48 protein-coding genes and 1 riboswitch (2 of these 49 only partly in view) are annotated in these 56,817 nt (G+C 73.4%); of the genes, 19 read left to right on the top strand and 29 right to left on the bottom strand.

The window, feature by feature from the left end:
* Together ACFU9E_RS27995 and ACFU9E_RS27990 are read right to left on the bottom strand one after the other, a co-directional pair.
* Nucleotides 1-573: the 5' portion of an SDR family NAD(P)-dependent oxidoreductase gene (locus ACFU9E_RS27995; RefSeq protein WP_380686206.1), read on the bottom strand. 186 nt of this gene lie to the left of the window's left edge; 573 of the gene's 759 nt are visible here — the first part of the coding sequence; it begins with the start codon at nt 571-573; its stop codon lies off the left edge, out of view.
* Nucleotides 570-1,970 carry a DUF6421 family protein gene (locus tag ACFU9E_RS27990; protein ID WP_380686208.1) on the bottom strand — a complete coding sequence of 467 codons (1,401 nt, stop codon included), beginning with the start codon at nt 1,968-1,970 and terminating at the stop codon, nt 570-572. Before ACFU9E_RS27990 ends, ACFU9E_RS27995 begins: the two co-directional genes overlap by 4 nt.
* Nucleotides 1,971-2,318: 348 nt before the next feature.
* Between ACFU9E_RS27990 and ACFU9E_RS27985 the strand changes: the two genes are divergently transcribed.
* On the top strand, nt 2,319-2,900 hold the full coding sequence (locus ACFU9E_RS27985) for a DUF5134 domain-containing protein (RefSeq protein ID WP_380686210.1): 582 nt from the start codon (nt 2,319-2,321) through the stop codon (nt 2,898-2,900).
* Nucleotides 2,901-3,077: 177 nt separating this feature from the next.
* Complete coding sequence (locus tag ACFU9E_RS27980) at nt 3,078-4,040, top strand: M56 family metallopeptidase (protein WP_380686212.1); 963 nt, start codon at nt 3,078-3,080, stop codon at nt 4,038-4,040.
* 129 nt (nt 4,041-4,169) lie between these two features.
* Here ACFU9E_RS27980 and ACFU9E_RS27975 read toward each other — a convergent pair whose 3' ends face one another.
* Complete coding sequence (locus ACFU9E_RS27975) at nt 4,170-4,604, bottom strand: MarR family winged helix-turn-helix transcriptional regulator (RefSeq protein WP_380686214.1); 435 nt, start codon at nt 4,602-4,604, stop codon at nt 4,170-4,172.
* A gap of 88 nt (nt 4,605-4,692) precedes the next feature.
* On the opposite strand from ACFU9E_RS27975, the gene ACFU9E_RS27970 reads away from it, so the two are divergent.
* Together ACFU9E_RS27970 and ACFU9E_RS27965 are read left to right on the top strand one after the other, a co-directional pair.
* Nucleotides 4,693-6,216 carry an MFS transporter gene (locus ACFU9E_RS27970; RefSeq protein ID WP_380686216.1) on the top strand — a complete coding sequence of 508 codons (1,524 nt, stop codon included), beginning with the start codon at nt 4,693-4,695 and terminating at the stop codon, nt 6,214-6,216.
* A gap of 266 nt (nt 6,217-6,482) precedes the next feature.
* A complete protein-coding gene (locus ACFU9E_RS27965; RefSeq protein WP_380686218.1) occupies nt 6,483-7,088 on the top strand; it encodes a TetR/AcrR family transcriptional regulator in 606 nt (201 codons plus the stop codon).
* A 105-nt stretch (nt 7,089-7,193) separates the two neighbouring features.
* On the opposite strand, the gene ACFU9E_RS27960 is transcribed toward ACFU9E_RS27965, so the two are convergent.
* Entirely contained in the window at nt 7,194-8,060 is an 867-nt protein-coding gene (locus ACFU9E_RS27960) for a helix-turn-helix transcriptional regulator (RefSeq protein WP_355376209.1), read from the bottom strand.
* 414 nt (nt 8,061-8,474) lie between these two features.
* On the opposite strand from ACFU9E_RS27960, the gene ACFU9E_RS27955 reads away from it, so the two are divergent.
* Nucleotides 8,475-9,002: an ATP-binding protein gene (locus ACFU9E_RS27955; RefSeq protein WP_380686633.1), complete on the top strand. Its 528-nt coding sequence runs from the start codon at nt 8,475-8,477 to the stop codon at nt 9,000-9,002.
* Between the two features lie 321 nt (nt 9,003-9,323).
* On the opposite strand, the gene ACFU9E_RS27950 is transcribed toward ACFU9E_RS27955, so the two are convergent.
* Nucleotides 9,324-9,587, bottom strand: coding sequence for a DUF397 domain-containing protein (locus ACFU9E_RS27950; RefSeq protein WP_355376214.1), 264 nt, complete (start codon nt 9,585-9,587; stop codon nt 9,324-9,326).
* Between the two features lie 514 nt (nt 9,588-10,101).
* Between ACFU9E_RS27950 and ACFU9E_RS27945 the strand changes: the two genes are divergently transcribed.
* Complete coding sequence (locus tag ACFU9E_RS27945) at nt 10,102-11,022, top strand: hypothetical protein (protein WP_380686631.1); 921 nt, start codon at nt 10,102-10,104, stop codon at nt 11,020-11,022.
* 66 nt (nt 11,023-11,088) lie between these two features.
* Here ACFU9E_RS27945 and ACFU9E_RS27940 read toward each other — a convergent pair whose 3' ends face one another.
* The gene (locus ACFU9E_RS27940) at nt 11,089-13,323 is read right to left on the bottom strand and encodes a hypothetical protein (RefSeq protein WP_380686629.1); all 2,235 of its coding nucleotides are present in this window, start codon (nt 13,321-13,323) and stop codon (nt 11,089-11,091) included.
* Nucleotides 13,324-13,628: 305 nt separating this feature from the next.
* Nucleotides 13,629-13,755: riboswitch (cyclic di-AMP (ydaO/yuaA leader) on the top strand.
* Here ACFU9E_RS27940 and ACFU9E_RS27935 point away from each other — a divergent pair.
* Together ACFU9E_RS27935 and ACFU9E_RS27930 are read left to right on the top strand one after the other, a co-directional pair.
* Nucleotides 13,742-14,947, top strand: a complete 1,206-nt coding sequence (locus ACFU9E_RS27935; protein WP_380686627.1) for a transglycosylase family protein — start codon at nt 13,742-13,744, stop codon at nt 14,945-14,947. It overlaps the preceding riboswitch by 14 nt.
* Before the next feature lie 183 nt (nt 14,948-15,130).
* Nucleotides 15,131-15,331, top strand: a complete 201-nt coding sequence (locus ACFU9E_RS27930; RefSeq protein WP_380715440.1) for a hypothetical protein — start codon at nt 15,131-15,133, stop codon at nt 15,329-15,331.
* Between the two features lie 96 nt (nt 15,332-15,427).
* On the opposite strand, the gene ACFU9E_RS27925 is transcribed toward ACFU9E_RS27930, so the two are convergent.
* From ACFU9E_RS27925 to ACFU9E_RS27895, 7 genes are all read right to left on the bottom strand, one after another.
* The gene (locus tag ACFU9E_RS27925) at nt 15,428-16,447 is read right to left on the bottom strand and encodes a LacI family DNA-binding transcriptional regulator (protein WP_380688638.1); all 1,020 of its coding nucleotides are present in this window, start codon (nt 16,445-16,447) and stop codon (nt 15,428-15,430) included.
* Nucleotides 16,448-16,472: 25 nt separating this feature from the next.
* The gene (locus ACFU9E_RS27920) at nt 16,473-18,179 is read right to left on the bottom strand and encodes an alpha-amylase family glycosyl hydrolase (protein ID WP_380688636.1); all 1,707 of its coding nucleotides are present in this window, start codon (nt 18,177-18,179) and stop codon (nt 16,473-16,475) included.
* A 59-nt stretch (nt 18,180-18,238) separates the two neighbouring features.
* The gene (locus ACFU9E_RS27915; protein WP_380688634.1) at nt 18,239-19,150 is read right to left on the bottom strand and encodes a sugar ABC transporter permease; all 912 of its coding nucleotides are present in this window, start codon (nt 19,148-19,150) and stop codon (nt 18,239-18,241) included.
* Between the two features lie 38 nt (nt 19,151-19,188).
* On the bottom strand, nt 19,189-20,190 hold the full coding sequence (locus tag ACFU9E_RS27910; RefSeq protein ID WP_380688632.1) for a carbohydrate ABC transporter permease: 1,002 nt from the start codon (nt 20,188-20,190) through the stop codon (nt 19,189-19,191).
* A 115-nt stretch (nt 20,191-20,305) separates the two neighbouring features.
* Nucleotides 20,306-21,583 (bottom strand): extracellular solute-binding protein, encoded by a 1,278-nt coding sequence (locus ACFU9E_RS27905; protein ID WP_380684498.1) that lies wholly within the window; start codon nt 21,581-21,583, stop codon nt 20,306-20,308.
* 308 nt (nt 21,584-21,891) lie between these two features.
* A complete protein-coding gene (locus tag ACFU9E_RS27900) occupies nt 21,892-22,977 on the bottom strand; it encodes an aldose epimerase family protein (protein ID WP_380684499.1) in 1,086 nt (361 codons plus the stop codon).
* A gap of 232 nt (nt 22,978-23,209) precedes the next feature.
* Nucleotides 23,210-26,254, bottom strand: coding sequence for an ATP-binding protein (locus ACFU9E_RS27895; RefSeq protein ID WP_380684500.1), 3,045 nt, complete (start codon nt 26,252-26,254; stop codon nt 23,210-23,212).
* A 294-nt stretch (nt 26,255-26,548) separates the two neighbouring features.
* Between ACFU9E_RS27895 and ACFU9E_RS27890 the strand changes: the two genes are divergently transcribed.
* The 3 genes from ACFU9E_RS27890 to ACFU9E_RS27880 all read left to right on the top strand — a co-directional run bounded on the left by ACFU9E_RS27890 (nt 26,549) and on the right by ACFU9E_RS27880 (nt 29,804).
* Nucleotides 26,549-27,496, top strand: a complete 948-nt coding sequence (locus ACFU9E_RS27890) for a terpene cyclase (protein WP_380684501.1) — start codon at nt 26,549-26,551, stop codon at nt 27,494-27,496.
* A 231-nt stretch (nt 27,497-27,727) separates the two neighbouring features.
* On the top strand, nt 27,728-29,251 hold the full coding sequence (locus ACFU9E_RS27885) for an aldehyde dehydrogenase family protein (RefSeq protein WP_380684502.1): 1,524 nt from the start codon (nt 27,728-27,730) through the stop codon (nt 29,249-29,251).
* Between the two features lie 229 nt (nt 29,252-29,480).
* A complete protein-coding gene (locus ACFU9E_RS27880) occupies nt 29,481-29,804 on the top strand; it encodes a nuclear transport factor 2 family protein (protein ID WP_380684503.1) in 324 nt (107 codons plus the stop codon).
* Between the two features lie 57 nt (nt 29,805-29,861).
* On the opposite strand, the gene ACFU9E_RS27875 is transcribed toward ACFU9E_RS27880, so the two are convergent.
* The gene (locus tag ACFU9E_RS27875) at nt 29,862-31,082 is read right to left on the bottom strand and encodes a serine hydrolase domain-containing protein (protein ID WP_380684504.1); all 1,221 of its coding nucleotides are present in this window, start codon (nt 31,080-31,082) and stop codon (nt 29,862-29,864) included.
* A gap of 61 nt (nt 31,083-31,143) precedes the next feature.
* Here ACFU9E_RS27875 and ACFU9E_RS27870 point away from each other — a divergent pair, with 61 nt between their 5' ends.
* The 4 genes from ACFU9E_RS27870 to ACFU9E_RS27855 all read left to right on the top strand — a co-directional run bounded on the left by ACFU9E_RS27870 (nt 31,144) and on the right by ACFU9E_RS27855 (nt 37,338).
* Nucleotides 31,144-31,668: an NUDIX hydrolase gene (locus ACFU9E_RS27870; protein ID WP_380684505.1), complete on the top strand. Its 525-nt coding sequence runs from the start codon at nt 31,144-31,146 to the stop codon at nt 31,666-31,668.
* A 22-nt stretch (nt 31,669-31,690) separates the two neighbouring features.
* Nucleotides 31,691-32,542 carry a TetR/AcrR family transcriptional regulator gene (locus ACFU9E_RS27865; protein ID WP_380684506.1) on the top strand — a complete coding sequence of 284 codons (852 nt, stop codon included), beginning with the start codon at nt 31,691-31,693 and terminating at the stop codon, nt 32,540-32,542.
* A 133-nt stretch (nt 32,543-32,675) separates the two neighbouring features.
* Nucleotides 32,676-34,634: a hypothetical protein gene (locus ACFU9E_RS27860; protein WP_380715438.1), complete on the top strand. Its 1,959-nt coding sequence runs from the start codon at nt 32,676-32,678 to the stop codon at nt 34,632-34,634.
* A 400-nt stretch (nt 34,635-35,034) separates the two neighbouring features.
* Nucleotides 35,035-37,338 carry a glycoside hydrolase family 18 chitinase gene (locus ACFU9E_RS27855; RefSeq protein ID WP_380684008.1) on the top strand — a complete coding sequence of 768 codons (2,304 nt, stop codon included), beginning with the start codon at nt 35,035-35,037 and terminating at the stop codon, nt 37,336-37,338.
* A gap of 44 nt (nt 37,339-37,382) precedes the next feature.
* Here the strand turns inward: ACFU9E_RS27855 and ACFU9E_RS27850 are convergent, their stop codons facing one another.
* The 11 genes from ACFU9E_RS27850 to ACFU9E_RS27800 all read right to left on the bottom strand — a co-directional run bounded on the left by ACFU9E_RS27850 (nt 37,383) and on the right by ACFU9E_RS27800 (nt 48,295).
* Nucleotides 37,383-38,090 carry a spermidine synthase gene (locus tag ACFU9E_RS27850; RefSeq protein ID WP_380684007.1) on the bottom strand — a complete coding sequence of 236 codons (708 nt, stop codon included), beginning with the start codon at nt 38,088-38,090 and terminating at the stop codon, nt 37,383-37,385.
* 151 nt (nt 38,091-38,241) lie between these two features.
* Nucleotides 38,242-39,300, bottom strand: coding sequence for a YeiH family protein (locus ACFU9E_RS27845; protein ID WP_380684006.1), 1,059 nt, complete (start codon nt 39,298-39,300; stop codon nt 38,242-38,244).
* Between the two features lie 7 nt (nt 39,301-39,307).
* On the bottom strand, nt 39,308-39,874 hold the full coding sequence (locus tag ACFU9E_RS27840) for a cysteine dioxygenase (RefSeq protein WP_380684005.1): 567 nt from the start codon (nt 39,872-39,874) through the stop codon (nt 39,308-39,310).
* A 133-nt stretch (nt 39,875-40,007) separates the two neighbouring features.
* The gene (locus tag ACFU9E_RS27835; protein WP_350563810.1) at nt 40,008-40,913 is read right to left on the bottom strand and encodes a LysR family transcriptional regulator; all 906 of its coding nucleotides are present in this window, start codon (nt 40,911-40,913) and stop codon (nt 40,008-40,010) included.
* A 149-nt stretch (nt 40,914-41,062) separates the two neighbouring features.
* A complete protein-coding gene (locus ACFU9E_RS27830) occupies nt 41,063-41,932 on the bottom strand; it encodes an amino acid ABC transporter permease (protein WP_380684004.1) in 870 nt (289 codons plus the stop codon).
* Nucleotides 41,929-42,573: an amino acid ABC transporter permease gene (locus ACFU9E_RS27825; RefSeq protein WP_380684003.1), complete on the bottom strand. Its 645-nt coding sequence runs from the start codon at nt 42,571-42,573 to the stop codon at nt 41,929-41,931. Before ACFU9E_RS27825 ends, ACFU9E_RS27830 begins: the two co-directional genes overlap by 4 nt.
* A gap of 14 nt (nt 42,574-42,587) precedes the next feature.
* On the bottom strand, nt 42,588-43,499 hold the full coding sequence (locus ACFU9E_RS27820; RefSeq protein ID WP_380684002.1) for a glutamate ABC transporter substrate-binding protein: 912 nt from the start codon (nt 43,497-43,499) through the stop codon (nt 42,588-42,590).
* 10 nt (nt 43,500-43,509) lie between these two features.
* Nucleotides 43,510-44,292: an amino acid ABC transporter ATP-binding protein gene (locus ACFU9E_RS27815; protein ID WP_380684001.1), complete on the bottom strand. Its 783-nt coding sequence runs from the start codon at nt 44,290-44,292 to the stop codon at nt 43,510-43,512.
* Nucleotides 44,289-44,531: a LapA family protein gene (locus ACFU9E_RS27810; RefSeq protein ID WP_380684000.1), complete on the bottom strand. Its 243-nt coding sequence runs from the start codon at nt 44,529-44,531 to the stop codon at nt 44,289-44,291. Before ACFU9E_RS27810 ends, ACFU9E_RS27815 begins: the two co-directional genes overlap by 4 nt.
* 145 nt (nt 44,532-44,676) lie before the next feature.
* On the bottom strand, nt 44,677-46,449 hold the full coding sequence (locus tag ACFU9E_RS27805) for an ABC transporter ATP-binding protein (RefSeq protein WP_380683999.1): 1,773 nt from the start codon (nt 46,447-46,449) through the stop codon (nt 44,677-44,679).
* Nucleotides 46,450-46,507: 58 nt separating this feature from the next.
* Nucleotides 46,508-48,295: an ABC transporter transmembrane domain-containing protein gene (locus ACFU9E_RS27800; RefSeq protein WP_380683998.1), complete on the bottom strand. Its 1,788-nt coding sequence runs from the start codon at nt 48,293-48,295 to the stop codon at nt 46,508-46,510.
* Nucleotides 48,296-48,574: 279 nt separating this feature from the next.
* Between ACFU9E_RS27800 and ACFU9E_RS27795 the strand changes: the two genes are divergently transcribed.
* Complete coding sequence (locus ACFU9E_RS27795; RefSeq protein ID WP_380683997.1) at nt 48,575-49,441, top strand: aldo/keto reductase; 867 nt, start codon at nt 48,575-48,577, stop codon at nt 49,439-49,441.
* Nucleotides 49,442-49,654: 213 nt separating this feature from the next.
* Here ACFU9E_RS27795 and ACFU9E_RS27790 read toward each other — a convergent pair whose 3' ends face one another.
* Entirely contained in the window at nt 49,655-50,521 is an 867-nt protein-coding gene (locus ACFU9E_RS27790; RefSeq protein WP_355374205.1) for a MarR family winged helix-turn-helix transcriptional regulator, read from the bottom strand.
* A 561-nt stretch (nt 50,522-51,082) separates the two neighbouring features.
* Here ACFU9E_RS27790 and fabG point away from each other — a divergent pair.
* Together fabG and ACFU9E_RS27780 are read left to right on the top strand one after the other, a co-directional pair.
* Nucleotides 51,083-51,850, top strand: a complete 768-nt coding sequence (gene fabG / locus ACFU9E_RS27785; protein WP_380687078.1) for a 3-oxoacyl-ACP reductase FabG — start codon at nt 51,083-51,085, stop codon at nt 51,848-51,850.
* Nucleotides 51,851-52,082: 232 nt separating this feature from the next.
* A complete protein-coding gene (locus ACFU9E_RS27780) occupies nt 52,083-52,931 on the top strand; it encodes a phosphatase PAP2 family protein (protein WP_380687076.1) in 849 nt (282 codons plus the stop codon).
* On the opposite strand, the gene ACFU9E_RS27775 is transcribed toward ACFU9E_RS27780, so the two are convergent.
* Nucleotides 52,882-53,070, bottom strand: a complete 189-nt coding sequence (locus ACFU9E_RS27775; protein ID WP_355374197.1) for an I78 family peptidase inhibitor — start codon at nt 53,068-53,070, stop codon at nt 52,882-52,884. The genes ACFU9E_RS27780 and ACFU9E_RS27775 overlap by 50 nt on opposite strands.
* A gap of 108 nt (nt 53,071-53,178) precedes the next feature.
* Between ACFU9E_RS27775 and ACFU9E_RS27770 the strand changes: the two genes are divergently transcribed.
* A complete protein-coding gene (locus ACFU9E_RS27770) occupies nt 53,179-53,451 on the top strand; it encodes a DUF6343 family protein (RefSeq protein ID WP_380687074.1) in 273 nt (90 codons plus the stop codon).
* 75 nt (nt 53,452-53,526) lie between these two features.
* On the opposite strand, the gene ACFU9E_RS27765 is transcribed toward ACFU9E_RS27770, so the two are convergent.
* Both ACFU9E_RS27765 and dxs read right to left on the bottom strand, forming a co-directional pair.
* Nucleotides 53,527-54,948, bottom strand: coding sequence for an aspartate aminotransferase family protein (locus ACFU9E_RS27765; RefSeq protein WP_380687072.1), 1,422 nt, complete (start codon nt 54,946-54,948; stop codon nt 53,527-53,529).
* Nucleotides 54,938-56,817, bottom strand: partial view of a 1-deoxy-D-xylulose-5-phosphate synthase gene (gene dxs, locus ACFU9E_RS27760; RefSeq protein WP_380687070.1) — the 3' portion only. The gene runs 58 nt beyond the window's last position; 1,880 of the gene's 1,938 nt are visible here — the last part of the coding sequence; the start codon falls outside the window, past its right edge; it ends in the stop codon at nt 54,938-54,940. The genes ACFU9E_RS27765 and dxs overlap by 11 nt, the downstream gene beginning before the upstream one ends.

The following is a 56,817-nucleotide window of genomic DNA, read 5'->3' as shown; positions in this document are numbered from 1 at the left end:
CTTGCCGTCCTCGGCGGTGGTCTCCTTGCGGAAGGAGTCCGCCATGGCGAGCGTCCAGGCCTCGGTGGCGGCCTTGGCGGCGGCGTAGGCGGCGCCGCCGGCGGTGGGCTTGTGGGCGGCGGCGGCGGAGATCATCGCGTACCGGCCGGACTCGCTGCGGAGCAGGGCGGGCTGGAACGCCAGCGAGGTGTGCTGGAGGGTGCGCACGACGGTGTCGTGCAGGAAGTCCCAGTCGTCGAGCCGGCTGTCGAAGAAGGTCTTGCTGCCGCGCCAGCCGCCGACGAGGTGGAACACGCCGTCGACGTGGCCGTGCTCGGCCTCCAGGTGGTCGGCCCAGTCGTGGACCTCCTGCGGGTCGAGGAGGTCGATGACCTGGCCGCTGACCCGTGCGCCGCGGACGGCGACGCGGACGGTGTCGAGCGCGGACTCCAGGCGGCGGGCGTCGATGTCGGCGCCGATGACGGTGGCGCCGTCGGCGGCGAGGCGGCGCAGCACGGCCTGGCCGGCCGGGCCGCTGGCTCCGGCGACGGCGATGACCTTGCCGGTCAGCGGTCCCTTGGGTGCGGTGGTCACGCGGCAGCTCCCTGCAGGCCGGCACCGGTGATGCCGGCGGTCGAGGCGATGACGCCGCCGAGCTTCTTCGAGAGGGCCTCGTAGAACATGCTCAGCGGGAACTCGTCGGGGACCACAGCGTCGCACAGGGCCTTGTTGAGCGCCTTGCCGTCGGTGATGTCGAACGGGAGCGCCTCGGTGCCCTTCGCCCAGGTGGAGGCGGGGTGCGGGGTGAGGTAGCGGGAGACCAGCTCGTAGGCGGCGATCCAGTGGGCCGGCTTGGGGCGGTCGATGCCGTCGCGGTAGAGGGTCTCGATCTCGGCGCAGAGGGCGTTGGTGACCTGCGGGGCGCGTTCCCAGTCGATGCTGAGGCGGTTGTCGCGCCACTGGAGGGCGTTGTTCTTGTGCAGGTAGGCGAAGAGCAGCTGGCCGCCCATGCCGTCGTAGTTGCGCACGCGGTCGCCGCTGACCGGGAAGCGGAAGAGGCGGTCGAAGAGGATGGCGTACTGGACGTCGCGGGCGTGCTCGTTGCCCTCGGTCTCCAGCTGCACCGCCTCCTTGAAGGTGGTGAGGTCGCAGCGGAGCTCCTCCAGGCCGTACATCCAGAACGGGCTGCGCTGCTTGATCATGAAGGGGTCGAACGGCAGGTCGCCGTGGCTGTGGGTCCGGTCGTGGATGAGGTCCCAGAGCACGAAGGTCTGCTGCGAGCGCTCCTGGTCGTCCAGCAGGGCGGCGGCGTCGGCGGGGATCTCCAGGCCGAGCTGCTGGACGGCGTTGGTGGAGACGACGCGGAAGCGGGCGGCCTCGCGGTCGCAGAAAATGCCGCCCCAGGTGAAACGTTCCGGCGCCTTGCGCACGGCCACGGTCTCGGGGAAGAGGACGGCGGAGTTGGTGTCGTAGCCGGCCGTGAAGTCGTTGAAGGTGATCGGCACGAACATCGGGTTGTCGAAGCGGGTGCGCTCCAGCTCGGCGAGCCACTCGGGCCAGACGACGTTCAGCAGGACGGCTTCGAGGTTGCGGTCCGGGTTGCCGTTCTGGGTGTACATCGGGAAGACGACCAGGTGCTGCAGGCCGTCCTCGCGCTGGTCGGCGGGCTGGAAGGCGAGCAGCGAGTCCAGGAAGTCGGGCTCCCGGTAGCCGGTGTCGGCCCACTTGGCCAGGTCGGCGTCGACGGCGGCCAGGTAGGCGGCGTCGTGCGGGAAGTGCGGGGCCAGCTCGGCGACGGCGGTGCGCACGGTGGCGACCAGCGGGTCGACCGTGTGGCGCTGCACGGAGGCCAGGTCGATGGAGCCGTCCTTGGACTGCAGGGGGCGCAGGGTCTCGACGGCGTCCTTCAGACGCAGCCAGGCCGGGTGCTCGGCGAGGTTCTGGGCCGGGGTGTCGGCCGCCACAGCGAGCCTTGACGAAAGATTCTGCATCGGGGACTCACTTCGACAGGAGGGTTTCAACGAGACCACCATAAGTACGAAAGGTTCTTCTGTTCAAGGGGGGGCCTGAGCGACGGATCTGCGGCGACGCGTGCCCGGGGCGCGAACGACGGCCGTGCGGACGGCCGGTGGGACCTTCCGGACAGGCCGGGCGAAACCCCCAAGGCGACCATGCCGCGCGGCTCCGGACCCCGCCACCGGGGGGAGGTTCCACGCCCGGCCGCACCCGGCCGCACCACGGCCGGCACCTCCGTGCGCCCTCGTTCGCGCCCTGCCGCAGGGGGCGGCGGGCCCCGATCGTGGACGGGACGCCCGTCCGCGCCGCCCGGGAGGCCGCCGTTGCACGGTCCGAACCTGGTCAGCTGGCTGCTCGCCGTGCTCTCCGCGGCCTCCGGGGGCTACTGCCTCTCCCGGCTGCGCCACGCCCCGTGCGTTCCGGCGGACGGCGCGCCCGTCCCGGTGGGCGCCGGGCCGCGGTGGCTGCGCGCCCACGAGTCGGATCTGGCCGAGGGGCTGATGGGCTGCGGGATGGCGGCCATGGCGGTGACCGGGACGGCCGTGCCGGGCGAGGTGTGGGCCTGGGTGTACGGTCCGCCCGCGGTGCTCCTGCTGCTCGCGGCCCTGTGCCGGCCGGCCCGGCGCGCGCACCGGCTGCACCACGCGGTCGGCGCGCTGGCGATGACGTACATGGCGCTGGTGATGACGGCCGCGCCCGGCCACGCCGGGCACCACCCGGCGGCGGGCCCACCGGCGCTGACCGGCGCGCTGCTCGTCTACTTCGGCGGGTACGCGCTGTGGTCCGGCAGCCGGCTGCTGAGCGGGCCCGGCGGGGCGGTGCCGGTGCCCGCGGCGGCCGGGCTGCCCCGGGCCTGCCGGCTGTCGGTGGTCATCGGCATGTTCGCCATGCTCCTGACCACGTAGGACGTCCGTCCCGGGACCGTCCGACCGCCGCACGGCACCACGGGAAGCCGCCACGCCGGAGCACGGTCGTGGCGTTGGTCACTGGGCGACCGAAAGTCGTACCACCGCGCCCCGGCAGCGCATAAGTTGGCGGGAAGCGCACTGTCGCGCTCCGTTTGCCCTCGGGGAGCCCATGCCATGACGGCCCTGCTCGGCCTGCTGCTGCTCGGACTGCTGCTCGCCACCGCCGCCCCCCGGCTGCTGGCCCGGGCGCGCTGGGTGGAGCGGGAACCGGTGCTGGCGCTGCTGGTCTGGCAGTGCCTGGTGGTGGCCGTGCTGCTGTGCTGCGCGCTGAGCCTGGTGCTGGCCGCGATGGCCGCCCTGCCCGCCCTGCGGGAGGTGCTGTTCTCCTGCGCGCCGAACGGCGTCGAGGCCGCGTACGGGCTGCACAACGCCGAGGGCTGGGGGCGGCTGTGCGCGGCGGTGCTGGCGGCGGGCGCTCTGCAGACGGTGTTCGCGCTGACCCGCGAGGTCCGTGCGGCGAAGGCGCTGCGCGCCCGGCGGCACGCCCAACTGGCGAAGCTGTCACCGCCGTTGCCGGAGTCGATCGAGCCGGCCTCCGGTCAGGGCGCCCGGCCGCGCCGGGAGCGGCTGGTGGTGCTGGAGAACGTCCGCCCGGAGGCGTGGTCGCTGCCGGGGCAGGACTCCCGGCTGGTGGTGACCACCGGGGCGATGCGCCAGCTGACGGACCGGGAGCTGGCGGCGGTTCTCAGCCACGAGCGCGGGCACGTCCGGGCCCGCCACCACTGGCTGGCGCAGGTCGCCCAGGCGCTCGCCTCCGGGTTCCCCGGGGTCGGAGTGTTCAGCGCCTTCCGCGACCAGGTGGGCGAGCTGGTGGAACTGGCGGCGGACGACCGGGCGGCGCGCCGGCACGGGCGGCACACCACGGCGCTGGCGCTGGCCGAGATCAATCTGGGGCGCGGGGTGTTCGGTTCCTGCCCGCCCGGGCTGGCGCAGTCCCCGAAGCGGGTGGACCGGCTGCTGGCCGGACGGCCGCGGCTGTCGGTGCCGGGCCGGCTGCAGGTGACCCTGTTCGCCCTGGCGACGCCCGCCACGGTCGTGGTCCTGGCCGCCGCGCCGGGGCTGCTCGCCCTGCGCTGACCACCGGGGCCATCGGGGCCCCCGGCACCACCAGGACGACCGGGCGGACCAGGACGACCGGGCGGACCGGGAGGACCGGCACCGCCGGGACGATCAACCGGCCGGAAGCACCGGCGGGTTGGCGAGAGGTCAGTCGGCGATCGGGGCCCCGCAGGCCGGCTCAGGGTCGTCGGCCAGGGTGAGCGAGAGCACCTCGCGGTGCAGCGGGCGCGCCTCTTCGTAGCGCCGGTGCCCCTCCTCGGTCAGCGCGACCTTGATGCCGCGCCGGTCCTCGACACACATCGCGCGGGTGACCAGCCCGGCCTTCTCCAGCCGGCCGATCAGCCGGGAGAGCGCGCTCTGACTGAGGTGCACGGTGGGGGCCAGCTCCTGGACCCGCAGTCCGTGGCCGGTGCCGTCACAGCCCTCGACCAGGCGCTCCAGCACCTCGAACTCGCTCATGCCCAGGCCGAACTTCTCCCCGAGCTCGCGGTCGAGCAGGCAGGAGGTCTGGGCATGGCGGGCCAGCAGGTCGCGCCACTGGGCGACCAGACCGGCCTCCGCCGGGGAGTCGAGTTCAGCCACGGCGCCACAGTATCACAGGCGCCAGCAACTTATGCGTTAACATTTTATTCACTTGCATTGGATGCACGTGCATGTAGTCTCTTGGGCCATGACCACAGCGACCGCCACGACATCCGACGCACCGTCAGCTGCCGGAGGCCACTGGACCCCCCGCCTCTGGGGCACCCTGATCGTGCTCTGCGCCGCGCTCTTCCTGGACACCCTGGACGTCTCGATGGTGGGCATCGCCCTGCCGTCCATCGGCTCCGAACTGCACCTCTCGACCTCCACCCTGCAGTGGGTGGTCTCCGGCTACGTGCTCGGCTACGGCGGCCTGCTGCTGCTCGGCGGCCGCACCGCCGACCTGCTCGGCCGCCGCCGGGTCTTCCTCGCCGCGCTCGCCGTCTTCGCCGCCGCCTCCCTGCTCGGCGGCCTGGTCGACGACGGCGGGCTGCTGATCGCCGCCCGCTTCCTGAAGGGCGTCGCGGCCGCCTTCACCGCGCCGGCCGGCCTGTCGATCATCACCACGACGTTCCCCGAGGGCCCGGCCCGCAACCGGGCGCTGTCCATCTACACCACCTGCGGCGCCAGCGGCTTCTCGCTCGGCCTGGTGCTCAGCGGGCTGCTCACCTCGGTCGGCTGGCGCTGGACCTTCCTGGTGCCGGTCCCGATCGCGCTGATCGCGCTGGTCTTCGCCGTCCGGCTGCTCCCCCGCCCGGCCGAGGAGAAGCCGCACGGCCGTTACGACGTGCTCGGCGCGATCACCGGCACCGCCTCCGTCCTGCTGCTGGTCTTCACCGCCACCGAGGCGCAGGGCGCGGGCTGGCTCAGCCTGCGCACCCTGGGCTCGCTCGCCGTCGTGGTGCTGCTCGTCGCGGCCTTCCTGGTGACCGAGACCCGCACCGCGCACCCGCTGGTGCGGCTCGGCATCTTCCGCAACGGCGGGGTCGCCCGCGCCAACGTGGTCGCCTTCGCGATGGCCGGCGCGTACGGCGGCTTCCAGTTCGTGGTCACCCTCTACCTGCAGGAGCTGCTCGGCTGGTCGGCCCTGGCGATGGCGCTCGGCATGCTCCCGGCCGGTGCGATGGTCGCCCTCTCGGCGCCCTTCATGGGACCGGTGGTGGACCGCTTCGGCACCGGCCGGCTGCTGCCGATCGGCCTGCTCGCCCTGGTCGGCGCGTTCGCCCTGTTCCTGCGGCTGGACGAGCACAGCTCGTACCCGGCGCTGGTGCTCCCGTCGATCGTCCTGCTCGGCATCGGCTTCGCGCTGGCCTTCCCCTCGGTCAACATCGCCGCCACCGACGGAGTGGCCGACGAGGAGCAGGGGCTCGCCTCCGGGCTGGTGAACACCGCGATCCAGGTGGGCACCGCGGTCGTGCTGGCCGGCGCCACCGCGATCATCACCGCCGGCAACGGCGGCGGCACCAGCGCCCAGGCCCAGCTGGACGGCTACCGGCCCGCACTGCTCTTCGTCACCGGGGTCGCGCTGGTCGGGCTGCTGATCGCGGTGACCGGCGCCGTGCTCGACCGCCGGAAGAAGGCAACTCCCCTGCCGGTACTGGACTATGATTATCCGTCAGTAAGCCGGGAAGGCCTGGCTGAGCGGCGCGACGAGATCCTCAGCAAGAGCTGACCGCCGAGCACCGGACGACGGTCGGCCCGGTCCCCGACCCGGGGTTCCCGGCACCCGCGTCCGGCCCTCGCCGTCGGACCGGGCGCCGGCTCTACCAAACCCCCGTGTTGGTAGGGCCGGCGCCTCCGTACGAACCGAACCGGACCGCACGGCCAAGGGCCGGACACCGCGGTTCGCCCGTCGGCCCGGCCAGTATATTGGCCGCCAGCCAACGAACGTACGGAGCAGACACGATGGCACCTCGCGGGGATTCGGTCAATGAGGAGATGCGTCAGCGCTCCCGGCGACGCATCATGCGGGCCACCGTCGAACTGGTCGACCAGCGCGGATACGCCGGGACGACGCTGACCGACATCGCCGAGCGGGCCGGACTCGCGCGCGGGCTGCTGTCCTACTACTTCGACGGCAAACGGCTGCTGATGCAGTCCGCGACCCACCGGATGATGCACCAGACGCTCTCCGCCGCCCTCGACGAGCTGGCCCCGGACGCGGGCCCGGAGGCCCGGCTCGCCCGGGCCATCGACGCGGTGCTCGGCCTGGCCATGGACCACCCGCGGGTGATGCGCTCGCACCTCGCGCTGATCCTCGACCCGGACACCGGCGCCTTCGTCCAGGACCCGGAGCAGCAGCGGCTCGGCGCCCTCCTCCAGGGGCTGCTGCGCGACTGGGGGGCGCCCGACCCGGCGGCCGAGCACGCGGTGCTGCGCAGTGCGCTGATGGGCGGTTGCATAGGCGTGCTGCTGCCCGGGGCGGAGCTGCCGCTGGCCCCGATCCGCGCCGACCTGTTCCGCCGTTACGACCTGCCCTGGCAGCTGGGCCGCCCGCCGCAGCCGCTCCCGCCGGAACGGGAACGGCCGCCGGCCCGCGGCTGACCCGCGGCGGCCGGCGGCCGCTCCCCGTCGTGCTCCGGTCGCCTCCCGGCTCCCCGGTCCCCGGTCTCCCGGCTCCCGTTCTCCCGGCCTGCTCCCGGCTCGCGCTCAGCGCTCCTTCAGGATCGAGGACAGCAGGTCGATGGTGCGCTCGGGCGTGAGACTGTCCACGCAGAGCCGTTCCATGACCTGGATGTAGGCGTCCACGTCGTCGCGCTTGTCCAGGTACAGCGCACTGGTCAGCTGCTCCAGGTAGACCACGTCGGCGAGGTCCTGCTCGGGGAAGCGCAGGATGGTGAACGCACCGGACTCACCCGCGTGCGCGCCGAAGCGGAACGGCATGACCTGGATGACCACGTTGGCCTGCTCGGCGGCGTCGATCAGGTACTGGACCTGGCCGCGCATCACCTTCGGCCCGCCGACCGGCCGGCGCAGCGCGGCCTCGTCGATGACCGCCCAGAGCCGCGGGCTGTTGCCCTCGGTGAGCAGCTTCTGGCGGCGCATGCGCAGGCTGACCCGGCGCTCGACCTCCTCCTCGCTGATCACCGGCCGACTCTGGCCGAAAACCGCCCGTGCGTACTCCTCGGACTGGAGCAGGCCGGGGACGAACTGGACCTCGTAGGTACGGATGAGGGCAGCGGCCTCCTCAAGGCCGACGTAGGTCTGGAACCAGCCCGGCAGGACGTCGTTGAAGCTGTGCCACCAGCCCGACTTGTTCGCCTCGCGGACCAGGCCGAGCAGAGCCTCGCGTTCGAGGCCGTCGTCCACGCCGTAGAGGCTGAGCAGGTCGGCGACGTCGCGTTCCTTGAAGCTGACCCGGCCGAGTTCCATGCGGCTGATCTTGGACTCGGAGGCGCGAATCGCGTAGCCCGCATCCTCGCGGGTGATGCCGCGCGTCTCGCGGAGCCGGCGCAGCTGGGAGCCGAGGAGGATCCGGCGGACCATCGAGCCGCCGCCCGGCTGAACTGTGGTCATGCGGTCCTAACCTCCACCTAGGGCAAACAGCGCACAGTCTGCCATCAGTTGAGCGCTCACGGTGCCGATACTGACGGATGTTCCTATCAGTTCTGCACTCCATGCACCAGGATGCACGTGCATCCGGCGCTTGCATATGCCATTTGAACGACTGCACGTGAATCGACTCTTGCATCTGCAGTGAGCGCAGAGCACGATGGTGCACGTGCACCTGCACATCCCTGGCAATCCCGCGGGCTCCGCGTCGACCCCACGCGCGATTCCGTGCACCGGCCCGGCAGCGCCCCCGCGCCTCCGGGCCCTCGTGCGCGCGCGCCTGGTCGAGGGGCGGCCGCGCGGCCGAGCGAGTCGGAGGTGACCGGCATGACCCCGGCGGGTCCAGCCGTGTCCGCCCCCTTATGGGAGGAGCTCTTCATGAGCACCGGAACGGCCTTGGCAGTCGACCCCCATGTGGTCACCTGTACGCTCGCTCCCCGCTATGAGGCTGTGAGAACCGCGCGCGACTTCGCCAGGACCGCCCTGCAGCGCTGGGGGCTGGGCGAGCTCTTCGACGACGTCGCGCTGGTGGCGTCGGAGCTGGTGACCAACGCGCTGCGGCACGCGATCGGCGCGTGTCCCACCGCGGCGGACGACTACGACTTTCCCACGCATCCGGCGGCGGAGAGCCGGCTGCCGATCCGAATAAGCCTCGTGCACCGCGCCCCCCAGATCGTCTGCGCGGTGAGCGATCCCAGCAGCGCCGGCCCGGTGGCCCGGGAGGCGGACTTCGTGGCGGAGTCCGGCCGGGGCCTGCACCTGGTCGACTCGTTCAGCCGCTCCTGGGGCTGGCACCCGCTGGGCAGCGGCAAGGTCGTCTGGGCGCTGTTCGAGGCCGAGGAGGCGCAGCGGTTGGCGCCCGCCCCGGTGGGCGAGTTCGGCGGACGGCACCGGCGTTCGGCCTGACCGGCGCCCGAGGGCATCGTGTCCGACGGCATCGCGTCCGACGGCGCGAGCGCGCGGAATCACCACAGTACGGCGAACGGCACCCCGGCAGCGGCGACCGGCGGCCCTCGGGCAGCGGGCACCGGCGGCCCACCGGTGGTGGCGGCGTCGTGATCCGCGTGCGGCGGCGGTCCGCACGGGACCGCGCGACGAAGGCTCCGCGGCGAAGGCCCTGCGGCAGCGGCCCGGAACGACGGCTCCGGGCGAGGCCTTCAGGAAAAGACAAAGGCCGTCGTGGTGTCAGCACCCACGACGGCCCCCCGATGTGAAGCCGGCGGCCGGTCAGACCGCCAGGTGGTCGAACTCCCCGTCCTTCGCCCCCAGGAGCAGTGCGGCGATCTCGGCGCGGGTGTAGATGAGCGCCGGACCGTCCGGGAACCGCGAGTTGCGCATCGCCACCTCGCCCCCCGGGAGCGCGGCGAACTCGACGCAGTTGCCCTGGGAGTTGCTGTGCAGGCTCTTCTGCCAGACCACGCCCTCAAGGTCGGTCGCGGCCATCCCGTTGTACGTGTCGGACGTGTCGAACGTGTCGTGCGTGTCGTGCATAGAAATCTCCCGAAGAGCTCCGGAGTGGGTCGTTCGGCTCGGCGCCCCGGCCCCGGCCGAACGGACGGGCCGGCCCCGTACTGGCCCGGCACACCGCCTCACTTGACGTGATGATAGCTCCAGTGCACGTGCATCAGCACGGGACGTTGCAGGTGCACGGCCTTTTCGACACCGAACCGGAACTCTTCACAAGGCGCCCGCCTGACGGTACGTAAACGGACAAAGCCGACTGAATCGGCAAGCCGCCGATAACCGCCCGTAGGCGGTCACCCGCCGATTGTTGATCTTCGAACGCCCGGAGTCGCCCTTCCGTGACCCTCCGTCAGGTCGCCCGCATGCTGTGAGACATCTCACGCGCCGGACCGGCAACGCGGTTCCCGTTCCGGCGCATCTGAACGGGTACCGGGAGAACTGCCGCCCGAGGGTCGGTTATGTCCGGTTTTCACGGTGGCCGCCCCTCTCGGTTCGGCAGCCGACTGCGGGACGGGCGGACCGATGTCCTACGATCTCCGCCATGAGCACCGCAGCCATCCCGGGCGCGCCACTGCCCGTCCGCACTCCAGGCTCCCGTGCGCGGGGGCGCCACCGCCGTCCCGAGCGCCCCGAGATCCCGGCCGGTTCCCCGGCCCTGCTGCTCGCCGTCCCCGCGGCCGCCGGGCCGGAATCCCGGCCCGTCGTCGAGGAGCTGCTGTCCATCGTCCGCAGCGAGCAGAACGGCGTGCGGACCGCCGCCGGCTACCTGCCCTCCGGTGGCACCGAGGGCGAGGCGGGCGGCGAGCGCACCGTGGCCGAGCTGCTGGCCGAGGCGGCCGAGGCCGGCCTGCCCGCGCCGGTCGTGGTGCCGCTGGTGCCCGGCCCGCACGACTTCCTCCCCCAACTGCACGCGCTGGCCGCCGAGTACGGCGCCCCGGTGACCGACACGCTGGGCCCGCACCCGCTGCTCGCCGAGGCCGTCCACGTCCGCCTCTCCGAGGCCGGACTGGCCCGCGCCGACCGGGCCCGGCTGTTCGCCATCGCGACCGCCGCCGACGGCGTGGTGCTCACCACCGTCGGCGGGCAGGTCGCCGCCGACGCCGCCGGCATCACCGGCATGCTGCTGGCCGCCCGGCTCGCGGTACCGGTGGTCGCCGCCGCACTGGACGTGCCCGGCTCGGTGGCGGATGCCGTCGCCCACCTCAAGGAGATGGGTGCCCAGAACCCGGCGCTGGCCCCGCTGGTGATCGGCCCCGAGGCGGACGCCGAGCTGCTCGCCGCGGCCGCCGAGGAGTCCGGCTGCCCGTCGGCCGCGCCGCTGGGCGCGTACCAGGCGGTCGGCCAGCTGGTCGCCTCCACCTACCTGGCCACCCTGCCGGCCTTCGACCCCGAGGACGGGGCCGAGGGGGCCGGCGCCGAGGAGGGCGCGGCGCGCGCCGCCGGCCGGCACGCCGCCCAGTAGCACCCACCGCGCGACGCCGCCGTGCGAAGGGCCCGGAACGGTTCGTCCGCTCCGGGCCCTCGGCGTCTACCGGCCGACCCGGGTGGTGGGCGCGGCGGCGTCCTTCAGTCGCAGCGCGGGCACCTGCACCGGCCGTGACTGGCCGGCCAGGGTGGGCACCACGGCCGCGGCGGCGTTCCACCGCGGCTGGGCGGTGCCCTCCTCACCGGCCCGGCGCACCTGGAGCACCTCGGTGGAGCCGGCCCGGCGCAGCAGGATGTTCTTGGGCGGCCCGGCCTCCGGGTCCAGCCACAGTTCGTTGCCGCCGAACTCGCAGTCCAGCACCAGCAGGTCGTCCGGCTTGCCGTCGGCCCCGGCGCGGAAGGCGATCCCGGCCCGGCGGTAGCCGGTGAAGCGGCAGCGGCCGAAGGTGACGGACTCTCCGGCGAGTTCGTGCCGGGTGGTGGAGACCGCGAAGTCGCTGTGCCCGGCGGCGTCGATCAGCAGGCCGTCGAAGACGGTGCCCTTGTCCCGGCCGAGCGCGTGCAGGGCCACTCCCCCGGCCGCGTTGCCGTAGAGCACGCTCGCGGTGTAGTCGAAGTCGTTGAGGTAGGCGCCGTGCTCGATGCCCCAGCCGCCGTTGTGGTAGGCGGCGAACTCGGTGACGACGTGGTGCTGCTTGGCGTTGAGCCAGACGAAGATGCCGTCCTGCAGGTTGTTGTGGGCCAGGCAGCGCTGGAAGGTCCAGACGCCCTCGCTGTTCTCCGGCCACTCGAAACCGGAGGCGCCGTTGGCCCCCCGCACGCCGACCGCCACGCAGTCCAGCGCCTTGCCGCCGGTGCCGGCGCCGAGGTTGAAGCCGGTCAGCCGGTAGGCGCGGGGGTTGGGTTCGAGCAGGGTGCGGGAGGCCACGCAGGACTCGTAGACGATGTCGTCGGAGGGCTGCTGGGGGGTGCGGGTGTCCAGCGGCCCGTCCCACCAGTAGGCGTCCTCCCAGGTCTCGTGGCTGATGCAGCCGCGGAAGGTGATGCCGTGGCTGGCGTGCGGGACGTACGCGTGGCTGCCGGCGTCGCGGACCACCACGCCCTCGACGACGGTGCCGCGGGCGGCGTCGCCGAGCCGGTGGAAGTGCAGGCCGTAGCGGCCGAGCACCGGCGCGGTGACCGGGGCGGTGCCGTCGGCGCCCTTCCAGGTCTCCTTGGTGTCGGCGCGCGGGCCGACCCAGCGCAGCGCGGTGTGCCGGACGTCGGCGCGGCGGGAGCTGGTGAGGTGGACGTGGCTGCGGCCCTTCGCGGTGCCCTCGACCCGGACGCTGCGGGTCAGGTTGAGCACCTCGGCGCCGACGGTGACGCCCCCTCCGGCGGCGACCTTCGGGTGGGGGTGCTTGAGCGGGGTCTCCAGGGTGACGGTGGTTCCGCTGACGGACCGGATGGTGACGAGGTCGTAGCGGTCGGCGAAGCCCTCCTGGTCGGGCGGGCCGGTCGGGGTGACGGCGAGTTCGTCGCCGGGCAGCCAGCCGGCGGGCGGGGCGGCCAGGGCGAGGGCGGTGTCGCCGGCCCTGAGCTCGCCCTCGGCGCGGACCCAGGCGGTCTTGGCGGCGCCGTCCAGCCGCAGGTAGCCCGCGCCGGTGACCCAGAGGCCGACGTCGGTGTCGACCACCTTCATGCCGTCGCCCTGGAAGCGCTTCTCGTCGACGCCGGGGAAGCGCAGGGTGTGGACGTGGGTGCCGTCGGGGGCGAGGGCGAGGGCGCCGCGGACCTCGACGTTGCCGGCGGCGGCGAGGGTGAGGGTGCGGTCGGCGGCGAAGGTGAGCGCGCCGCCGGGCTCGACCAGCAGGGAGCCGACCTCGGCGTCGGTGTCGAGCAGCACCCGGTCGGTGATCCGTACGGCGCCGCGCGGGCCGGGCGGGTTGCCGCCCCAGCCGGCCCGGTCCGACCAGCGGCGTCCGCCCTGGTCCACGGTGGGCGCGGGGGCGGGCTGTTCGGGGGCTCCGCCGACCGGCGGGCCGCTGCCGTCCGTCGGGGCGCCGCCGTGGCCGCCGTCGGGGCCCATCGGTCCAGCGGCCTCGGTCGGGGTCGTCCCGATGACGGCGGCCGGGGTGACGAGCCGGGTCTCGCCGGTCAGCGAGCGGCGCAGGACCTCCTCCCCGCTGATCGCCGCGAAGGCGGTGCCGACGGCGAGCCAGCGCAGTAATGCCCGGCGGGTCAGGTGAGTTCGGGTCGGTTCGGGTGGGATGTCCGCTCTGCGGTGCTTTGCCCGGCGATGCGCTCCAGCCGGCCGAACGGCCGGACGGGAGGCGTCCGGCTCCTCGTCGATGCCCATCGGTGCGTAGCCCTCTCCCCGGACGGCTGCGGCGTGCCGGCGTGCCGCCGACGCTCTGAAGCATAGGCAGTTGCATTGGCCGCCACCGGCGTTGCGGGAAATCGGTCATTTCTGATCATGAAGGGCGGCCATTCGGCCGGGATTTCGTAAACCGTGACGAGAGTCACACATGTTTGCGGTTTGAACGCGCCTCTGCTTAACGTGCTCCCCGTTCGTGGCCACACGGACCCAGTTCGTCCGCGACGCCGAGTCCTGCCGTCGGGCGCACTGGCAGCGCAATGCACCACGGCAGGAGCGGGGGAACCACAGGTAGTTCGCCCAGGACCGGTCCACGGACCGGCCCGGGGCTAGGGGTGAAGCCGCGTCCACAGCGCGGCCGGGCAACTCCAGCCCGAATCCGACAGCTCACCTCGCAGGCGTGGGAGAGGACCGCGTCTTCATGCTGCCCACCAACGGCACCCGACTGTCCGGCCGTACCCGTCGCGCGATCGCCACCCTCGGCGTCGCGGGCATCGGCCTCACCATCCCCTGCCTGACCGCCGGCACCGCCTCGGCCGCCTCCGTCGCCACCTGGGACAAGGTCGCCCAGTGCGAGAGCGGCGGCAACTGGAGCATCAACACCGGCAACGGCTTCTACGGCGGCCTCCAGTTCACCAGCTCCACCTGGGCCTCGTTCGGCGGCACCGGCTACGCCGCGCGTGCCGACCTGGCCACCAAGGACCAGCAGATCGCGATCGCCGAGAAGGTCCTGGCCGTGCAGGGCCCCGGCGCCTGGCCGGTCTGCTCGGTCCAGGCCGGTCTGACCAAGGGCGGCGCCCCGGCCGCGGTGGACACCTCCTCCGCCGCCGCCACCACGCCGGCCGCCCAGACCCCGGCCCCGGCCGCCAAGCCCACCGAGAAGCCCGCCGAGAAGCCCGCCGCGGCCCCGCAGAGCCGGCAGTGGCGTCAGCAGGCCGGTCAGCAGGCCGCCGAGGACTACACCGTGGTCGCCGGCGACTGGCTGTCCACCATCGCCGACCGGCACCAGGTCCAGGGCGGCTGGCAGCGGCTGTACGAGCTCAACCGCGCCACCCTGACCGACGGCCCGCACGCCATCTACCCGGGCCAGCACCTGACCCTCGGCGAGCGCGCCACCGGCCAGGGCTTCGACTGGTTCAACCGCGACCAGGGCGGCGCCCAGGGCCAGGCCCAGACCCCGGCCACCCCGCCGGCGACCAAGCCCGCCGCGCAGGCCGGGACCCCGGCCCCCGCCCCGACCGCCACCGGCAGCATGGCCGCCGCCGTCGCCTTCGCCCAGTCGAAGGTCGGCCAGGCCTACGTCTACGGCGGCACCGGCAACGGCGGCTGGGACTGCTCCGGCCTCACCCAGGCCGCGCTGCGCGCCGCGGGCATCTCCGTCCCGCGTATCGCCGCCGACCAGGCCGCCGCGTCCACCCACGTCTCGCTGGACGCCCTCAAGGCCGGCGACCTGCTGTTCTGGTCCAACAACGGCAAGGACTCCGGCGTCTACCACGTCGCGCTCTACATCGGCGACGGCAAGTACGTCGAGGCCGCCAACCCGAGCTCGGGCGTGCGCGTCCAGACCGTCGCCAACTGGGCCCCGGACTTCGCCGGCCGGGTCTGACCCCGCCACACCGTCACACCTGCCGCACCTGCCGCGCCGAAGCCCCCGGGGAGAGTCCTGCCGCTCCTCCCCGGGGGCTTCGGCCTGCGCGGACGCGCCGGGGCGGGTCCGGGCGCCGGACGGCCGTGGCCAAACGGGGCCGCGGCGGGCATGCTGCTGCCCTGCACCCGAGGAGGAGTCACCATGGCACAGGTCACCGTCTCGCTCGACGCCAATCTCGCGATCGACGTGATGACGCTGTCCGGCACCAGGAGCCCGCAGGACGCCGTCGAACTGATCCTCCGCGACTACCTGGAGCGGGGCCGGCGCACCGGGACCCGCACCGGCGACGCCGCCGACGGCCACCGGGTCTCCCAGGAGCGTCCGAACACCCAGGAGGGCTGAGCCCGGGAAGGCCGAGGAGCCCGGGACCCCCGAAGGACCCGGGCACACCGAAGGGGCCCGGGAGCAGCCTGCTCCCGGGCCCTCTCCCGGGTCCGCTCAGCGCGCGCGGGCGCCGGTCGACCCGCGCATCACCAGCTCCGGCTGGAACATGAACTCCCCGCGCTGCGCGGCGTTCCCGCCGACCTCCTCCAGCAGCGCGTCCACCGCCGCGGTGGCCATCGCCTCCACCGGCTGGCGCACGGTGGTCAGCGGCGGCTCGGTGAAGGCGATCAGTGGCGAGTCGTCGAAGCCGACCACCGAGACGTCCTGCGGCACCGACAGACCCCGCTGCCGGACCGCGCGGATCGCGCCGAGCGCCATCATGTCGCTGCCGCAGACGATCGCCGTGCAGCCCTTGTCGAGCAGCGCCCCGGCCGCCGCGTGCCCGCCCTCCACGCTGAACAGCGTGTGGTGGACGAGCCCCTGCGCCTCCTGCGCGGTGAACCCCAGCACCTCGCGCATGGCCGCGGTGAAGCCCTCGATCTTGCGCAGCACCGGCACGTACCGCTGCTGGCCGACCGCCAGGCCGATCCGCTCGTGGCCGAGTTCGGCCAGGTGCTGGACGGCCATCCACATCGCGGCCCGGTCGTCGGGCGAGATGAACGGCGCGTCGATCCGCTCGCTGTAGCCGTTGATCAGCACGAACGGCACCCCGCGTCCGGCCAGCCGGGCGTACCGGTCGTGGTCGGCGGTGGAGTCGGCGTGCAGACCGGAGACGAAGACGATGCCCGCCACGCCCCGGTCGACCAGCATCTCGACCAGTTCGTCCTCGGTCGAGCCGCCCGGCGTCTGGGTGCAGAGCACCGGCGTGAAGCCGTGCCGGCTGAGCGCCTGCTCGATCACCTGGGCCAGCGCCGGGAAGATCGGGTTGCTCAGCTCCGGGGTGATCAGCCCGATCAGCCCGGCGCTGCGCCGGCGCAGCCGGGTCGGCCGCTCGTAGCCGAGCACGTCCAGGGCCGCCAGCACGGTCTGCCGGGTGGTGGCCGAGACGTTGGCCTTGCCGTTGAGCACGCGGGAGACGGTGGCTTCGCTGACCCCCGCCTGCGCCGCGATGTCTGAGAGTCGCGCCGTAGTCACGGTTCCAGAGCCTATTGCAACCACGTCAGACCGCCCACCAGTCGGTGCTGTCCGCGGCGAGCACCGCCTCGCCGTCCGCCACCACCGGGTCGGCGTCGGCGGAGGTGAGCAGCAGCCGGCCGGGGGCCGGTATGCGCACCGGGGCTCCGGTGGTGTTGACGGTGCAGACGAAGGAGCCGCGGCGCAGCACCAGGGTGCCCTCGGGGCTGTCCAGCCACTCGACGTCGGTGCCGGCGCCGAGTTCGGGGCGGGCCCGGCGCAGGGCCAGCGCCGAGCGGTACAGCTCCAGGGTGGACGTCGGGTCGCCGGTCTGCGCCTCGACGCTGAGCCCGGCCCACTCGGCGGGCTGCGGCAGCCAGGACGGTCCGCCGGCGGTCGGGCCGAAGCCGTACGGGGCCTCGGTGCCGGACCACGGGATCGGGACGCGGCAGCCGTCGCGGTAGCCGTCCTGGCCGGCCTGGCGGAAGAACGACGGGTCCTGGCGGACCTCGTCGGGCAGGTCGGTGACGTCCGGCAGGCCGAGTTCCTCACCTTGGTAGACGTAGGCGGAGCCGGGCAGGGCGAGCATCAGCAGGGTGGCGGCGCGGGCGCGGCGCAGGCCGAGCGGGCGGTCGCCGGGGGTGCGGATCTGGGTGCCGAGGCCGGGCGGGTTGGCGAACCGGGTGGCGTGCCGGGTGACGTCGTGGTTGGAGAGCACCCAGGTGGTGGGGGCGTCGACCGGGCGCATCGAGTCGAGCGAGAGGTCGATCACCGCGCGCAGCTCGGCGGCGTCCCAGGAGGTGCCCAGGTACTGGAAGTTGAAGGCCTGGTGCAGTTCGTCGGGGCGCACGTAGTTGGCGGTGCGCTGGACGGTGGGGGTCCAGGCCTCGGCGACGCCGATCCGCTCGCCCGGGTACTCGTCGAGGATCGTGCGCCAGCTGCGGTAGACGGCGTGCACGCCGTCCTGGTCGAAGAAGGGCATGACGTCGTTGCCGAGCAGCTTGAGCTGGTCGGCGCCGCCGAGGTCGGGCAGGCCGGGGGCCTTGACCAGGCCGTGGGCGACGTCGATGCGGAAGCCGTCGACGCCCATGTCCAGCCAGAAGCGCAGGATGGAGCGGAACTCGTCGGCGACGGCGGGGCTGTCCCAGTTGAAGTCGGGCTGCTCGGGGGCGAACAGGTGCAGGTACCAGTCGCCGGGGGTGCCGTCCGGGTTCCGGGTGCGGGTCCAGGCCGGGCCGCCGAAGATGGACTCCCAGTCGTTGGGCGGCAGTTCGCCGTTCTCGCCCTTGCCGGGGCGGAAGTGGTAGCGGTCGCGCAGCGGGGAGCCGGGGCCCTCGCGCAGGGCGCGCTTGAACCACTCGTGCTGGTCGGAGGAGTGGTTGGGGACGAGGTCCACGATGATCCGCAGGCCGAGCCGGTGCGCGTCGCGGATCAGCGCGTCGGCGTCCAGCAGGGTGCCGAACATCGGGTCCACGGCGCGGTAGTCGGCGACGTCGTAGCCGGCGTCGGCCTGCGGGGAGGCGTAGAACGGCGAGAGCCAGACGGCGTCCACGCCGAGGTCGCGCAGGTAGGGCAGGCGGCTGCGGATGCCGGGCAGGTCGCCCATGCCGTCGCCGTTGGAGTCGGCGAAGCTGCGCGGGTACACCTGGTAGATGACCGCGTCCCGCCACCAGCCTCGGTCCGCGGCGGCACCGGCCTCGTGAGCGGTGGCGTCGGCGGCGGGCCGGGAGGTGTCGGCCAGGTTCTGGGTCATGGACGGTATCCCTTGGGAAGTGGCGGGCGGAGCTGTCGGGGCGTCGGCGGGGACGTCGGTCAGGACTTCGAGGCGCCGGCGGTCAGGCCGGTCACCAGGTGGCGCTGCACCAGGTAGAAGAGGACCGAGGAGGGGATCGCGATCAGAACGGCGGTCGCGGCCATCAGGTTCCACTGGGCGTCGTGCTCGCTGACGAAGGTCTGCAGTCCGACGGCGAGGGTGTACTTGTCGGAGCTGAGCATGAAGGTGGAGGCGAAGGCGACCTCGGCCCAGGCGGTGAGGAAGGAGTAGAACGCGGCGACGGCCAGGCCCGGGCGGGCGAGCGGCAGCACGAGGCGCCAGAAGGTGCCGAACGGGGTGAGCCCGTCGACCCGGCCGGCCTCGTCGATCTCCACCGGGACGGTGTCGAAGTAGCCCTTCATCAGCCACGCGCAGTAGGGCACGGTGGTGGTCGAGTAGACCAGGATCAGGCCGAGGTAGCTGTCCAGCAGGTCGAGCTCGGAGAGGATCGTGTACATCGGCACGATCAGCACCGCGATCGGGAACATCTGGGTGACCAGCAGCGACCACATCAGCGGGCGGTGGCCGGGGAAGCGCATCCGGGAGACGGCGTAGCCGGTGGAGGCGGCGATCAGCACGCCGAACACGGTGGTGACGCCGGAGACCAGGAAGGCGTTGCCGAACCACCGGAAGAAGTCGGTGTCGAACAGCACCGTGCGGTAGTTGGCCAGGGTCAGCTTGTCGATGATCTCGCCGGGGTGCAGGTAGTCGGTCTTGTCCGGGCCGAACGAGACGTAGAGGATCCACGCCACCGGGAACAGCGCGATCAGGCTGGCGAGGATCAGCGCGCCGTGCATCAGGGTCCGGGCGAGCGGGCCGTTCGCGCCGCGCGGGCGGGCCTTGGCGGGCCGGGCGGCGGGGGCCGCGGGCCGGGCGGTGAGGGGGGTGGGTCGGTCGGTGGTGGTGCTCATCGGGGGTGCCTCCTTCGTGGTCGCGGGGTTCGCCGGGGTCAGCCTTCGGCCCGCTCGTTGCGGGCGAGCCAGCGGCGGTAGAAGCCGGTGAAGACGATCAGGATGGAGAGCAGGATGACGCCGTAGGCGGCGGACTGGGCGTAGTCCCGGGGCTGCTGGCCGAAGCCGAGCCGGTAGGCCCAGGTGACCAGCAGCTGGGCGTCGGGGGCGCCGTTGCCGAACAGCAGGAAGATGACGGCGAACTGGTTGAACGTCCAGATGACGCCGAGCAGGACGACGGTCGAGGAGACCGTGCGCAGGCCGGGCAGGGTGACGTGGCGGAAGCGCTGCCAGGCGGTGGCGCCGTCCATCTCGGCGGCCTCGTACAGCTCGGCGGGGATCGACTGGAGGCCGCCGAGCAGCGAGATCATCATGAACGGCACGCCGACCCAGGTGTTGACCAGCACGGCGGCGGCCTTCTGCGCGGTCGGGTCGTCCAGCCAGCCGGGCTCGGGCAGGTGCAGGGCGGCGAGCACGCCGTTGACGGCGCCGCCGTCGGCGAGCATCAGCCGCCAGGAGAAGACGGTGACGAAGGTCGGCACGGCCCAGGGCAGGATGAGCAGCATCCGGTAGACGGCGCGTCCGCGCAGCTTCTGGTTGAGCAGCAGGGCCAGGCCCAGGCCGATGGTGTAGTGCAGGCCGACGCACAGGGCGGTCCAGGCGATGGTCCACACGAAGTGCGACCAGAAGCGGTCGTAGGAGCCGGGGCCCCAGAGGATGTCGGCGTAGTTGTCGAAGCCGACGAAGTGGTAGCTCGCGGGGATCTCGTTGGCGCCGATCTTCCGGGCGGCGTTGAGGCTGTTGGCGTCGGTGAGGGTGAGCCAGAAGCCCTGGGCGAGCGGGTAGAGCACCAGGACGCCGAGCACGAGCACGACCGGCGTGATCATCGCGTAGGCGTACCAGTGCTTGGCGTACGAGCGCTTGAGGCGCTCCATCAGGCCCGGACGCGGATCGCGCTGCCGGCTGCCCTGGCCGGTGGCGCCCTGCACGGCGACTGACATGGTTCGACACCTTCTCGGGGGGAGGTCCGCCGCCTCGCTTCGGCGACTGCTGCTACGGGTCCGGCCGTCCGGCCCGCCGAGGGGGGAGGCGGCGGGCCGGACGGCGGGGAGGGGACTACTTGGCGAAGCCCGGGAGGAGCTTGGCGTAGTCGGTGGCGACGGTGTTCAGGCCGTCCTGGGTCGCGGTGCCCTGGACGATCTTGCCGAGGTTGGTGCCCAGCGACGCGAACAGCGAGCTGTACTCGGGCAGTTCGGGGCGCGGCTTGGCGCTCGGCAGCACGGCCTGGAAGCCGGCGATGCCGGGGTCGGCCTTGACCTCGGGGGTGAAGGCGTCGTCGCGGGTCGGCAGGGTGGAGTTCTTCTGCGCGACGAAGGCCTGGCTCTCGGCCGAGGTCATGAAGGCGGCGAACTTCTCGGCGGCGGCCTTGTGGGCCTTGTCGGCGCCGGCGTAGACGGCGATGTTGTGGCCGCCGGTCGGGGCGCCGGCCTTGCCCGCGGCGCCGGCCGGGACGGGGGCGATGCCGAGGTTGGCCTTGTCGGCGAAGGCGGAGCCCTTGTAGATGTTGGTGATCTCCCAGGGGCCCTGGATGATCGCCGCGACCTTGCCGCTGTTGAAGGCGTCCATCATGTGCGCGTAGGCGTCGGTGGTGACGTCGGCCTTGACGGTGCCGGGCGCGGTGAACATCGACTTGTAGGTCTCGACGGCCTTGACGGCCTCCGGCCCACCGACGGTGATCTTCTTGCCCTTGGCGTCGACGGTGTCGGTGCCCTCGCCGAACAGGAACGGCATCGCGTAGTAGCCGTCGGCGGCCTTCAGCCAGAAGCCGTCGACGCCGGCCTTCTCCTTGACCGCGGCGGCGGCGGTCTTGAGCTCGTCCCAGGTGGTGGGGGCGGCGGTGATGCCGGCCTTGGCGAAGAGGTCCTTGTTGTAGAGCAGGCCGAGGGTGTCGGTGACCAGCGGCACGCCGTAGAGCTTGCCCTCGTAGGAGGCCTGCTGGACGAGGCTGGGCTGGAACTTGGCGGCGTCGGCGGCGGCCGGGGTGCCGTCCAGCGGCTCCAGGTAGCCGGCCTTGGCGAAGGCGGCGGTCCAGCCGACCTCGGCGCGGAAGACGTCCGGGGCGCCCTTGGCCCCCATCGCGGTCTGGAGCTTGTTCTGCGCCTGGTCGAACGGCACGTTGACGAAGTCCACCTTGACGCCCGGGTTGGCGGCCTCGAACTTCTTGACGAGCTCCTGGTAGTTCGGCGCCTCGTTGGTGGCGTTCGAGGTGTCCCAGTAGGTGAGGGTGACCGGCCCGTCGGCCTTGCCGTCCGAGCTGGAGCCGCTGCTGCCACAGGCAGCCATCGAGACCGCGAGGGCCACAACGAGGGCAGAGGCCGCGATGCCACGCCGCATTTGAACTCCTTGGAGGGTGGGGGGTGCCCGAAATGTTCGGAGACAGGCGCATAATGGCTGCCTTGCCTCGCGCCGACCGCACCGTTGCTGCCGCCGGGCCCGCAAGGAAGTTAACAGCGGGGTGACAGCGACGGAAACCCCTTGCAGCAAGTTTCTGCAAGAAAGGGCGATCGTTACGCCCACGTGTCCTTCGCGTTGCCGCACGGTAGTCATGGTCGGCCGCATTGTGGCGTCTTGTCCGGTTTGCCCCGGCCGGCCGAGGCCGCCGGGGCCACCCTCCGTGGTGAAAGATCCTTGCAGCGCCCCCGTCAGCCGGTCGTTCCGAACCGCAGAACGGTGGTCGAACGGAACTCCTCGCCCGGGTGCAGCTCGGTGCTCGGGAAGGCCGGGTGGTGCGGGGAGTCCGGGAAGTGCTGGGTCTCCAGCGCGATCCCGGCGAACGGCCCGTAGGGCACCCCGCTCGCGCCGGTGACCGCCCCGTGGAACTTGTTGGCGGTGTAGACCTGGATGCCGGGCTCGGTGGTCAGTACCTCCAGGGTCCGGCCACTGGACGGGTCCTCCAGTCGCGCCGCCGGGGCCGGGGTGCCGTCCGCCGGGCGCCGGCGCAGCACCCAGTTGTGGTCGTAGCCGCCGGGCCCGGTCAGCTGCGGGTGGCCGTCGTGCACCGACTTGCCGATCGGCCGGGCGGTGGTGAAGTCGAACGGCGTGCCGGCCACGGGTTCGATCCGGCCGTCCGGGATCTGCCGCTCGTCGGTGGGCGTGTAGCCGTCGGCGTCCAGGGTGAGCAGGTGGCCGAGGATGTCGCCGGAGCCCTCGCCGGCCAGGTTGAAGTAGGCGTGGTTGGTGAGGTTGAGCACGGTCGGCGCGCCGGTCACCGCGTGGTAGTCGATCGCCAGCTCGCCGTCGGCGTCCAGGGTGTAGTCGACGGTGACGTCGAGCGCGCCCGGGAAGCCCTGGTCGCCGTGCGGGCTGTGCAGCTTCAGCCGGACGCCGCCGGGGATCTCCTCGGCCGCCCACATCCGGTGCGCGAAGCCGTCCGGGCCGCCGTGCAGGGTGATCCCGCCGCCGGTCGGGGCGAGCGGGTGCTCCTCTCCGGCGACGGTGACGCTGCTGCGGTCGATCCGGTTGGCGTAGCGGCCGACCACGGTGCCGTAGTGGCGGGCCGGGCCGAGGATGTCGGCGAGCCGGTCGGTGGAGAGCAGCAGTTGGGCGGGGCGGCCGTCGCGGTCGGGGGCGACCACGGTGTGCAGGGTGGCGCCGAGGGTGAGCACGCTCGCCTCGTACGGTCCGGCGCGCAGCGTCCACCGCTCGATCGCGGCGCCCGCGCCCGAGGGTTCGAAGGGCTCGCGCCGCACGGTGGTGGTCTGCGGCCCGTTCGCCGGGGGCGTCGCCATGGCCTGCTCCTCACTGGCGGGCCACCGGAGCGCGCCCGCCCTTCGCCGGGGTCCGGGCCTCGTACGGGACCGGGTCGGCGTCAGCCTAGGGCCTGGCTCCCGGAATCCGTCGGATCAGGTGACGGCCCCGGCACGGATCCGGGAGAAGGGTCCTTGCCGGGTGGGACGGCGCGGGGGCGCTGATCAAGTGCCCGCGCGCCGTCCGTGCGCTCCGACCGCCGGTGCGTCGGCGTCAGCGCGCGCGGTCGAACCCGCCCCCGAGCGTGTCCGGCCCGCTCTGCCGGTCGACCGGGTCGGAGCCGTCCCGCTGCGCGGGCGGCAGGCCGAGCGCGGCGGCCAGGCCGTCCGGGCCGCTGCCCGCCTTGCGGTAGACGGCGGCCAGCCGGTAGTTGACCTGGCTGAGCGGGAGCCCGAGCTGCTCGGCGATCCGCTGCGGCGGCACGCCCCGCACGGCGAGTTCGGCGACGGCCCACTCCGGCTGGCTGAGCGCCTCCCGGACGTCGCCGAGCCGGTTGGGCCGCAGGCCGTAGTTGGCCAGCTCGCGCCGGGCCCGCTCGACCAGCCCGTCCGCCGCGCAGTGCTGGGCCAGTTCGATGCCCTGGTAGAGGTACTCCTGGGCGTCCTCCAGCCGGCCGACCCGGCGCAGCGCGGCACCGAGGTCCACCAGGGCGACGGCGTGCTCGTAGCCCGCGGGCGACTGGCCGAGGTGGGTCACCGCCCGCTCCAGCAGTTCGACCGCCTGCTGGCCGTCCTCGATCTGGGCGTGCAGCCGCAGCGCCGTGCCGATCGCCGAGGCGGTACCGAAGCGCTCGGCGTCGACGACCGAGCGCCGGGCGTACGCGCGGGCCCGCTCCGGCTCGTCCTCGGCGATCGCGATGGCGAGGTGTCCGGCCCAGGGCGCCCAGACCGTGTTGTGCCAGCCCCGCAGGTCCAGCTGGGCGCCGGCCTCGGTCAGCGCGGCGGCGGCGCCGGCGGGCCGGTTGACGGCGAGCAGCAGCTTGCCGTACAGCGACGCGGCGTCGGGCAGCACCATCGCGGTGGGGTGGTACGGCGGGTGGAAGCCGAACTCCAGGGCGAGTTCCCAGGCCTCCTGGCTGCGACCGCGGGCGATCAGGGTGTCGATCAGCACGCCGACCGCGTCCCAGGCGAGCGGCAGCTTGGCGCTGATCCGCTCGGAGAGCCGCAGCGCCCGGCGCAGGAAGTCCTCGGCCTCGGCGAGCAGGCCGCGCCGGAACCGGGCCAGTCCCATCAGGAAGTAGGCGAAGCCCCGGTGGGCACCGCTCCAGCCCGCCACCTCGAACTGGACGATGGCGTCCGAGAAGAGCCGTTCGGCCTGGGCGATCCGGTCGTTGTAGGTGTAGGACAGGCCGAGGGTGGCGGGCAGTTCGAAGCCCCAGGTGTTGTCGGTCCAGCCGAGGCCCTTGGGCAGCCGGCCGTTGTCCAGGACGTGGTCCGCGTGCCGCAGCACCTCGGCCGAGGACTCGCCGCGCAGGGTGAGGTCCCAGGCCCGCAGGGCCAGCACCGCCCGGTCGGCCGCCTCCCGTCCGGTGAGGCTCTCGCACAGCGCGCCGAGCCGGGCGGAGCGGGCCGGCCCGTCCTCCTCGGACTTGCGGTAGGCGTGCCACATGAACGACGCGGCTTCCAGCCGCAGCCGGCCCGCCGGGTCCCCGGTGGTGCGTTCGGCCTCCTGCTGGCAGACCACGGCGGCCTGGCGCAGTTCGCCGCTGTGCGCCAGCACCTCGGAGAGCCGGAAGGTGGCGTCGATCCGCATCGAGGGGCGCAGCGGTCCCTCCTCCGGATCGAGCGCGAGCTTCAGCTGGTTGACGGTGGCGACGGGGTCGGTGAGCAGGGCGGAGCAGCCCAGCTCGTACAGCACCTCGGCGCGGTCCTGGTCGTCCGGGGGTTCGGCGAGCGCGCGGTGCAGGCAGCGCTGGGCGGCCTCGGGGGCGCCGATCAGCAGGTGTTCGGAGGCGGCCTTGCGCAGTTTGCGGACGGTGCGGTCGTCGCCCTCGCCCGCGAAGGTCTCCACCAGGTGGCGGGAGGCGGCGAGCAGGCCGAGTCCTGCGTTCTCGATCTCGGCGGCGGCCACACCGTGCATGCCGGTGCGGGTGGCCTCGGGCATGGTGTTGTAGATCGAGCTGGCGATCAGCGGGTGGACGAATTCGAGGTTGCCGTTCGGGGTGGCGGTGAGGACACGCTGCTTGCGCAGTTCCTTGATGGACTCGCGGGCGCCCTCGGCGCTCTGGGCGGAGATCCGGGTGGCGAGGTCGGGCCGGATGTCGGTGCCGAGCATCGCGGCAGCCCAGGCGAAGCGCAGGGTGGCGGCGCCGAGCCGGTCCAGCCAGGACTTGAGGGTCATCCCGGTGGCGTCGACGGCGAGTTCGCGCAGTTGCTGGGAGTTCTCCTCGACGGGATCCAGTTCCTGGTCGCGGACCTGGTCGAGCAGTGCGACGACCTCGAAGGGGTTGCCGTTGACGACGTTCCAGAACTCGTAACAGAAGGCGTCCTCGGCCTTGTCGCCGAGTTCGGCGCGGATCATGTCGGTGACCGCGACCAGGGACAGCCGGCTCAGCTGGTGCCGGCGGGTGGCGAGCGCGGCGACCGCGCGCTGGTGCTCCTGGGTCTCCTGCTGCCAGTCGGCGGTGTCGTCGCGGTAGGCGAAGACCAGCAGGACCGGCAGTTCACGGGCCCGTACGGCGAACTGGGCCAGCCAGCCGAGCGATTCGAGGTCGGCCCAGTGCAGGTCGTCGACGATCATCACCAGTGGGGCGCGCCGCGGGGCGAGCTGGGTGAGGACGAAGTCGAGGCCGTCGCGGACGCCCTGCGGGTCGAGCCGGCGGGCGCCCTTCCGGGGCTGCTTGAGGCCCATCGCCGGGCCGACGACCTCCTCCCAGGTGCCCATCACCTGGCTGAACTCGCCGGGCTCCAGGCTGCCGAGGACCGGTTGCAGGAGCTGGCGCAGCACGTGGTACGGCTCGTTGAACTGGCGCTCGCCGCCGCGGGCGAACAGGACGGTGGCGCCCTCGCGCAGCTTGGCGATCCGGCGGACCTCGTGCAGCAGACTGGTCTTGCCGATGCCGGGCCGGCCGGAGAAGGTGAGCAGCTCGCCGATCTCGGTGCCGCCGGCCGCGAAGTCGCGGCAGAGCTTGTCCACCGCGGCCTCGGCGGAGCGGAGTTCGGCGTCGCGGTCACGCAGTCTGATGCGATTGGGGGCGCCGTCCGCCTCCCGCGCGCCGGGCATCGCCCCCGCCCGGAAATCCCTGTCCCGCTCGGTCACCGTCGTGCCTCCGCCTCGCCGATCCGTGCTCGTGGAGCCGAGGTTAGCGCCGCGGGGGGCCTATTGGAGCGTATTCACGCAGGCGGGGGGCGAGTTGAGGGGTTTGGAGGGCCCTCCGAGGGCAATTGCCCTATATCACTAACGTCGGATCATTGCATCAGATACTCTACGCCCCGCGTAGCCAGTTGATCATGTCATGACCCCGTTTCACCATTCGACAGCGCTGCCCCAACTCCCCCGTCGATCACCGCAGTACCCATCAGTACACCCACCCTTCGCAGCTCCGGGAGTCCGATGTCTGACGACACTTCACTTCAGATTCCGTTCCCGCACCGTCGCAGCGACCACGGGCCGTACGCCACCGAACTGCACCGCGCCTGGCTGACCCGCCATCCACTGCTGCCCGATCCGACCCACCCGTCCTACGCGCACTGGGACGTGGTCGACCTCGCCGCGCTCGGCTACCCCGACGCGGGACCCGACGAACTCGCGCTCGCCGCCGACCTCATGGGTTTCTACTTCCTCTTCGACGACCAGTTCGACGGCCCGCTCGGCCGCCGCCCCACCGAGGTCGCGCCGATCTGCGACCGGCTGATCGCCGTCCTGCACGGCGCGCCGGCCGACCGGGGCTCCCCCGTGGAGAGCGCCTTCGCCGACCTGTGGGAGCGCAGCGTCCGGGGCATGCCGGCGCGCTGGCAGGCGCGCGCCGCGTACAACTGGGAGTACTATCTCGCCTCGCACCCCGCCGAGGCGGCCGGGCGGATCAGCCCGCGCCCGCCGGACCGGGCCGGCTACCAGGTGCTGCGGCGCGGCACCGCCGCGATGGAGACCATCTTCGACATGATCGAGCGGCTCGGCCACTTCGAGGTACCGCCGGCCGTGCTGCACCACCCGGTGCTGCGCCAGTTGCGCCAGCTCGCCGCCGACATCCCCTCGCTCACCAACGACGTGCGCTCGTTCCCGCTGGAGGCGCCGCGCGGCGACGTCAACAACCTGGTGATGATCGTGCGACGGGAGCGGGACTGCTCGGCCGAGGAGGCCTGCGCCGTGGTGATGGCCGAGGCGCAGCTGATGGCGGAGCGCTGCCAGGAGCTCTACGACGGACTGCCCGACGTGTACCGGGAGCTCGGCCTGGCCAGGGTGGAGCGGATCGTCGCCCAGCGCTACGCCGACGGCCTGCTCACCTGGCTGGCGGGCTACCTGAGTTGGGAGCGCCGCACCGGCCGCTACCAGCCGGCCTGAGCGGCCGGCGGTCGCGACACGCCACCCTGCGTCGACCGGGGCCGCACGGACCGTAGCCGAATCGGGCGTCCGCCGGTTAGGGTGCTGACCGGCGGACGTCCCCGGCACGGGGGGCGCCCGGCCCGCGCGTGTGTCCGTACCCTCCGCCGGGCCGCCCTGCGCGCGGCCCGGTGTCCCGCTGCCGCCCACGCGCCGCGGCGGCGCCCCGACCGCACGAGGAGGCACCAGAGCATGCCGGTCTACCAGCCCCCCGGACAGCCCGGATCCATCGTCGCCTACCGCCCCCGCTACGAGCACTGGATCGGCGGCCAGTGGACGCCGCCGGTCCTCGGCCGGTACTTCGAGAACCCCAGCCCGGTCACCGGCGAGGTCTTCACCGAGGTCGCCCGCGGCACCGCGGAGGACATCGAGGCCGCGCTGGACGCCGCCCACGCCGCCGCCCCGGCCTGGGGCCGCACCTCGCCCGCCGAGCGCGCCCAGGTACTGCTGCGGCTCGCCGACCGGATCGAGCAGAACCTGGAGAAGCTCGCCGTCGCCGAGAGCTGGGAGAACGGCAAGCCGGTCCGCGAGACGCTGGGCGCCGACCTGCCGCTGGCCGTCGACCAGATGCGCTACTTCGCCGGCGCGCTGCGCGCCCAGGAGGGCGGTGTCTCGCAGCTGGACGAGGACACCGTGGCCTACCACTTCCACGAGCCGCTGGGCGTGGTCGGCCAGATCATCCCGTGGAACTTCCCGATCCTGATGGCCGTCTGGAAGATCGCCCCGGCGCTGGCCGCGGGCAACACGGTCGTGCTGAAGCCGGCCGAGCAGACCCCGGCCTCCGTGCTGCTGCTGGTCGAGCTGACCGCCGACCTGCTGCCGCCCGGCGTGCTCAACGTGGTCAACGGCTTCGGCCTGGAGGCCGGACGCCCGCTCGCCTCCAGCGACCGGATCCGCAAGATCGCCTTCACCGGCGAGACCACCACCGGCCGGCTGATCTCGCAGTACGCGAGCGGCAACCTCATCCCGGTCTCGCTGGAGCTCGGCGGCAAGAGCCCCAACCTGTTCTTCGCCGACGTCGCCGCCGAGCAGGACGCCTTCTACGACAAGGCCGTCGAGGGCTTCGCGATGTTCGCCCTCAACCAGGGCGAGGTCTGCACCTGCCCCAGCCGGGCGCTGATCGAGTCCGCCGTCTACGACCGGCTGCTCGCCGACGGCCTGGAGCGGGTGCGCGGGCTGCGCCAGGGCAACCCGCTGGACACCGAGACCCAGGTCGGCGCGCAGGCCAGCGACGAGCAGCTGCGCAAGGTCCTCTCCTACGTCGAGATCGGCCAGGCCGAGGGCGCCAAGCTGCTGACCGGCGGCGAACGGGCCGACCTCGGCGGCTCGCTGGCCGGCGGCTACTACGTCACGCCGACGGTCTTCGAGGGCGTCAACGGGATGCGGATCTTCCAGGAGGAGATCTTCGGCCCGGTCGTCGCGGTGACCCGCTTCGAGGACTTCGACGACGCGATCACGCTCGCCAACGACACCCTGTACGGGCTCGGCGCCGGCGTCTGGACCCGCAACGGCACCACCGCCTACCGGGCGGGCCGCGCCATCCAGGCCGGCCGGGTCTGGACCAACTGCTTCCACGCCTACCCGGCGCACGCCGCGTTCGGCGGCTACAAGAACTCCGGCATCGGCCGCGAGGGCCACAAGGCCGTCCTGGAGCACTACCAGCAGACCAAGAACCTGCTGGTCAGCTACTCCCCGCAGGCCACCGGCCTGTTCTAGGGCGGGTCACCCGGGCGCAACCGCGGAGTGGGAAGCCGGACCCGCCGACTTCCCACTCCGTACGCCACTCCCCGTGGCCCGACCGGGGACCCCTGTGAGCAAATCACCCGTATCGGGATCCAAGCACATGAATACCGGTAAATCCCCGACGCGCCGCCGACATGCGCGGCGCGTCGCGCCCGAGGTCCTAAACAGGAGTCCCGACCCGCTTCGACTCCTGGGAGACCGGATGACCATCGCCCCCGCCAGACTCTCCGACCCGACCGTGCGCGCCGCCGTCACCGCGATCAACGCCGGCGACCGGCAGGCCTTCGTCGACCTGCTCGCCCCGGACGCCACCATGGCCGACGACGGCTCCGCCCGCGACCTCCAGGACTGGATCGACCGGGAGATCTTCACCGTCCGCGGCCACATGGAGGTCCGCTCCGAGTCCGACGGCGGCCGGGCCCTGGTCGCCGACTACCGCAACGAGACCTGGGGCGAGATGCGCACCGCCTGGCGCTTCACCATCGAGGACGGCCGGATCAGCCACTTCGAGACCGGCCAGGCCTGACCCGGCCCCTCCGACGTCCCGAGCGGCCTCCCGTCAGGCATCCCGCCCGGCGTCCCGTCAGGCCGCGCCGAGGCACTCCCGCACCGCCCGGATCAGCGTGCGCGAGCGGATGTCCCCGGTGACGCCGGGCTGCATGCCGTTGGTGACGTAGCCGAACCCGATCCCGAGCCCGGGGTCGGCGAAGCCCAGCGAGCCGCCCCGGCCCGGATGGCCGAAGCTGGCCGGCGAGGCCATCGGCGAGGTCGGGCCGTGCCGGAAGAAGCCCAGCCCGAAGGTCGAGTTGACGATCAGCACCCGGTCCGGGCCGCTGACCACCGGCCCGACCGCGCGGGCCAGCACCTCGGGCCCGAGCAGCGGCGGCAGCGTCCCGCCGCCGCTGCCGTGCCGGTCGGCCGCGCCGATCAGCGCCGCGTAGAACCGGGCCACCGAGCGCGCGGTACCGATCCCGCCCGCGCCGGGGATCTCGGCGGCCTGCACCGCCGGGTCGTTCAGGTCCACCCCGGGCCGCACCGAGGCGAACGCCCGGGCGGTCAGCGAGTCCGGGTTCCGGTAGGCGTCGCGCACCGACTGCTTGGCGCGCAGCCGCAGCCCGCTCGGACCGGTCCTGGCGGCCTGCGGAGCGGGCAGGTCGACCAGCCGGCCGACCCGGGGCTCGGCGCCGGCCGGCAGCCCGATCCACAGGTCGAGGCCGAGCGGCCCGGCGATCTCCTCGGCGAAGTACCGGCCCACCGAGCGCCCGCTCGCCCGCCGCACCACCTCGCCGACCAGCCAGCCGAAGGTGTACGGGTGGTAGCCGTGCGCCGTGCCGGGCTCCCAGGCGGGCGCCTGGGCGGCCACCGCGGCCGCCGCCCGCTCCCAGGTGAGCACGTCCTCCAGCCGCAGCGGCTCGTCCAGGGCCGGCACCCCGGCCTGGTGCGACAGCAGCCAGCGCACCGGCACCCCGCCCTTGCCGGCGGCCCCGAACTCCGGCCAGTACGCGACGACCGGGGCGTCCAGGTCGAGCTGCCCGCGCTCGGCGAGCAGCAGCGCGGTCGCCGCGGTCAGACCCTTGGTGACCGAGCGCAGCACCTGCGCGGTGTCCGCCGTCCACGGCACCGCCGGCGCGGGCCGCGCGCCGACCTCGGGCCGGGCGTCGCCGCCCCACAGGTCGACCACCTTGCGGCCGTCGGCGTACAGCGCGAACGCCGCGCCGAGCTCCCCGTACTCGCGGAAGTTGCGGGCGAAGGCCTCCCGCACCGGCTCGAAGCCCCCGGCCGTCTCGCCCCAGATCTCGACCACCGCGTGCCGTCCTCGTCGTTCGTACGTCCATCGATCGCCCGGAAACCCTAACCTGTCGGTCATGACCGAAACCCCGCAGACCGATCCCGCCGACGAGCTGCTGGACGTCGTCGACGAGCACGACCGGGTGACCGGGACCGCACCGCGCGGGGAGGTGTACCGGCGCGGGCTGATCCACCGGTGCGTCTTCGTCCTGGTGCGCGACCCGGCCGGGCGGATCTTCGTGCACCGGCGCACCGACACCAAGCTGTTCGCGCCCGGGGCGCACGACATGTTCGTCGGCGGCGTGGTGGGCGCCGGCGAGACCTACCGGCAGGCCGCCGTCCGGGAGGCCGAGGAGGAGCTGGGCGTCACCGGGATCGCCCCGCGCCCGCTGTTCCGCTTCCTGTTCCGCGGGGCCGGCCTGGCCTGGTGGTCCGACGTGCACGAGGCCGAGTGGGACGGCCCGGTGGCCCCGCAGGAGTCCGAGGTGGCCTGGCACGCCTGGCTCACCCCGGCCGAACTGGCAGAACGGCTGGAGCGCGACGAGTTCGTCCCGGACGGCCGGGAGGCCTACCGCCGCTACCTGGAGCACCACCCGGCCTGACCGGGCGGATAGGGTGGCGCGCATGGCATCCCGCACGCCGTCGGCCCCCTCCCCCGCGTCCGCGCCCGCGCGCGGCGACCGTCCGGAGCCCGCCGTGCGACCGCGCCGGCGGCTCAGCGTGGACGAGCGGCGCGAGCAGCTGATCGCCGTGGCGCTGGAGCTGTTCAGCCACCGCCCGCCCGAGGAGGTGTCGATCGACGACATCGCCGCCGCCGCGGGCGCCTCCCGGCCGCTGGTCTACCACTACTTCCCGGGCAAGCAGGCGATCTACGAGGAGTCGCTGCGCCGGGCCGGCCGGGAGCTGTCGGCCCGGTTCGAGGAGCCGGCCGAGGGCCCGCTCTCCGAGCGCCTGTACCGGGTGATGGGCCGCTACCTGGACTTCGTGCAGAGCCACGGGCCCGGCTTCGCGGCGCTGCTGCGCGGCGGTTCGGTGACGGCCAGCACCAACACCTCGGCGGTGATCGACGAGGTCCGCAAGGCCGCCCACGACCAGATCCTCGGCCACCTGGCGCTGCCCTCGCCCAGCCCGGGGCTGCGGCTGACCGTCCGGGCCTGGATCGCCAACGCCGAGATCACCTCGCTGGAGTGGCTGGCCGACCGCTCGGTGCCGCTGGAGGAGCTGCAGCTGCACCTGGTGCAGGAGTTCGTGGCGGCACTCACCCTGACCGCCGCCCGGGAGCCCGCGCTGGCCGCCGAGCTGGCCGGCTTCTTCGCCGACGAGCGCCCGGACGGCCCGACCGGGCGACTGGTCCGCGACCTCGCCGGCCTGCTGGCCGTACCGGGCCTGGCCGGCGCCCTCACCGGCCTGGCCGCCGAGCCCGCTCCCGGCCCCGGTCCCGGCCCCGCCGACAACACCGGCTCCGACGCCGACTGACGCCGGACGGCCGGTTCTGCCCCGTCGGCGGCCTCTGATAGGAATGTGCACGGATCTGACGGCCCGCCGGTCACCCCCGGGCCGGGGTCCACGGACCACGGACGCACAGCGAGCAGAGCGGGGGGCTCAACAGTTGACCCAGGACGGCCAGTTCAGCGCGGAGGCCAATCCCTTCGCAGCCGCGGAGCGGGTCTCCGCGACGCTCGGCAGCCTCACCGACGCCCTCTTCGGCGCCCGCACCTCGCGCCACCCCGCGGCTGCGCTGACCGCCCTGCGGACCGTCGCGCACCCGGCCGCCGGCACCCTGTTCCACCTGCCGCTGGCGCCCAACGGCCCGGTGCACACCGCCGTCGACCGGCTCGGCACCGTGGTCACCGCCGGCACCGCCCGCCCGGGCACCGGGGCCGCGCTCGCCCCGCTGGCGACCGGCGCGCTGCTGTCCCGCTACGGCGCCGCCGGCCCGATCCGCGGCGCGGTGGGCGGCTCCGCCGAGCCGCCCACCGCCGAGCGCTTCGGCCTGCCGGTGACCGGTGAGCCCGCCGACCCCAAGCTCCGCCCCGCGTTCGCCGCTCCGCTGGCCGCGCTGGCGGCCGGTCAGCAGACCCGGCAGCCGGTCGAACTGCCCACCGGCGCGGGCGCCGAGGTCCGGCTGGTCGTCCCGCCGGGCTTCCACGCGCTCACCGCGCCCGACGGCCCGCCCGGGGTCTCCGCCCGCACCGTGCCCGCCGGCCCGGTGGACGGCGTCCCGGCCGGCAGCGGGATCGCCCCGGCCACCGGCGCGGCCGCCGCCGGGCTGAGCGCCCACCTGGCCGAGACCGCCGAGGAGCTGTTCAGCGGCGCCGGCCCGGCCGAGCGCCGCGACTTCGCGCTGATCGCCGCCGCCCTGGCGGACACCGTCACCGCCTCCGGCGCCGTCTACGCGGGCGTCGGCGCCTTCCACCTGGACGGCCGGCCGACCGAGGCGACCCTGGTCGTCTCGCTGGCCCGCCACCCGCTGCCGATCACCGGACTCGCGACCGAACTGGCCACCCTGCGCCGGCACGCCGAGGTCTGGACGGTGCTGCTGCCCGCCGGACCGGCCGCCGTCCTGGTCGAGGCCCGCAGCGTCCCGGTGCCGGGCCCGCTGGCCGCCGACGGGGCGCGCCGCTGGGCGGTCACCTCGGTGGTGGAGGCGTTCGTACCGCTGCCGGACGGCGCCTCGGTGCTCTGCGTGCAGCTGACCACCGCCCAGCCGCAGGACTGGGAGCTGTACACGGACGTCTTCGCCGAGCTGCTGAAGAGCGTGCAGTTCGGCTGGGACGGCGTGCCCGCCGCCCCGGTCGCCCCGGCGCCCGCGCCCGTCCCGGCTCCTGCCCCCGTCCCGGCGCCTGCCCCCGTCCCCGTGCTCGCGCCCGCCCCGGCCGCGCCTCCGGCTCCCCCGGCACCCGTGGCACCCCTGATGCCCCCGGCGCCCGCGGACGACGCCACGCCGGTCCGCATCCCGCCGGCCGACTTCAACCCCTTCGCCCCGGTCGCCGACCCGACCCCGGCCCAGCCGATCCTGGTTCCCGAGGAGGCCGCGGAGCCGGCCGCCCCGCCCAAGGGCACCCCGGTGATGGTCCCGCCGCCCGACTTCGACCCCTTCGGCATCCTCGGCACCCCGGCCGCCGAACCGACCGCCCCGGAGGAGCCCGAGGCCCCGGAGCCGCTGAAGGGGACGCCCGTGATGGTGCCCCCGCCGGACTTCGACCCCTTCGGCATCCTGGGGACCCCGGTCGCCGAACCGCTGCCGGCCGCCGCCCCCCAGCCCTCGGCCGCCCCGGCCGCCGACCCGTTCGGCACGGTGACCGCCGCGGAGCAGGCCGCCGACCCGTTCGGCACCACCGTCCCGGCCCCCCGGCCCGCGACCGCGGTCCCCCCGCCGCCCAGCGCCCCGCCCGCCGTCCCCGTCACTACCGCCACCGACCCGGGCTCCGGCCCGGTGGCCGGCCCCGCCAAGGGCACCCCGGTGATGGTCCCGCCGCCGGACTTCGACCCCTTCGCCCCGCAGCCCGACGCCACCCCGGCCCCGCCGCCGCCCACCGCGGCCCCGGAGCGCGACCCCTTCGGCTGAGCGCCGGGCATCCCCGCACGCGGGCCGCCCGACGCACCGACCGTCGGGCGGCCCCGTCCGTCCCCGTCCCTACCTCGCCCGCCGACTCCCGATCCGCGCACCGGGCACCGGGCACCGGAAAGCGCCCGGCACCCGCGGACCGTGACGAAGGCGCAGGTCCACCGGGTTCCACCGGTCGCGTCCGCCATGTCCACGATCGATAACTGGTACAGACCTATTGCCAGTTCACCCGTCCGCTCCCTACCCTCGGCACAGGATCCTCCGTGGCACCCCGACGGCCCGAGGACCGGTTCCGCGCCGCCCCCATGGCCCGGAGCACGCTGCTCCACGCACCTGACACCTCCCCACGGGTAACGGGGCGTCCGGGCCTGCCCGGGCCCCCAGGACAGGAGCCACATCCATGCGCAGACGTCGGATCAGCCTGCCGCTGCTCGCGGCCGGAACCCTGCTCGTCCCCCTGCTCGGCGCAGCCCTCCCCGCCACCCTGGCCCACGCCGCCGCGGACGCCGCCGCCGACGCGGCCGCGCAGGCCGCCGCAGGCTCGGTGACCGCGACCCTGACCAAGGGCAGTGACTGGGGCAGCGGCTACGAGGGCAGCTACACCATCAGCAACGGCTCCAGCGCCCCGGTCAACGGCTGGACACTGGAGTTCGACCTGCCCACCGGCAACACCGTCGCCGGCCTGTGGAACGCCTCGTACACCACCGCGGCCTCCCACGTCACGGTGAAGAACCCCGGCTGGGCCGCCACCCTGCCGGTCGGCGGCACCTACAACGTCGGCTTCAACATCGCCTACTCGGGCAGCTACCAGCCGCCGGCGAACTGCAAGCTGAACGGCAAGCCGTGCGACGGCAGCGGCGACGACCTGACCCCGCCGACCGTCCCGGGAGCCCTGACGGCCGGCACCGTCACCCAGACCACGGCGGCGCTCTCCTGGACGGCGAGCACCGACAACGTCGGCGTCACCGGGTACGACGTGTTCAAGGACGGCACCAAGGTGGCCACCACCGACGGCTCCACCACGGCCGTCACCGTGCAGGGCCTGACCGGCGGCACCACCTACCGGTTCACCGTCCAGGCCTTCGACGCGGCGGGCAACCGCTCGGCGGCGGCCGGCCCGGTGAGCGTCACCACCCCGCCGCCGATCGAGGACAAGGAGGCGCCGACCACCCCGGGCACCCCGGTCGTCACCGGCTCGGACTCCAGCTCGGTCTCGCTGAGCTGGACGCCCAGCACCGACAACATCGGCGTCACCGCCTACGACATCGCCGCGAGCAACGGCGTGGTCACCACGGTCACCAGCCCCTCCGGCACCGTCGGCGGCCTGGCCCCGGACACCGACTACACCTTCACCGTCAAGGCCCGCGACGCGGCCGGCAACGTCTCCCCGGCCTCCGGCTCGGTGACCGCGCGCACCAAGAAGGGCGGCACCGGCGGCGCGCTGAAGATCGGCTACTTCACCCAGTGGAGCATCTACGCCCGCGGCTACAGCGTGAAGCAGCTCGACACCTCCGGCTCGGCCGGCCGGCTCTCGGTGGTCAACTACGCCTTCGCCAACATCCACCCGAGCACCAAGCAGTGCTTCATCACCAACAAGGCGGCCGGGCCGGAGAACGACCCGAACGCGGGTGACGGCGCCGGTGACGCCTGGGCCGACTTCGGCAAGGGCTGGGACGCCGGCAACTCGGTGGCCGGCACCACCGACACCTGGGACCAGAAGCTGGCCGGCAACTTCAACCAGCTGAAGCAGCTCAAGGCCAAGTACCCCAACCTCAAGATCCAGATCTCGCTGGGCGGTTGGTCCTACAGCAAGTACTTCTCCGACGCGGCGGCCACCGACGCCTCCCGCAAGGCGCTGGTCAGCTCCTGCATCGACATGTACATCAAGGGCAACCTGCCGGTGATCGACGGCCGCGGCGGCGCGGGCAGCGCGGCGGGCATCTTCGAGGGCATCGACCTCGACTGGGAGTGGCCGAACTCCGACGGACACGCCGGCAACATCTTCCGGCCCGCCGACAAGGCCAACTACGTCCTGCTGGCCCAGGAGTTCCGCCGCCAGCTGGACGCCCTCGGCGCCACCACCGGCAAGCACTACACGCTGAGCGCCTTCCTCCCGGCCGACCCCGGCAAGATCGCGGCGGGCATCGACGTCCCCGGCCTGTTCGGCGCCTTCGACTTCGCCACCATCCAGGGCTACGACTACCACGGCGGCTGGGAGATGGTCACCAACCAGCAGTCCGGCATCAAGGTCGCCGCCGGCGACCCGAACCCGCCGGCCCGGCAGTTCAGCTCCGAGGTCGCGATCGGCGCCTACGTGGACGGCGGCGCCCCGAAGAGCAAACTCACCCTCGGCATCCCGTTCTACGGACGCGGCTGGACGGGCGTGCCGCGCGGCACGACCAACGGCCTCTTCCAGACCGCGACGGGCCCCGGCCCGGGCACCTACGAGGCGGGCTTCGAGGACTACAAGAAGCTCAAGGACATGGCCACCAGCGGTGGTTACACCATCTACCGCGACCCGGTGGCCGGCCACGCCTACATCTACAACGGGAACGTCTTCTACACCTACGACGACCCCACCGAGATCGCCCGCAAGACCGCCTGGATCAAGTCCCAGGGACTGGCCGGCGCGATGGTCTGGGCCTTCGACGGTGACACACCGAACGGCGAGCTGATGGCCGCGGTGGACAACGGTCTGAAGTAGCCCGGGGGCGGCCCGGCCCCTCCACCGCCTGGCCCGTCACGCGCTCACCGCGCGCGGCGGGCCAGGTGCACGACATCCGGTACACCCCGGGCCACCGCGACCTCGTGGGTCACCACGTCCGTGAAGCCGGCCGCCCGCAGCGCCTGTTCGAAGGCCGCCGACGGCCGGGCGCTCCAGACCGCCAGCACCCCGCCCGGCTCCAGCCGCCGCATCAGCACCGCCAGTCCGTCCGGCCCGTACAGCCCGGCGTTGGCGTCGGTGACCGTCCAGTCCGGGCCGTTGTCGATGTCCAGGCAGAGCGCGTGGTAGCGGGCGCCGTCGGCGCCGGCCAGGTACTCCAGCAGGTCGGTGTGCAGCACCTCGACCCGGGGATCGTCCAGCGCCCCGGCCGAGAAGGCGGCCAGCGGACCGGCGCGGTGCCAGTCGATGACGGCGCTCTCGCGCTCCACCACGGCGATCCGCCCCCAGCGCGGCTCGGCCGCGGCGTGGGCCAGCGAGAAGCCGACACCGAGGCCCCCGATCAGCACGGCGGGCCGCGCCACCGGTCCGTCCCGGTCCAGTTCGTCCAGCGCCGCCCGGACCAGCAGCCGTTCGGAGCGCCCGTCGGCGGTGTCCATCAGGAAGCAGCCGTTGGCGATGATCTCGTAGTCCCCGCCGCGCCGCCGCAGCACCACCTCCCCGAACGGACCCTCGCGCCGGTCGAGCGTCACGACGGCGGCGGAACCGTCCCGTTCGGGCAGTGCGCTGGACATGCGGCGGTTTCCTCCGCGGTACTCGGCGACACGGACGCGCGGGCCGGGCGGCCGCCGGGCCCCGGGACCGCACGGCCTGGGGACCACCGGGCCGACGCATCGGACCACCCGGCCGACGATAGCCCCAACCGGCGCCGGCCGCCCCGGATTTTCACGTCGTGGCCAGCACCCCGACATAGGAGACCCCCGCGACCATCACCCAGGAGCCGAGCCCGAGCAGCGCGATCCGGCCGCCGGTGCGCACCATGGTCGGCAGGTGGACGGCGCTGCCCAGCCCGAACAGCGCGGCCGCGAGCAGCAGTTCCTGGGTTTCCCCGGCGAGGGCCAGGGCCCGCTCGGGCAGCACCCCGGTGGTCCGCAGCGCGATCATGGCGAGGAAGCCGGCGACGAACAGCGGCACCAGCGGAGGCCTCTTCCCGGCCGCCGGCGCGGTGCCGGCGCGCCGGTGCGAGCGCCGCACGGCCACCGCGACCCCGGCTACCAGCGGCGCGAGCAGGACCACCCGCATCAGCTTGACGAGCACCGCCTCGCGCAGCGCGCCCGCCCCGCCGCTCTGCGCGGTGGCGACCACCTGCCCGACGTCGTGCACGCTCGCGCCGACCCAGCGGCCGAAGCCGTCCGGGTCCAGGCCGAGCGGGTGCTGCAGCAGCGGCAGGACGGCGATGGCCAGGGTGCCGCAGAGGGTGACCAGGGCGACGGAGGCGGCGACGTCCTCCTCCTCGCTCCCGGCGGCCTGGCTGACCGCGCCGATCGCCGAGGCGCCGCAGATCGAGTAGCCGGTGGCGACCAGCAGCGGCTGGTCGCCGGGCAGGCCGAGCCGGCGCCCGAGCCAGAGGGTGCCGGCGAAGGTCGCGGCGACCACCGCGAGCACCATGGCGACGGTGGCCCAGCCGAGGCCGAGCACGTCGTCCAGACTCAGCTTGAGGCCGAGCAGCACGATGCCCAGCCGCATCAGCCGTTTGCCGGCGGTGGACAGCCCGGGCCGGGCGACGCCGCGGACCACCGGGCGCAGACCGGGCAGGTGGGCGGCGGCGACACCGAGCAGCACGGCGGCGGTGAGCTTGGGCACGGCGGGCACGGCCTGGTGGACGGCGATCGCGGCGGTGACGCCGAGCGCGGCGAGCAGCAGGCCGGGGGCGTTCCCGCCGAGCGGGGGCAGGGCGCGGGTGCGGGTCGGGCGGACCGCGCGGTCCCGGAGGGTCAGGGCCATCCGGGGCTCACCGCCGCTCGTCGGCGGGCAGCCGGTAGACGCGCCGGATGCTGGTGCCGAGCCGGGAGACGTCGGCGCCGTACACGTGGATGGAGATGGCGGTGGTGGTGCAGGTGTTGCGCACCAGGTGGATGTCGCCGGGCGGGGCGAAGGCGGCGACGGTGCCGGCCGGGCCGACCACGTGCTCGGTCTCGACGAGGTGGGCGGCGCGCCCGTCGGAGATCAGCCGGTAGCGGGTCTCGCTCTCCTGGCCCTGGTGGACGCCGGCCACGCACCAGGAGACGTGGTCGTGGATCGGGGTGTGCTGGCCGGGCAGCCAGACCAGGGCGACGACGGAGAAGGAGCCGTCGTCCTCGGCGTGCAGGACGTGCTGGCGGTAGCGCCCGGGGTCGCCCTCGCGCTGGTCCGCGGTGAGCAGTTCGCCGTCGCCCAGGTGCGGGGCGAGCCGTTCGCCGACCAGGTAGGCGGTGAGCTCGGGGGGCAGGCCGCGGTCCACGACCGCGCGGATCTCGCCGACGAGCGCGGTCATGCGCTCGGTGAGCCGGCCGCCGCCGACCGTGGCTGACGTTGTCATGCCAGCAGGGTCGCCGTCGCCGACCCATCACGTCCAAGGAGGGTTCTTTCGCTCTCCCCCCATCACCGCTTATCGATTCCGGGGTGGCCGACGGGGATCGCGACAGGGGTTCGGCCGGAGGTCCGGCGGGGGTTCAGCACCCCACCCGGGCCGCGGCGGCCTGCCGCAGGTGGTCCAGGACGAGCGCGGTCGCCGGGATCCGCCGGTGCTCGCGGAGCACGTACGCGCTGACCTGGCGCCGCAGGTGCGGCTCGACGGCCCGGCCGGTGACCTTGCGGTGGCACATGAAGGAGAGCACCAGCGCGGGCATCAGCGCTATCCCGACCCCGGCGGCGACCAGGCTCTGCACGGCGAGGTTGTCGTCGGTGGAGAACACGATGTCGGGGGCGAAGCCCTGTTCGGCGCAGACCTGCAGCAGGTTGGCCCGGCAGCGCGGGCAGCCGGCGATCCAGCGCTCGCCGTCGAGGTCGGCCAGCCGGACGGCGTGCCGGCGCCCGAGCGGGTGGCCGACCGGCAGCAGCACGGTCAGCAGGTCCTCCATCAGCGGGATCTCGTCCAGCCCGTCGGGGACCTCGGCGGGCGCGCCGGGATAGCGGAAGGCCAGCGCGATGTCGCACTCCCCGCGCAGCAGCCGCTGCACCGAGTCCGGCGGTTCGGCCTCCAGGAGTTCGACCCGCACGCCGGGGTGCTCGGCGAGCAGCCGGGCCATCGCCTCCGGTATCAGGGTGGCGTTGGCGCTGGGGAAGGCGCAGACCCGCACGCGCCCGGCGCGCAGCCGGCCGAGCGCGGCGAGCTGCTGCTGGGCTGCGGAGAGGCTGCCGAGGATCTGTTCGGCGTGCCGGGCGAGCGCCTCGCCGGCCTCGGTGAGCCGCAGCCCGCGCCCGGCGCGGGTGAACAGCGGCAGGCCGACGGTGCGTTCCAGGGCCTTCATCTGCTGGGTGATGGCGGGCTGGGTGTAGCCGAGTTCGCGGGCGGCCGCCGAGTAGGAGCCCGCCCGGACGACCTCGTGGAAGGTCCTGATGTGCCGTGAGTCGAACACCGGCTCCACTGTCCCTCCGCCCGGCCGTCGTAGCGTGTCGCTGCCGGCAATCATAAGCAGAGTTTGGAGGTACCGATCCAGACCTCGGCCGCACCTATGGTTTACCGGCGAACCGTCCGCCCCCGGACGCATCCGCCCACCCCGCCCGGTCACGGCCGGGCGGCCGGCGGCACCCCCATCGACACGTCGGCCGGCGCCACCGGGGCCCCGCCGCGCGCGCTCGGGCTGCGCCGGCTGCGCCGCTCGACCCAGTGGGCGAACCAGGAGAGCAGCAGGCACATGCCGATGTAGATCGGCGCGATCACCATCACCACCGGGATGAACGGCAGGTCGTAGTCCAGGTTGGTGGCGATCAGCTTGCCGGCGTGCAGGAACTCCTCATAGGTGATCAGGAAGCCCAGCGAGGTGTCCTTGAGTGCCACCACCAGCTGGCTGATGATCGCCGGCAGCATCGCCCGCGCCGCCTGCGGCGCCAGGACGTACGCCATCACCTGGGACTTGCGCATGCCGAGCGCGAAGGCCGCCTCCCGCTGGCCCCTGGGCACCGCGACCACGCCGGCCCGGAACACCTCGGCGAGCACCGAGCCGTTGTAGAGCACCAGCCCGGCCACCAGCGCCCAGAGCGGGGCCACCTTGAGGGCGACGAAGATGAAGAAGATCATCACCAGCACCGGCATGGCCCGGAAGAACTCCACCACCAGGGTGGAGAGCAGGCGCACCACCCGGTGGTCGGAGAGCCGCCCGACCGCGAACAGCGCGCCGAACGGCAGGGCGAACAGCACGGTCCAGCCGAAGGCCTTGAGGGTGTTGGCGAGCCCGCGCAGCAGCAGGTCCTGGACACCCTCGTACTGGAAGGCCGTCCACTTGGCCGCGGTGAACTGGTGGGTGTGGAAGAGCATGTAGACGATCCAGCCGATCAGCGCGGCGATCGCCAGCAGCGCGATCCCGCCGTACAGCCGGTGCCGGGCGAGCGCCTTCGGGCCGGGGATGTCGTAGAGCGCCGAGGATTCCGCCGTCATCGCGACACCGCCACTCGTCGTTCCAGGAGGTTGAACACGGCGCTGATGGCCAGGGTGATGATCAGGTAGCCGACGGCGATCCAGACGAAGGTCCAGACGATGCTGTAGCCGAGCTCGTTGATGGTCCGGTAGGTGCCGAGCAGTTCGGTGACGCTGAACGAGCCGGCGATCGCCGTGTTCTTCGCCAGCGCGATCATCACACTGCCGATCGGCGCCACCACCGAGCGGTAGGCCTGCGGCAGCACCACCAGCCCCATCGTCTGGCCGAAGGTCATGCCCAGGCTCCGTGCCGCCTCGCCCTGCCCGACCGGCACCGTGTTGACGCCCGCGCGCATCGCCTCGCAGACGAAGGCGGAGGTGTAGCAGCCGAGCGCGAGCACCGCGAAGGTGAAGAACGGCAGGGTGATGTCGAACCGCGGCAGGCCCAGCACCACGATGAAGAACAGCAGGGTCAGCGGGGTGTTGCGCAGCAGGGTCACCCAGGTGGTGCCGAACACCCGCAGCGGCCGCACCGGCGAGACCCGGAAGGCCGCCATCAGCACCCCGAGCACCAGCGCCAGCACGGCGCTCACCGCGAACAGCTCCAGGGTGCCGAGGAAGCCGTCCCAGTAGGTCGACCAGTTGTCGATCAGTGTCTTCACAGCCCGGCCCTTCCTCAGTACCGGTCGATCGGCGGCGGGGCCGGCGCGGGCACCCCGGACAGGCCGAGGGTCGCGTCGTAGGCCTTCTTCCAGTCGCCGTTCGCCTCGTGGTGCGCCAGCGCGTCGTTGAGCGCGCCGCGCAGCACGGTGTCGTCCTTCGGCGTGCCGATCCCGTACGGCTCCTGGGAGAACAGCGGCCCGACCACCTTGAGCTCGTCCGGCACCTTGGCCGCGTAGCCGAGCAGGATGGTGTTGTCCGTGGTGACGGCGTCCGCCTGGGAGGTGATCAGGTTGTCCACGCAGGCCGAGTAGGTGTCGTAGCCGATCAGCCTCGCCTTCGGGTACTGCTTCTGGATCCGCTGGTACGGGGTGGAGCCGGCCGCCGAGCAGACCGTCCTGCCGTCCAGGTCCTGCGGGCCGTTGATGTCCTTGTTGTTCCTGCGCACCAGCAGCGACTGCCCGGCCATGAAGTACGGACCGGCGAAGCCGACCAGCTTCTTGCGGTTGTCGTTGATGGTGTAGGTGCCGACGTAGTAGTCGACCTGGCCGTTCTGCAGCGCGGTCTCGCGGTTGGCGGAGGCGATGGTGCGGAACTCGATCCGGTCCGGGCCGAACCCGAGGTCGGCGGCGACCATCCTGGCGATCTCGATGTCGAAGCCGGAGTACTCGCCGGTGGCCGGGTTCTTCTGGCCCAGGTAGGGCTGGTCCTCCTTGGCCCCGACCACCAGGTGCCCGCGGGCGCGGGCCGCCGCCAGGGTCGGCGAGCCGCTCGCCGGGGTCCCGGTCGCCACCTGGTAGCTGGGCAGCGCGCTGGGCTGCGGCCCCTTCGGCGGCGGGGTGCCGGCCTTGCCGCAGCCGGACAGCAGCAGCGCCGGCAGCAGGACCGGTAGCAGGATCGAGGCCGCGAGGGCGGTGGGCTTCCGCACGGTCCCGGCCTCAGTGCTTCAGGATCTTGGAGAGGAAGTCCCGGGCGCGCTCGCTGCGCGGGGCGCTGAAGAACTCCTCCGGGGCCCGGTCCTCGACGATCCGGCCGTCCGCCATGAAGACCACCCGGTTGGCGGAGGCGCGGGCGAAGCCCATCTCGTGGGTCACCACGACCATCGTCATGCCCTCGTGCGCCAGCCGGCGCATCACGTCCAGCACCTCGGTGATCATCTCGGGGTCGAGCGCCGAGGTCGGCTCGTCGAACAGCAGGGCCTTGGGCTCCATCGCCAGCGCCCGGGCGATCGCCACCCGCTGCTGCTGGCCGCCGGACAGCTGGGCCGGGTACTTGTCGGCGTGCGCGGCCAGCCCGACCCGGTCCAGCAGCGCCCGTGACCTGTCGTCGGCCTGCGACCTGCTCCGCCCGCGCACCTTCACCTGCGCCAGTGAGACGTTCTGCAGCACGGTCCGGTGCGCGAACAGGTTGAAGGACTGGAACACCATCCCGACCTCGGCCCGCAGCCGGGCCAGCCCCTTGCCCTCCTCGGGCAGGGGCCGGCCGTCGATCAGGATGGTGCCGGACTCGACCGGCTCCAGCCGGTTGATGGCGCGGCAGAGCGTGGACTTGCCGGAGCCGGAGGGGCCGATCACCACCACCACCTCGCCCCGGCCGACGGTCAGCTCGACGTCCTGCAGGACGTGCAGCGAACCGAAGTGCTTGTTGACGCCGCGCAGCTCGATCAGCGGAGTGAAGCCGCCGGGCCCGGACGCCGAGACCGGCCCGGCGTCGGCGCTCACTTCCCGCGCCGCCCCTTCAGCAGCCAGCCGAGCACCACACCGGCGAGCAGGGTGGCCAGCAGGGCGATCCAGAGCGGGGCGGTCACGGTGAACACCCAGAACTGGATCTGCACCTTGTCGAGGTTGGCGAACAGGAACCAGGCGGCGAGGACGACGATGACGCCGATCCCGATGTAGCGGGTGGGGATGCCGCCGATCTCGCCGCGTTTGGTACCAGAGGAGTCCGAAATCTTAGTCACCCGAGCATTCTGCGGGTGCTTGGGCGCATTTGCCCGTATACGCGGCCGGGAGTGGCCCGCACCGGACGGTCTTGTCCTGTGCGGGTCACCACCCGTCACCCTCCGTCAGTGCTCATCGGCGTTCGTCGGCGTCCGTCGGTGTCCGTCAGCGCTCGTCGCGCCAGGAGCGCCAGAGCGCCGCATACGGGCCGCCGGCCGCCACCAGCTCGGGGTGGCTGCCGTACTCGCTGATCCGCCCGTCCTCCACCACCGCGATCACGTCGGCGTCGTGGGCGGTGTGCAGCCGGTGGGCGATGGCGATCACCGTCCGGCCCTCCAGCACCCGGGAGAGCGAGCGCTCCAGGTGCCGGGCGGCCCTCGGGTCCAGCAGCGAGGTGGCCTCGTCCAGCACCAGGGTGTGCGGATCGGCCAGCACCAGCCGGGCCAGCGCCAGCTGCTGGGCCTGCGGCGGCGTCAGCGCGGCGCCGCCGCTGCCGACCTCGGTGTCCAGCCCGGCCTCCAGCGCGTCCACCCACGCCCCGGCGTCCACCGCGTCCAGCGCCCGGCGCAGCTCGGCGTCGTCGGCGTCCGGCGCGGCCAGCCGCAGGTTGTCGCGCAGCGTCCCGACGAAGACGTGGTGCTCCTGGTTGACCAGCGCCACCTCGGCGCGCACCCGCTCGGCCGGCATCCGCGACAGCGCCGCCCCGCCGAGGGTCACGCTGCCCCGGCCGGGGGCGTAGATCCCGGCCAGCAGCCGGCCCAGGGTGGACTTGCCCGCCCCGGACGGGCCGACCAGCGCCACCCGGCTGCCCGGGGCGACGTCCAGGCTGATGCCGTGCAGCACGTCGGCGCCCTCCCGGTAGCCGAAGCGCACGTCCCGCGCCTCGACCCGCCGCCCGCTCGGCCGGACCTCGTCGTCGCCCACGGCCCGCGGCACCTCCTGGACGCCGACCAGCCGGGCCAGCGAGGCCTGGCCGATCTGCAGCTCGTCGTACCAGCGCAGGAGCAGATCGGCCGGCGCCGCCAGGGCCTGGGCGTACAGCACCCCGGTGGTCAGCTGGCCCACGGTGATCCAGCCCCGCAGCGCGAACAGCCCGCCCAGCACCAGCGGACCGAGCACGGCCAGCGTGTACGTCGCGTCGATGGTCGGGAACCAGGCCGAGCGCAGCCAGAGGGTGTACCGCTCCCAGGCGAGCCACTCCGTCAGCTTGCGGTCGGTCAGCCGGACCCGCTGCTCGCCGAGCCGCAGCGCCTCGACCGTGCGCCCGGCGTCGACCGTCTCGGCCAGGACGGAGTTCACCGCCGCGTACCCGGCCGACTCGCTGCGGTAGGACTGCGGGGCCCGCCGGAAGTACCAGCGGGAGGAGACCAGCAGCACCGGCACGCCGATCAGCGAGGAGAGCGCCAGCAGCGGTGAGGTGACCACCAGGGCCCCGAGCACCAGCAGCAGCGAGACGACCGCCACGGCCAGCTCCGGCACCGCCTGGCGCACCGACTTGTCCAGCCGGTCGATGTCGGTCGTGCCCCGGGAGACCAGGTCCCCGGTACCGGCCCGTTCCAGGACGCCGGTGGGCAGCGCCACCGAGCGGACCAGGAAGTCCTCCCGCAGGTCGGCCAGCACCCGCTCGCCGAGCACCGCGCCGCGCAGCCGCGACCACCAGGTGAACGCGGACTGCGCCGCCAGCGCGAGCAGGTACCAGGCCACGGCGACGGTGAGGGTGGACCCGGCGGTGCCGTCGGCCAGCGACTCGACGAGCGTGCCGAGCACCCAGGGGCCGACCAGTCCGGCCACGGTGGCCACCGCGTGCAGCCCGACCACGGCCGAGAAGGCTCCCCGGTGACGCCGGGCCAGCAGTCGCACGTACGCGCGCACGGCGGTGGGCGAGCCGACCGGCAGGGTGGTGGCCGGCCGCTGCTCCTGGTGGGCGGGGGGCTTCATGCGACACTCCTCGACTCGATGAGGCTGCGGTGCCCGCCCCTGCGGGCGGCGGTGGTCCTCATGACGGCTCCCCCGCCGGTGGCGGCTCCTCGGCGCGGGTGACCACCGCCCGGTAGGCCGGCTCCGCGTGCAGCAGCTCGCGGTGGACGCCGCTCGCCGCGACCCGGCCGCCGCGCACCAGCACCACCCGGTCCGCCTGGTCGAGCAGCAGCGGACTGGTGGCGAAGACCACCGTGGTGCGCCCCTCACGGTTCTTCCGCAGCCCGGCGGCGATCCGGGACTCGGTGTGCGCGTCGACCGCGCTGGTCGGCTCGTCCAGCACCAGCACCGGCGGATCGGCCAGCAGCGACCGGGCCAGCGCCAGCCGCTGCCGCTGCCCACCGGACAGCGAGCGCCCCCGCTCGGTGATCTCCGCCGCCATCACGTCCTCTCCTCCCGCCGCGTCCGAGGGGGCCCGGGCGCCGTCCGCCAACGCGTCCAGCACGTCCTGCGCGCGGGCCGCGGCGAGCGCCTCCCACGGATCGACCCGGCCGGAGGACGGAACGTCGAACAGCGCCGCCAGGGTGCCGGAGAGCAGCACCGGCTCCTTGTCGTGCACCAGGACCGCGGCCCGTGCCTCGGCCAGCGGGACGGCGTCCAGCTCGGTGCCGCCGAGGCGGACAGAGGGCTGCGGCCGCCCCTCCTCGCCCGGCGGGACGTGCCCGCCGAGCCGTTCGGCGAGCGCGCCGGCGAAGTCCGGGTCGCCGCAGACCACGGCGGTCAGCTCGCCGGCCCGGGCGGTCAGCCCGGTGAGCGGGTCGAACAGGTCGGAGCGGGCCGGGTCGGTGAGCCTGGCGTCCGCACCGCCCTCGGTACGGGCCAGCGAGAGCACCCGCACGGCGCGCCCGGCGGAGACCTTGGCCACGCTCCAGGCGTGCGCCGCCTCGCCGAGGATCCGCAGCGGCGCGGCCAGGAACGCGGTGGCGCCGTAGACCGCGACCAGGGCGCCCACCGAGATCCGCCCGTCGACCGCCAGCCGGACGCCGTACCAGGTGACGCCGACCACGAAGAGGCCGGGCAGCAGCACCTGCTGGGCCTGCATCAGGGACCGGATCCGGGCCGAGCGGACGGCCGCGGCGCGGACCTTCTGGGAGGCGGCCCGGTAGCGGTCGAGGAAGAGTTCCTCGCCGCCGATGCCGCGCAGCACCCGGAGCCCGGCCACCGTGTCGGCGGCCAGCTCGGTGGCCTTGCCGCCGAGGGCGCGCTGCTCGCCGTAGCGGCGCTCCAGCGGCGCGAGCAGCGGCCAGACCGAAGCGGCGAGCACCGGCACCCCGAGCAGGACGGCCAGACCGAGCGTCGGCTGGACGACGAGCACCGCGGTGCCGGTGGCCAGCCAGACGGCGACCGCGCCGCGCAGCCGGGCGAGGAGTTCGACGTACCAGCCGATCTTCTCGACGTCCCCGCTGCCGACCGCGACGACCTCGCCGGTGGCGATCCGCCGGGACAGCCCGGAGCCGAGGTGGGAGGCCTGACGGGACACCAGCTGACGGACCTGCGTGACGGCGTGGATCCAGTTCCAGACCGACTGGCGGTGCAGCAGCACGGTGCCGACCGCGGACACCGCGGCCAGGGCCAGGGCGAGCGCGCCGGCCCGCCACAGGGCGCCGGAGTCCCGGTCGACGACGGCCTGCACGCCGAGGCCGACCGGCACCGGGAGGGCGGCCTGACAGCCCATCTCCAGCAGCGCCCAGCAGGTGGCGAGCACCTGGCCGCTCCGCTGGTCACGCCGGAGCCGGCGCAGGAAGGCGGAGGGGGAGGACAGTTCGGGCCGACCGGGATCGGCCAGGGGGAGGGTTTTGAGCAGCATGACGATCCGTTGCAGGGCGGTGCGGGCGGAGGGCGCGGAGGACGGCCGGTAGGGTCACGGCCGTGGGTTCGTCAAGAGGTCATGGCAGCGAGCCTGCCAACTCGGATGTGATCTGCGCAACAGGTTTTCCAGGCACCCGGCCGACGCCGTAGTGTTGTGCACGCGCCGGTAGCACGCGTCGGAAAATTTCCCCCGCCGGGGAACCTTCCCGACCAGCGCCCCGGTTGCCCCATCAGGACCACAGAACCGCATGGACGACCAGGAGAGGGCACTCCTTCCGTGAGCAACATTCCCAGCGTCACGCTCAACGACGGCACCCGGATCCCCCAGCTCGGCTTCGGGGTCTGGCAGGTGCCGGACGCGGAGGCCACCGCCGCCGTCCGCACCGCGATCGAGGTCGGCTACCGCTCGATCGACACCGCCGCGATCTACGAGAACGAGTCCGGCACCGGCAAGGCGATCACCGAGGCCCTGGCCGGCGGCGCCGTCGCCCGCGAGGACCTCTACATCACCACCAAGCTGTGGAACTCCGGCACCCGCGACTGGTCCGGCGAGCAGGGCCGCGACGCGGTGCTGCGCGAGTTCGACGCCTCGCTTGACCGGCTCGGCCTGGACTACCTCGACCTCTACCTCATCCACTGGCCGCGTCCGATGCACGGCAGCTACCTCAACGTCTGGAAGGCGCTGGAGCAGCTGAAGGCCGACGGCCGGGTCCGCTCGGTCGGCGTCTCCAACTTCGGCACCGAGCAGCTCACCCGGATCGTCGAGGAGTCCTCGCTCCTGCCGGCGCTGAACCAGGTCGAGCTGCACCCGTACTTCCCGCAGGAGGAGCTGCGCGCCTTCCACGCCCGGCACGGCATCGCCACCGAGGCCTGGAGCCCGCTCGGCCAGGGCAAGGAGCTGCTGTCCGAGCCGGCGCTGGCCGGCATCGCCGACAAGCACGGCCGCACCGTCGCCCAGGTGGTGCTCCGCTGGCACCTGCAGAGCGGCGTCATCGCGATCCCGAAGTCGGTCACCCCGTCGCGGATCAAGGAGAACCTGGACGTCGCCGGCTTCGAGCTGGACGCCGAGGACCTCGCCGCGATCGCCGGCATCGCCACCGGCACCCGGATCGGCCCGGACCCGCAGGAGTTCGACTGGAGCTGACCCGCCCGGCGGCCCCGGCCGCCCGAGGACCGGTCACCCGTGCCCGACGCGAAGGCCGCCCTCCCCCGTTCGGGGAGGGCGGCCTTCACCGCGTTGACGGGCGGTGCCCGTCACCGGCCCGGGACCGGCGGGCCCTGGTCGGCCGGCGGACGACTGGCGACCGACCGGCGGCCGACTGATGAATCGTTTTGGCTGACAGCCGCGACGTTCCGGCTACAGCCGGGCCGCCTTGGCGATCAGCGCGAGCGCGGCCTCGTGCTCGTCCTCCTCCAGCGGCGCCAGCAGCAGCAGCTGGACCTGGGCGACGCCCGCGGCCGAGCGGTGCAGCAGGTCCTGTCCCGCCGGCGAGAGCGAGAGCAGGTTGCGCCGTCCGTCCGAGGGGTCGCGGCGACGCTGGACCAGGCCGCGCCGGACCAGCCGACTGACCATCTCGGCCATCGTGGCCTTGTCCAGCGAGGCCAGCTCGCCCACCGTGCGCTGGTCGGCGCCCGGCTCCAGTTCGAGCGCGTCGAGCACCGCGTACTGCGGCGCCGTCAGCTCCGAACCGACGTGCTCCGACCAGAGCTTGGTGTGCACCTGCTGGCTCACCCGGATCAGGTAGCCGATCGCCCGCTGGGCGTCCAGCATCGGTCGCGCGTCCGTCAGGACGGCGACCTGGGCCGGTTCCAGTCTGGCTATCTTGGCCATCACACGGACGATCTCCAGCTGCTCCTCCGGAGTGAGCGGCTCGAAGAGCGTGCGCTGCACGCGGACCACTCCGCCGGTGGCCTCACGGACAGCCTGGGCCCCGCTCTGCGAGAGAGCGAGCAACTTGCGCCGGCCGTCGGCCGGGTCTCGGCGCCGCAGCACCAGGCCGCGCCGGACCAGCCGGGCGACCATCTCGGCCATCGTGGCCTTGTCGAGCGAGGCACGCTCTCCCACCGTGCGCTGGTCGGCGCCCGGTTCGAGGGCGAGGACCAGCAGGACCGCGAACTGCGGAGCCGTGAGATCGGCTCCGACGTGTTCGGACCACAGACGGGTGTGGACCTGCTGTGCAACGCGGATGAGGTGTCCGGGCGACTGCTGCAGTCGCGCGGACACGCGGGTCGTCGGGATCTCCCCCAGCACCATGTATCCGTCCCGATGTCACACCCGGTGTGTGTGGGACACCCGGGTGGGGCAGTAACGGCGAGTGGGCGTCCCGCTGTTCGGGAGGGCGCTCCAGCCGTGCAGCCGGTGGCTGCTGGCGGACACTATACAAACGGCGGGCCCTCGCTGGCAGGCAGGGGCGGATAGTAGACGCAGGTTCGGCAACATTGGCATATTTACTCGCCGTGCCGACCCACCGGTAACCCGTTCGCAGGAGAAAGCCGACCGGTCGGTCCTTACCCACGGTCACCTGCGTCTTCACCCTGGCCGAGCCCCCTACCCGCCGGTAGGGTGTGGCCACCGGGGCGGATCCGACCTCCGGAGCGGCCCGGTGGAACCCGGGTGTCCCCCGAGCGGTTCCTGGGAGTCTCCTGGGTTCCCGGGCCCGTGCCCGACCGTCCGGCGGGCCGACTCCGGAGCGCGACCGGCGCCGGCCGGGCGGGCTGCGAACCCTGGCCATCTGCAACTGACCTGCAACAACGCCCGATTACTCCGAGAGAGACGAGACCGAGCATGACCGAGCAGACCACCACCCCCCGGGTCGCCGTCGTCACCGGCGCCGCGCGCGGACTGGGCGCCGCCACCGCCGAGCGACTGGCCGCCGACGGCTACGCGGTGGCCGTCCTCGACCTGGAGGAGTCGGCCGGCCGGGAGACCGTCGAACGCATCACCGCCGCCGGCGGCCGCGCCATCGCCGTCGGCGCCGACGTCTCGGACGCCGGCCAGGTCCGGGCCGCCGTCGAGCGGATCGCCGCCGAACTCGGCGCGCCGGTCGTGCTCGTCAACAACGCGGGCGTGCTGCGCGACAACCTGATCTTCAAGATGACCGAGTCGGACTGGGACACGGTCATGAACGTGCACCTGCGCGGCGCGTTCCTGATGACCCGGGCGGTCCAGAAGTACATGGTGGACGCCGGTTTCGGACGGATCGTCAACCTGTCGTCGTCCTCCGCCCAGGGCAACCGCGGCCAGGCCAACTACTCGGCCGCCAAGGCCGGTCTGCAGGGCTTCACCAAGACCCTGGCCATCGAGCTCGGCAAGTTCGGCATCACCGCCAACGCGGTCGCGCCCGGCTTCATAGCCACCGACATGACCGTCGCCACCGCCGCCCGGGTCGGCATGGACTTCGAGGACTTCAAGGCCGCCGCCGCCACCCAGATCCCGGTCCAGCGGGTCGGCGTGCCGCAGGACGTGGCCAACGCCATCGCGTTCTTCGCCTCGGAGGGCGCCGGCTTCGTCTCCGGACAGGTCCTCTACGTGGCCGGCGGCCCCCTCGACTGAGCCACCGAACCTACACAGGGTTACCACGGGGTGGGAACCGGAGCGTCCGGTCTCCCGCCCCGTTCTTTTTGCCCGAACTTGGGGAAAAGCACACGAACCCCTTACGGACATTCGATCCGAAAACGCCGTTGGATCGTCCTGAAACAGACCTTGGCCGATCGGAGAACGGCTTTGCCGGGGAATTCCGAATGGAACAGGGAATCACGCTGCGTCGCCGGGTAGGTTCACCGCCGTGCAAGCGCCGAGTGAACAGCCTGGCCGCCCCGAGCCCCTGACCACCCGCCCCGAGCACCCGACCGTCCGCCGCGAGCGCCCGCGCGCCACCCGCCCCGAGCACCCGCGCCCCGGCCGCCGAGGGTCCGCCCGCCCGCCCCTCGGCCGCCGGCAGACCGCCCTGCTGGGCCTCGCGGCGCTCGGCTACCTGCTGGTCGCCGTCGCCGTCCTGCTGGACACCTCGCTGGTCGACCTCGACTGGAAGATACGCCTGTACCGGCCCGAGGAGCACTGGCCCGGCCTGCAGCCGCTGCTCGACAACTGGGTGGTGGCCGGCCAGCGCGGCCCCTCCGCCCTCGCCGCCTTCGCCTGGCTCGGCTGGCGCGCCCGCCGGCTGGGCCGGATCCGGCCGCTGCTGGTGATGGGCGCCGCCCTGCTGCTGCTCAACCTCACGGTCGGCGGCGTCAAGATCGTCACCGGCCGGCTCGGCCCGCACTACGCCCGGTACGTCGGCTCCCCCGAGCTCTTCTCCGGCGGCACCATATTCCCCTCCGGCCACACCGCGAACGCCGTGGTCACCTGGGGCGTGCTCGCCTACCTGGCGGTCCGCTGGCGGCGCCTCGGCGCGCTGCTGGCGGGCGCCACCGCCTGGTCGGTCGGCCTCACCACCGTCTACCTGGGCACCCACTGGGTCACCGACGTCCTGGCCGGCTGGGCCGCCGGGCTGCTCGTGCTGCTCTCGCTCCCGCTGCTGGAACCGCTGGTGCTGGCCGCCGAAGGCCGGCTCACCCGGCGCCGACGGGGGGCCGGGACCGGGCTCACCCCTCCCAGCTGCGTACCACCAGCCCGTCGCGCACCGCGAGGTTGAGCCGCCCCTCGCGATAGTCCATGGTCATCGCCGCCCCCTGCGGCAGTACCCGCACCGAGGCCCAGCCGTGCCGGCGGGCCAGCTCCTCGGCCCGCTCGACCCGCAGCCCCGCGTAGCCCTCCGCGTCCGTGTCCGTCATCGCCCCTCCCCGGCTCGCCCAGCGGACGTACGCTGGAATCGTAGACCGCCCGTGCGGAACCGGCCGCACGGGCCGGGGGGGACCGGCAGCACCGGGAGGTGACCGCGGATGCCCGCCACCACCCCGCGACGGTGGCGCAGCGGCACCGAGCCCGCCACCGCCCGCAGCGACCTCAAGCTGCGCTACCTGCTCTCGCTGACCTTCACCCCGCTGTTCGCGCTGGCCACCGCGGCCTTCGCGTTCTGGGCCGCGAACGCCCCCGCGTTCGGGGCGCCGAGCCGGGGCACCCTCACCGGCTTCGCCGTGGCCTGCGGAATCCTCACCCTGTTCGCCGTCGTCGATCTCGTCGTCGTCATCCGGCGCCGCCGGACCGAGCTCTGACGCGGTGTCTCCCGCGGGGTGGGAAGCCGGTGCCGGCCTCCCACCCCCCGCACGGATCCCCCCCCCCGTACGGACTCAGCGGTTGCTGACCGCCTGCTTGACCAGCGTCCGCCCGAAGTCCCACATCAGGCCGCTCCCCCGGTGCGCGTCCTCCATCACCTCGGTGAAGGCCGCCATGAACCGGTCCACGTCCCGCTCGGTGATGATCAGCGGCGGGATCAGCTTGATCACCTCCAGGTGGTCCCCGGACACCTGGGTGAGGATCCGGTGCCGCTGCAGCAGCGGGACGACCACCATCTGGGCGAACAGGCCCTTGCGGGCCGCCTGCAGCGCCGTCCACCCGGTCCGCAGTTTGAGCGACTTCGGCCGGCCGAACTCGATGCCGATCATCAGCCCGCGCCCGCGCACCTCGGCGAGCAGCTCGTAGCGGTCGACCAGTTCGGTCAGCCGCTCCCGGAAGTGGTCGCCCACCTTGCGGGCGTTCTCCACCACCCGCTCGTCCCGGACGACCTCCAGGGTCGCCAGGCCGGCCGCCATCGCCTGCGCGTTGGAGCCGAAGCTGGCCGAGTGCACCAGCACCCGGTCCATCGAGGAGTACACCTTCTCGAAGATCCAGCCCTTGCCGAGGGTCGCCCCGACCGGCACGTAGCCGCCGGAGAGCGCCTTGGCCGCGCAGACCAGGTCCGGCAGCACGCCGTCCTCGTGCTGGTAGGCGAAGAAGTCGCCGGTGCGTCCGACGCCGGTCTGCACCTCGTCGCAGATCAGCAGCGCCTTGTGCTCGTGCAGCAGCTCCTGCGCGGCCCGCAGCCAGCCGGGCGGGGCCGCCTGCACGCCCTTGCCCTGGATCGGCTCGACGATCAGCGCCGCGACGTCGCCGCGCTTCAGCTCCTTGGCCAGGGCCGCGAGGTCGCCGAGCGGGATCGCGGTGTCCGGCAGCAGCGGGTCGAAGCCCTTGCGGAACCCGCTCTCGCCGTTCACCGAGAGCGAGCCGGTGGTCAGCCCGTGGAAGGCGTGGTCGGCGTAGAGGATCCGCTTGCGGCCGGTGGCGTACCGGGCGAACTTGAGCGCGGTCTCCACCGCCTCGGTGCCGCTGTTGCCGAAGAACACCCGGTCCAGTCCGGGCGCGTACGACAGCAGGCGTTCGGCGAGCAGGCCGGGCAGCGGCGAGCAGTCGAAGCGGACCAGGTCCGGTAGGTCGAGGTCCATCACCTGCTGGACGGCCGAGCGGACCACCGGGTGGTGGCGGCCCAGCGCGAAGATGCCGAAGCCGGCCAGCATGTCGAGGTACTCGTTGCCCTCGGCGTCGTAGAAGTACTGCCCGCGGGCCCGTTCGTAGTACTTGTCAAAGCCGATGGTGTGCAGCATCCGGGTCAGCTGCGGGTTCAGGTAGCGGCTCTGCAGCTCGTACCGCTCGCCGCCGCGTTCGGCGAGCAGGGCGGCCAGGTCGAAGCCGCCCGGACGGTCACGGCGGTCGGTGCTGTCGGGGTCAGCCGGCATGGTGCTGGTTCGCTCCTCGGTTCGGAAGTCCCCGGTCCGGTAGTCCTCGGGCCGGTAGCAGGTGCTTGGCGAAGGCGGCGGTCTGGGCGGCGACCCCGGTGCCGGTCAGCCCGGCCTCCTCCAGGATCTCGCCACGCGCGGCGTGCCCGAGGAACTCCTGCGGCAGGCCCAGCACCCGCACCGGGACGTCCACGTCCGCGTCGCGCAGCGCCAGTGCGATCGCCGCGCCGACGCCGCCGACCCGGCCGCCGTCCTCCACGGTGACCACCAGCCGGTGCCCGGCGGCGAGCGCGGGCAGCGCCGGGTCGACCGGCTTGACCCAGCGCGGGTCGACCACGGTCGCGGTGAACCCCTCGGCGAGCAGCAGCCGGGCCGCGTCCAGCGCGGCGCCGGCCATCGTGCCGACGGCCACCAGCAGGATCTCCGGCAGCTCCCCGGTGCGCAGCAGGACGTCCACGCCGCCGGTCCGCTCGACGGCGGGCACGGCCGGGCCGACGGTGCCCTTGGGGAAGCGGACCACGGTCGGGGCGTCGTCGACCTCGACGGCCTCGCGCAGCTGGGCGCGCAGCTGGTCGGCGTCACGCGGGGCGGCGAGCCGCAGGCCGGGGACGACCTGCAGGATCGACAGGTCCCACATGCCGTTGTGCGAGGCGCCGTCGTTGCCGGTGACGCCGGAGCGGTCCAGCACGAAGGTGACGCCCAGTCCGTGCAGGGCGACGTCCATCAGCACCTGGTCGAAGGCCCGGTTGAGGAAGGTCGCGTAGACCGCCACCACCGGGTGCAGCCCGCCGGTGGCCAGGCCCGCCGCGCTGGTGACGGCGTGCTGCTCGGCGATGCCGACGTCGAAGGTCCGCTCCGGGAAGGCCTTGGCGAACGGGGCCAGGCCGACCGGCTGGAGCATCGCCGCGGTGATCGCCACCAGGTCCGGCCGCTCGGCGCCGAGGGCCAGCAGCTCGTCGCCGAACACCGAGGTCCAGGAGACGCCGCCGCTGGGCGAGATCGGCAGGCAGGTGTACGGGTCGATCGGGTTGACGGCGTGGAAGCGGTCGGCCTCGTCCTGCTCGGCGGGCCGGTAGCCGCGGCCCTTGACGGTGAGGCAGTGCACGATGACCGGGCCGCCGAAGCCGCGGGCCTTGGTGAGCGCGGACTCCAGGGCGGCGAGGTCGTGTCCGTCGATCGGGCCGAGGTACTTGAGTCCGAGGTCCTCGAACATGCCCTGTGGGGCGAAGGCGTCCTTGAACCCCTTCTTGGCGCCGTGCAGCGCGTCGAAGATCGGCTGGCCGACCACGGGGGTGCGCTGCAGCGCGTCCTTGCCCCAGGACAGGAAGCGCTCGTAGCCCTGGGTGGTGCGCAGCGCGGCGAGGTGGTTGGCGAGCCCGCCGATGGTGCGGGCGTAGGAGCGCTCGTTGTCGTTGACGACGATGACGAGCGGGCGGTCCTTGGCGGCCGCGATGTTGTTGAGCGCCTCCCAGGCGAGGCCCCCGGTGAGCGCGCCGTCACCGATGACGGCGACCACCGGGTCGTCGCGGCCGAGCAGCTGGTTGGCCTTGGCCAGGCCGTCGGCGTAGGAGAGCGCGGTGGAGGCGTGCGAGTTCTCGACGACGTCGTGCTCGGACTCGGCGCGCGAGGGGTAGCCGGACAGGCCGCCCCTGGCGCGCAGCCGGGAGAAGTCCTGGCGGCCGGTGAGCAGCTTGTGGACGTAGCTCTGGTGGCCGGTGTCCCAGACGATCCGGTCGCGCGGGGAGTCGAAGACCCGGTGCAGCGCGATGGTCAGTTCGACGACACCGAGGTTGGGGCCGAGGTGGCCGCCGGTGCGGGTGACGGCGTCGATCAGGAAGTCGCGGATCTCGTCGGCGAGCCGGGGGAGCT

It is taken from the genome of Kitasatospora sp. NPDC057595 (assembly GCF_042800875.1).
GTDB lineage: Bacteria > Actinomycetota > Actinomycetes > Streptomycetales > Streptomycetaceae > Kitasatospora.
Note: the sequence above shows the minus strand (reverse complement) of the source record. Positions and strands in the feature narration are given on the sequence as shown.

Coding starts and splice junctions, on each gene's coding strand:
- ACFU9E_RS27980 (WP_380686212.1), top strand. CDS start 3,078: ATGACGGCCCTGCTCGGCCTGCTGCTGCTCGGACTGCTGCTCGCCACC.
- ACFU9E_RS27945 (WP_380686631.1), top strand. CDS start 10,102: ATGAGCACCGCAGCCATCCCGGGCGCGCCACTGCCCGTCCGCACTCCA.
- ACFU9E_RS27890 (WP_380684501.1), top strand. CDS start 26,549: ATGTCTGACGACACTTCACTTCAGATTCCGTTCCCGCACCGTCGCAGC.
- ACFU9E_RS27885 (WP_380684502.1), top strand. CDS start 27,728: ATGCCGGTCTACCAGCCCCCCGGACAGCCCGGATCCATCGTCGCCTAC.
- ACFU9E_RS27915 (WP_380688634.1), bottom strand. CDS start 19,150: ATGAGCACCACCACCGACCGACCCACCCCCCTCACCGCCCGGCCCGCG.
- fabG (WP_380687078.1), top strand. CDS start 51,083: ATGACCGAGCAGACCACCACCCCCCGGGTCGCCGTCGTCACCGGCGCC.
- ACFU9E_RS27965 (WP_380686218.1), top strand. CDS start 6,483: ATGCGTCAGCGCTCCCGGCGACGCATCATGCGGGCCACCGTCGAACTG.
- ACFU9E_RS27990 (WP_380686208.1), bottom strand. CDS start 1,970: ATGCAGAATCTTTCGTCAAGGCTCGCTGTGGCGGCCGACACCCCGGCC.
- ACFU9E_RS27870 (WP_380684505.1), top strand. CDS start 31,144: ATGACCGAAACCCCGCAGACCGATCCCGCCGACGAGCTGCTGGACGTC.
- ACFU9E_RS27765 (WP_380687072.1), bottom strand. CDS start 54,948: ATGCCGGCTGACCCCGACAGCACCGACCGCCGTGACCGTCCGGGCGGC.
- ACFU9E_RS27770 (WP_380687074.1), top strand. CDS start 53,179: ATGCCCGCCACCACCCCGCGACGGTGGCGCAGCGGCACCGAGCCCGCC.
- ACFU9E_RS27910 (WP_380688632.1), bottom strand. CDS start 20,190: ATGTCAGTCGCCGTGCAGGGCGCCACCGGCCAGGGCAGCCGGCAGCGC.
- ACFU9E_RS27970 (WP_380686216.1), top strand. CDS start 4,693: ATGACCACAGCGACCGCCACGACATCCGACGCACCGTCAGCTGCCGGA.
- ACFU9E_RS27775 (WP_355374197.1), bottom strand. CDS start 53,070: ATGACGGACACGGACGCGGAGGGCTACGCGGGGCTGCGGGTCGAGCGG.
- ACFU9E_RS27955 (WP_380686633.1), top strand. CDS start 8,475: ATGAGCACCGGAACGGCCTTGGCAGTCGACCCCCATGTGGTCACCTGT.
- ACFU9E_RS27805 (WP_380683999.1), bottom strand. CDS start 46,449: ATGAAGCCCCCCGCCCACCAGGAGCAGCGGCCGGCCACCACCCTGCCG.
- ACFU9E_RS27960 (WP_355376209.1), bottom strand. CDS start 8,060: ATGACCACAGTTCAGCCGGGCGGCGGCTCGATGGTCCGCCGGATCCTC.
- ACFU9E_RS27800 (WP_380683998.1), bottom strand. CDS start 48,295: ATGCTGCTCAAAACCCTCCCCCTGGCCGATCCCGGTCGGCCCGAACTG.
- ACFU9E_RS27950 (WP_355376214.1), bottom strand. CDS start 9,587: ATGCACGACACGCACGACACGTTCGACACGTCCGACACGTACAACGGG.
- ACFU9E_RS27845 (WP_380684006.1), bottom strand. CDS start 39,300: ATGGCCCTGACCCTCCGGGACCGCGCGGTCCGCCCGACCCGCACCCGC.
- ACFU9E_RS27850 (WP_380684007.1), bottom strand. CDS start 38,090: ATGTCCAGCGCACTGCCCGAACGGGACGGTTCCGCCGCCGTCGTGACG.
- ACFU9E_RS27930 (WP_380715440.1), top strand. CDS start 15,131: ATGGCACAGGTCACCGTCTCGCTCGACGCCAATCTCGCGATCGACGTG.
- ACFU9E_RS27865 (WP_380684506.1), top strand. CDS start 31,691: ATGGCATCCCGCACGCCGTCGGCCCCCTCCCCCGCGTCCGCGCCCGCG.
- ACFU9E_RS27840 (WP_380684005.1), bottom strand. CDS start 39,874: ATGACAACGTCAGCCACGGTCGGCGGCGGCCGGCTCACCGAGCGCATG.
- ACFU9E_RS27940 (WP_380686629.1), bottom strand. CDS start 13,323: ATGGGCATCGACGAGGAGCCGGACGCCTCCCGTCCGGCCGTTCGGCCG.
- ACFU9E_RS27920 (WP_380688636.1), bottom strand. CDS start 18,179: ATGACCCAGAACCTGGCCGACACCTCCCGGCCCGCCGCCGACGCCACC.
- ACFU9E_RS27905 (WP_380684498.1), bottom strand. CDS start 21,583: ATGCGGCGTGGCATCGCGGCCTCTGCCCTCGTTGTGGCCCTCGCGGTC.
- ACFU9E_RS27880 (WP_380684503.1), top strand. CDS start 29,481: ATGACCATCGCCCCCGCCAGACTCTCCGACCCGACCGTGCGCGCCGCC.
- ACFU9E_RS27830 (WP_380684004.1), bottom strand. CDS start 41,932: ATGACGGCGGAATCCTCGGCGCTCTACGACATCCCCGGCCCGAAGGCG.
- ACFU9E_RS27855 (WP_380684008.1), top strand. CDS start 35,035: ATGCGCAGACGTCGGATCAGCCTGCCGCTGCTCGCGGCCGGAACCCTG.
- ACFU9E_RS27900 (WP_380684499.1), bottom strand. CDS start 22,977: ATGGCGACGCCCCCGGCGAACGGGCCGCAGACCACCACCGTGCGGCGC.